A 54,296-nucleotide genomic window follows, 5' to 3' on the forward strand; every position below is an offset into this window, starting at 1 on the left:
CGTCCAGCCCCATCTCCTGCGCCACCCTCGCCGCCAGCAGCGAGCGCCAGCCCGAGGCGCAGTAGAACACATAGGTCCCGCCCTCGGCAAAGCCAGGCTTGTGATAGGGGCTGTCGGGGTCGATCCATTGGTTCACGGTCGAGGTGGCGACGACAATCATCTCTCTCGTGCGCGGAATTCGTCCGGCCGATGCGCCAGCGTCAGGAACACATTGGGGATGAAGCCGGATCTCTCCTGAACCGCCTCGATGCGGGTGTGGATGTTCTCGGGCGGCTGACTTTTTGGAGCCTACGGTAAGCAGCCTGGGTCGTCGGGTCAGGTTGTCGGCAATCCTGTCCGCGACCAGGACAAAACATCACCAGAAGGAAGAAACTTGGAAGGCCCGCGCGTAAGACGGCGCAGCGGCACCGGCTGCGCGGGCAAGCGCCGCCGTTTCACCCAATCGGCTCAGCGGGCAGATCGCGACGATGGAAAAGGCAGCGCGGTCGCCGAAGGGGGTGAGCCGCCCCCAAGGGTGGCAAGCGACAGCCCGCTTGCGCCGTATTGTCCCCACGGCATTGGGATGAATCGGCCATGGGTCCGTGGCCGGCTTGGGCGGGAAATATCACTCCACGCCCTCGACGATGACGATTTCCGCGATGCCGGCATCTGTCCTGTTCGCCCTGGCGGCCTGGTAGATGTCGGACCTGTAGCAATCGCGCGCCGCCTGCATCGAGGGAAACTCGATCACCACGTTGCGCGGATGGCCTTCGCCCTCGAACTGCTCGAAGGCGCCGCCCCGCGCCAGCACGCGGGCGCCGAATTTGCGAAACGCCTGCGAGGCGCCCTCTGCATAGATCGCATAGGGTTCGGGATCGGTCACGGTGACATGGGCGATCCAATAGGCTTTCGGCATGGTTCCCTCCTGCATGGGGGCGGGGCGCGGCCGTGGCGCGCCCCGCCGGTCGGTTCAGCGGTTCAAGAGTTTCGACAGGACCAGATAGGCGATCCCCGCCACGAACAGGCCGACGAACCAGGCATAGGTATAGATCGACATGAACAGGGCCGGCGCGCTGGACGACAGGCCGATGGCCACCATGAAGCCCGGAATATTGGGCAGGATGCCCAGGATCAAAGCCCCGATCCCGGCCCAGTTGTTGCCGCCCGAGCCCTCGTAGATGCCGCCGCGGCGGAAAAGGTCGGGAACGCTCAGCCGGGTGCCGCGCAGCAGGTAGTAATCCGCCAGCATGACGCCTGCGATCGGACCCAGCAGGGCCGAGAACGCCACCAGCAGATCGACGATGTGGTTGATCAGCAGCCAGGGGAACATGGCCAGCCCGATCGCGGCGGTGATGTAGCCCCCGCGACGCAGGTTGATCCTGCTGGGCGCGAGGTTCGAAAAGCCGTGCGCCGGAGCGACCACGTTGGCCGCGAGGTTGGTGGTCAGCGTCGCGACGATCAGCGCCACCAGCGCGACGATGATGCCGACGCCGCCCATCCGCTCGGTCAGCTGGATCGGGTCCCAGATCGCCTCGCCATAGATGACGATCGTGGCCGAGGTCACCGCGGCCGATATGAAGGCGAAAAGCGCCATCGGCAGCGGCAGGCCGATCAACTGGCCCAGGAACTGGTCCTTTTGGCTGCGGGCATGGCGGGTGAAGTCGGGAATGTTCAGCGCCAGCGTCGCCCAATAGCCGATCATGCCGGTCAGGCTGGGCCAGAAGACGGACCAGAACTGCCCCTCTTTCGGCTGGCCGGGGGCGAACTGGCTGGGTGCGGACAGCATCGGGCCGAAGCCTCCGGCCTTGACCCAGGCCCAGGCCAGCAGCGCCAGACCCATGGCGATGAGGAAGGGTGCCGACCAGGTCTCGAGCCAGCGGATCGATTCCGTTCCGTGCTTGATGAAATAGAGATGCAGCCCCCAGAAGGCCAGGAAGCACAGGAACTCGGTCAGGTTGATGCCCAGGATCGGCAGTGCCTCGGAGGCGAAAAGCCCGCCCGACAGCGTGTTCAGGATGACATAGATGGCCGAGCCGCCCACCCAGGTCTGGATCCCGAACCAGCCGCAGGCGACGATGCCGCGCGCCACGGCGGGAATGCGCGCGCCCATCGGCCCGAAGGAGGAACGCAAGAGCACCGGGAACGGGATGCCGTATTTGGCCCCGGCATGGCCGATCAGCACCATCGGGATCAGCACGATGGCATTGGCCAGAAGGATGGTGATCACCGCCTGCTTCCAGTCCATCCCCGCCCCGATCAGATACGAGGCCAGCAGGTAGGTCGGGATGCAGACGACCATCCCGACCCAAAGCGCCGAGATCGAGACCCAGGTCCAGGTCCGTTCCGCGACAGTTGTGGGCAACTGGTCCTCGTTGTAGAGGTCCGGGTCCAGGTCATCGGCCGGCAGGCCCGACCGGGACAGCATTTCATAGGCGGTTGCCTCGACTTGTGTCATTCACCTTAACTCCCTGTTGAAGCGATATTCTTCTTTGTCTTGGCCCGCCCGATCCGGCTGGATGCGGCAATGGGCAGTTGCGACGGGTGGCGTTCAGACGCCACCCGGCATGTCGGCGGCCGAACGGGCGACGCCGCGCGGCGCGGTTGCGGCCTTCCAGGTGGACAGGGCCTTGTTGACCGGCCCCATCGGCGGGCGGCCGACAAAGCGGCCGTGGCCGGGGGTGGCGCGGATGGCGCCGTCCTCGACGGCGACTTCGCCGCGCGCCAGGGTATAGCGGGGCAGGCCCTTGACCTCGCGCCCTGCGAAGACGTTGTATTCCACGACCGACTGCTGGCGCTCCGGCGTGATGGTCGCGGATTTCTCGGGATCCCAGACCACGATATCCGCGTCCGAGCCGGGCAGGATCGCGCCCTTTTGCGGATAGCAGTTCAGGATCTTGGCGATATTGGTCGAGGTGACGGCAACGAATTCGTTGGGCGTCAGGCGGCCGGTGTTCACCCCTTCGGTCCACAGGACCGGCATCCGGTCCTCGAGCCCGCCGGTGCCGTTCGGAATCCTGGTGAAATCGTTCAGGCCAAAGCGTTTCTGCTCGATGGTGAAGGCGCAATGGTCGGTCGCCACCACCTGCAACGAGCCCGCTTGCAGCCCCGCCCACAGGCTGTCCTGATGGCGCTTGTCGCGGAAGGGCGGAGACATGACGCGCTGTGCGGCATGGTCCCAGTTCTCGTGCCGATATTCGCTGTCGTCCAGAACCAGATGCTGGATCAGCGGTTCGCCATAGACGCGCATTCCCTTCTGGCGGGCGCGGCGGATCGCTTCATGCGCCTGCTCGCAACTGGTATGCACCACATACAGCGGCACGCCGGCCATGTCGGCCAGCATGATGGCGCGGTTCGTGGCCTCGCCCTCGACCTCGGGGGGGCGGGACAGGGCGTGGCCTTCCGGGCCGGTCAGCCCCTCGGACAGCAACTTTTCCTGCATGGCGGCGACGACGTCGCCGTTCTCGGCATGGACCAGCGCCGTCGAGCCCAGTTCGGCACAGCGCCGGAACGAGGCGAAGAGTTCCTCGTCGTTCACCATCAGCGCGCCCTTGTAGGCCAGGAAATGCTTGAAGGTGTTGATGCCGCGCCGGGTCACGGCCTGCATCTGGTCGAACATGGTCTCGCCCCACCAGGTGACGGCCATGTGATAGGAATAATCGGCGCAGGCGCCCCTGGCCTTGGCGTCCCAGATCGCCAGCGCGTCCAGCGGCGCCTGCTGCGGATCGGGCAGGCAGAAATCGACGACCATGGTGGTGCCGCCCGCCAGGGCGGCGCGGGTGCCGCTTTCGAAGTCATCGGCCGAGAACGTGCCCATGAAGGGCATCTGCAGGTGCACATGCGGGTCGATGCCGCCCGGCATGACGTAACAGCCCGAGGCGTCCAGCACCTCGTCGCCCTTCAGGTCCGGGCCGATCTCGGCGATCACGCCGTTCTCGACGGCGATGTCCGCCTCATAGCTGCGGTCGGCGGTGACGATGGTCCCGCCCTTGATCACGCGACGCATGATTCCCTCCTTCATTCCACGATTTCGGCGCTTTCCAGCACCGCATGCAGCAGCACGTCGGCCCCGGCCGAGGCCCATTCGCGGCTGATCTCCTCGTCCTCGTTATGGCTGAGCCCGTCCACGCAGGGGCACATGACCATGGCGGTCGGCGCGACGCGGTTGATCCAGCAGGCGTCGTGCCCGGCGCCCGAGATGATGTCGCGATGCGAATAGCCCAGGTCGTCGGCGGCGCGGCGCAGCATGTCCACGCAGGCCGGATCGAAGGTCACGGGGTCGAAATGCCCCACCTGCTCGATCTCCAGCCCCAGCCCCAGTTCCCTGGCGATCCCTTCGGCGCCTTCGCGCAGGCGGCGTTCCATCTCGGTCTGCGTGTCGAAGCTGGGCGAGCGGAAGTCGATGGTGAACACGACCTTGCCCGGCACGATGTTGCGGCTGTTGGGATGGACGTCGCAATGGCCGATGGCGCCGACCGCGTCGGGCTGGTGGCTCATGGCGATCTGGTGGACCAGTTCGGTGATCCGCGCCATGCCAAGGCCCGCATTCCTGCGCATCGGCATCGGGGTCGATCCGGTATGCGCCTCTTGCCCGGTCAGCGTGACCTGCAGCCAGTTCAGGCCCTGGCCATGGGTGACGATGCCGATGTCCTTGCCCTCGGCCTCCAGGATGGGGCCTTGTTCGATATGCAGCTCGAACAGGGCGTGGATCCTGCGCTGGCCGACGGGCTCGTCGCCCTTGTAGCCGATACGGGCCAGTTCCGCGCCGAACTCGCGCCCCTCGGCATCCTTGCGCCCATAGGCCCAATCCTGCGTGTGGACGCCGGCAAAGACGCCGCTGGACAGCATGGCGGGGGCGAAGCGCGTGCCCTCTTCGTTGGTCCAGTTCACCACGACGATGGGGCGGCGCGTGCGGATGCCCTGATCGCGGATCGAGCGGATCAGCTCCAGCCCCGCCAGCACGCCCAGTACCCCGTCATACTTGCCCCCGGTCGGCTGGGTATCCAGGTGGCTGCCGGTCATCACCGGGTCCAGGTCCGGCTCGGCCCCCTCGTGGCGGGCGAACATGTTGCCCATGGAATCGACGCCCACGGTCATGCCCGCCTCTTCGCACCAGCGTCGGAACAGGTCGCGCCCCTGGCGGTCGGCATCGGTCAGCGTCTGGCGGTTGTTGCCGCCGCGCAGGCCGGGGCCGATCTGCGCCATTTCCATCAGGCTTTGCCACAGGCGGTCGCCATCGACGCGGCGATTGCTGTGCACATCTTTCATGAGGGTCGTCTCCCTTGGCTTGTCCGGCACGCGGAAGCCGCCGCTCCGGTCGGCCGTCATGCAGGCGCATGGGGTCGGGCAGCCCCTTAAGGGCCGCCTGCCGCCCGTGCCGTTCAGCATGAGGCAGGTCCGCAAGACCGCAACTCCCGTTGTTTCCCCGGCAGGCTCCTCCTTCCCGCCGCGGGATGTCGAGAACTATCAGTTCATTTTATCAACCAGTCAATAAAATTATCAAAGAACCGGCAGATCCGCGTATTTCCGCACAAAATCCGAGCTATTGAAGAATTTTCAGGCCATCTTCATAGAAAAAATTTTAGTAGTAGATAAAAAATATGTTTGACACAAAGACGGGACCGATAGCAGTCTTCCCCCTCAGGGAGAGATAACCATGAACATCGCCGTCACGGGTGCAATGCGCCCGAACCCCTTGCCGCGGGGGCTTGATGACCTGTTGTCCGAAGCCTGTCGCATCCGCGACGCGCATTGGGGCTGTGCCGTCACCTATTCGCGCAAGGTCTTCGTGCCGCTGACGAACATGTGCCGCGATACCTGCGGCTATTGCACGTTCGTCAAGCATCCCTCGTCGCCGGAGGCGCGCATCATGACGCCCGAGCAAGTGCTGGCCAGCGCCCGGCGCGGCGAGCGCGAGGGCTGCAAGGAATTGCTGTTCAGCCTGGGTGAAAAGCCCGAACTGCGCTACGAGGCCGCCCGCGACGGGCTGGCGCGGCTGGGCTATGCCCGGATGACCGACTACCTGCGCGACATGTGCGCGCTGGTGCTGGCCGAAACCTCGCTCCTGCCGCATGTGAATGCCGGCACGCTGGCCGATGACGAGATCGAGGCGCTGCGCCCCGTCTCGGCCTCGATGGGCATGATGCTGGAGACGATCAGCCGCCGCCTGACGCGCCGGGGCATGGCCCATCACGCCTGTCCCGACAAGGTGCCCGTGCAGCGGTTGCGCACGCTGGAACGCGCCGGCTTGCGCCGCGTGCCCTTTACCACCGGCCTGCTGATCGGCATCGGCGAGACATGGGAAGAGCGTATCGCGGCGCTGCACGCCATCGAGGCCAGCCACCGCCGGCATGGCCATATCCAGGAGGTCATCATCCAGAATTTCCAGCGCAAGCCGGATATCGAGATGGCCGACCACCCCGAGCCCGAGCTCGAGGACATGCTGCGCACCATCGCGGCAGCCCGCATCATCCTGTCGCCGGAAATCAGCCTGCAGGCGCCGCCCAACCTGTCCTCGCGCCACATCGCCTATCTGGGCGCGGGGATCAACGATTGGGGCGGCATCTCGCCGGTGACCATCGACTTCATCAACCCGCAGCACGAATGGCCCGAAATCCGGGCGCTGGCCGCATCCTGCAAGACGGCGGGCTTTGCGCTGCGCGAAAGGCTGACCGTCTATCCGCGCTATCTGCTGGACGGCGGCGACTACCTGGACCCGGCGATGCTGTCGCGTGTCTCGGCCATGGCCGGGGCAGGGGGGCTGGCCCGCGCCCAACACCATATCGGAGAAACGCCATGACCATCATCCCCCTGCCGGCGGGCGATCTGTCGGAACTGCGCCACGCCAGCCTCAGGGTCCGGGCGATTCTGGAAAAGGTCCTGTCGGGCGGCGAGGCCAGCGAGGCCGAGGGCGTCGCCCTGTTCCGCGCCGAGGGCGCCGACAAGCCCGCGCTCTATGCCGCAGCCGACGAGATGCGCCGCCGCGCCAATGGCGACCGGGTCAGCTTCGTCGTGAACCGCAACATCAACTTCACCAATATCTGCTACATGGGTTGCCGTTTTTGCGGCTTTGCCAAGCGGTCCGAGGATGAGGGCGCCGAATTCCTGAGCCTGGGCCAGGTGGTCGCCCGCGCGCAGGAAGCCTGGGACCGCGGGGCGACCGAGGTCTGCATCCAGGGCGGGCTGCATCCGAAGATGGAGGGCGATCACTATCGCCGCATCGTGCTGGCGATCAAGGATGCGCTGCCCGACATGCATATCCACGCCTTTTCGCCCTTCGAGATCTGGTATGGCGCCTCGAAGTCGAAGATGGGCTATCACGAGTTTCTGGCCGATCTGAAGGCGGCGGGCCTGGGCTCGATCCCCGGCACGGCGGCCGAGATCCTGGATACGGAGATCCGCCAGCAACTGACCAGGAACAAGCTGTCCACCGAACGCTGGGTCGAGATCGTCCGGGCCGCGCATGAGGTCGGCATCCCCACGACCGCGACGATCATGTACGGCCATATCGACGGGCCGGAGCACTGGGCCGCGCATATCGCGCTTTTGCGCAGCATCCAGAAGGATACGGGCGGGTTTACCGAGCTGGTGCCGCTGTCCTTCGTCCATACCGAATCGCCCCTTTACACGCAGGCGCCGGATCGCGTGCGCCCCGGACCGACCGCGGACGAAGTGGACAAGATGCATGCCGTCAGCCGGCTGATGCTGGCCGGCTGGATCGACAACATCCAGGTAAGCTGGACCAAGCTGGGTCCAGCGCGCGCGCAGCAAATGCTGTCGCGGGGCGTCAACGACCTGGGCGGCACGCTGATGAACGAAAGCATCTCGCGTGCGGCGGGTGCCAGCCACGGGCAGGAAATCACCGCGCATGAGCTGGTGCAGATGATCCGCGCCTCGGGCCGCGTGCCCGTGCGCCGCAGCACGGTCTACGACATCCGCGAGGTCTATGACGACCACGACCCGCAGGCGCTGGCCCCCCTGGTCGCGCGCAGCGGCGCCGGGCCCCTGGATTTCCTGAACATGTTCCCCGAACGCATCGAGGCCGCCGAATGACCCGCGTCACCCTGCTTGCCGGCGGCGTCGGCGGCGCCAAGATGGCCGAAGGACTGGCCGCGCTGCCGGGCGTCGACCTGACCGTGATCGGCAATGTCGCCGATGACGACGAGTTCCATGGACTGTGGGTCTCGCCCGATATCGATACGCTGTCCTATAGCCTGGCCAGGCTGATCGACCGCCGGCAGGGCTGGGGCGTCGCGGACGAAGGGCACCGCGCGCTGGAGGTGCTGGCGCGGCTGGGCCAGGATTGCTGGATGTCGCTGGGCGACCGCGATTTCGGCCTGCATATCTGGCGAACCATGCGGCGGATGCGCGGCGACCGGCCCTCGGTCATAGCGGCGGATGCGGCGCGGGCGCTTGGCGTGGGCCCGCGGATCGTCCTGCCGACCGACGACAGGGTGCAGACGCGGGTGCGCACCGATGCCGGCTGGCTCAGCTTCCAGGAATATTTCGTGCGCGAGAAATGCGCCCCCGAAATCCGCGAGTTGCGCCTTGACGGGATCGAGGCCGCCCGGCCGACCCCCGAGGCGCTGGCGGCCATCGCCGAGGCCGAGGCGATCGTGATCGCGCCCTCGAACCCGCTGGTCTCGATCGCGCCGATCCTGGCCGTGCCGGGCATCGCCGAGGGGCTGAGACAGGCCCGCGTGCCGCGCGTCGCCGTCAGCCCCTTCATCGCCGGCAAGGTGGTCAAGGGGCCGGCCGACCGGATGATGGCCGCACTGGGCCTGCGCGCGGATGCCGTGGGCGTCGCGGAACGCTATGCGGGCCTTGCCGACGTGCTGGTGATCGACGACTTGGACAGCGCCCATTCCGCCGCCATCGCCGCCCGCGGGCTGCATCCGGAATGCCGCCCTATCCTGATGCGGGACCAGGGCGACAAGCAGCGCCTTGCCGCCGAGGTCCTTGAGATCGCGCGGATGCTGGCCGCGCGCGAGGAGGTCGCATGATCCGCCCCGACTGCGCACGGCTGGTGGTCGTGCCGATGAAGGACCCCAGTCGCGCCAAGACCCGGCTGGGCGAGGTGCTGGACCCCTCGCGCCGCGCAAGGCTGGCGGTGACGCTGTTCAAGCTGACCCTGCAGCGGCTTGGCCGTGCGCAGGGCGCGGTGACGCACGGCTTTGACATCGCCACCGTGACCGCAAGCCCCGCAATCGCCAGGCTGGCCCGCGATGCCGGGATCGCGGTGATAGACGAGAGGTCGGCCGACGGTCTGAACGCCGCCGTGACCCTTGCCGCGGACTGGGCGGCGCTACGCGGCTATGCCTCGCTGGGGGTGCTGCCCGGCGACCTGGCCGCGCCGACGCTGGGCGATCTGCTGCGGCTTCTGGATCGTCCCGCCGCGCCGGATCTGGCGGTCGTCTGCGCCTCCGCCGATGGCGGGACCAATGCGCTGATCCTGCCGCTGCCCGCACGAATGCGCTTTCGCTATGGGCAGGGCTCGTTCCGGGCGCATCTGGCCGAGGCCGGCGCGGCGGGGCTGCATACCCTTGCCCCGGCGCTGGGCAGCCTGCGCCATGACGTCGACCGGCGCGAGGATCTGCTGGGCTTTTCGCTGCTGCATCACGCGCCCATGACCGTCGAGGCGCGGCCATGAACAGCGTCACCCTGACCGCCGTGCCCGGAGTGCCCGACATCCAGCCCGGCGACGATCTGGCCGCGATCCTCGGCGATGCCCTGGACCGCGCCGGTCTGTGGCCGGCCGACGGCGATATTCTTTGCGTGGCGCAGAAGATCGTCTCCAAGGCCGAGGGCTGCCTGATCGCCTATGACGGCGTGACGCCCTCGGATCGGGCGGTCGAGCTGGCGCGCGAACTGGGCAAGGACCCGCGCAAGGTGCAGGTGGTGCTGGACGAGACGCGCCGCATCGTGCGCAAGTTCCGCAGCCCCGGCGCGCGCGAGGGCACGATCATCTGCGAGCATCGGCTGGGCTTTGTCTCGGCCAATGCGGCGGTGGACGAATCGAATGTCGGGGCCGAGGGTGCCGCACTGATCCTGCCCCGCGACCCCGATGCAAGTTGTCGCGCACTGGCCCTGCGGCTGGCGCAGCGCTTTGGCGCCTCGGTCGGGGTGGTGATGACCGATACGTTCGGGCGGCCCTGGCGAATGGGTCAGGTCAATGTCGCCATCGGCCTGGCGGGCGTGCCCGCCACCATCCGCGAACAGGGCAATACCGATGCCTGGGGCCGTGTGCTGCAGGTCACCGAGCCGGCCCTGGCCGACGAGATCGCGGCGGCCTCGGGGCTGGTGGTGCGCAAGAACGCCCGCACGCCGCTGGTCCTGTTGCGCGGGCTGGACTGGACACCCGCCGCCGACAGCCGCGCCACCGACATCATCCGTAAACAGCAGGAGGACATGTTCAGATGACGATTGCCATCATCGGCGGCACGGGACCGCAAGGGCAGGGGCTGGCGCTGCGCTTTGCCATCGCCGGCGTACCCGTCGCGCTGGGATCGCGCGACGGCGCCCGCGCGGCCGAGATCGCCGCCGAACTGACCGCGCGCCTGCCGCAAGGCGCTGCGCCGATCACCGGCCATGACAACGTCGCCGCGACCGCGGCGGCTGAGGAGATGGTCGTCCTGGCCGTGCCCTTTGCCGCCCATGACGCGACGCTGAAAGCGCTCAAGCCGCATCTGGCGGGCAAGATCCTGGTCGATATCGTCGTGCCGCTGTCGCCCGACGATCCGAAAAAGGTGGCCATGCCCCCCGAGGGCTCGGCCACCGAGGCGGCGCAGGCGCTGCTTGGCCCCGAGATCCCGGTCGTCGGCGCGTTGCACAACGTCTCGGCCAAGACGCTGGGCACGCTGGAATGGCGGATCAATTGCGACATCCTGGTCTGCGGCAACAGCCTCGACGCGCGACGCAAGGTCATGGCGCTGGTCCGCAAGCTGGGGGTCGAGGCCTATAACGCCGGCGACGCGCAGGCGGCCCGCTGCATCGAGGCGATCACTCCGATCCTGATCCGCATCAACATCTCGAAAGACGTGCCCTTCAGCCATGCGGGACTTCGCATCTGGGCGCCCGATCACTGACAGTCAAAAGCAACATCCCAACGGGAGGACAGACATGGAATTCGGTATCTGCTTCAAGGGCTTCGTCGAGCCGAAACGGGCCAGGGCGCTGGTGCGCCAGGCCGAGAACGCGGGCTTTGCCTATTGCTGGTTCTACGACAGCCATATCCTGTGGCGCGAAAGCTATGTCGCCATGGCGATGTGCATGGAACACACCACCACGATGCGCTTCGGCCCCTGCGTGACCAACCCCAACACGCGGGAATGGTCGCATGCCGCCTCGCTTTTCGGATCGCTGGCGAAACAGTCGGGCGGGCGCTTCGACATCGGCCTGGGGCGGGGCGACAGCGCGGTGCGCGTCATGGGCCGCAAGCCCGCGACACTGGCCAAGCTGGAAGAGTTCACCCAAGTCGTCAAGGCGCTGGTCCGAGGCGAGGCCGTGCAATACGGCGAAACCCCCGAGCCCGTGCAATTCCCCTGGGCCGAAGGCTATGAGCTGCCGGTCTGGATCGGGGCCTATGGTCCCAAGGCGCTGTCCTCGGCCGGGCGCGTCGGCGACGGGCTGATCCTGCAGATCGCCGAGCCCTCGATCGTCAAATGGCTGGCCGACGAGGCCAGGAAGGCCGGCACCGAGGCCGGGCGCGACATGTCGAACTACAAGGTCATGGCCGCCGCCCCCGCCCATACCGGCCCGATGGAGGAGGCGCTGGAAAAGGTGAAATGGTTTCCTGCCATGGTGGGCAACCACGTCGCGGATATCGTCGAGAAATACGGCGCCGATACCGATCAGGTGCCCGCCAGCCTGACCTCGTATATCGAGAACCGGCGCGGCTACGACTATTCCAAGCACGGCCAGAGCGACAACCCGTATCTGGACTTCATCACCGAGGATATCGTGAAAAGCTTCTGCGTGCTCGGCACCCCCGAAGAGCATGTCGAAAAGCTGCGCGAACTGGAAGCGGCCGGCACGACGCAGTTCAACATCTACCTGGACAGCGGCGACGAGGAAAAGATCATCGCCGACTATGCCGCAAAGGTCATCCCGGCTTTTCGCTGAGGCCGGCCCGGCCGCGCGACCCTCGCGCGGCCATCATTTTCGCCGGGCGTGATCTGGCTCCTTGCCCCCGCTTGTGCCTATAAGGCGGGGCCGATGCCCTGTATACGGCACCAAGGACAGCCAGAACGACGGCCCATGACGCAACGCAAGCCCCGCCCCCGAACCCGTATCCAGCGCGAAAAGACCGAACAGATCCTGGCTGCCGCGCTGGATGTCTTTGCCGCCAGCGGCTTTGCCGGCGGGTCGATCAACACCATCGCCAAGGCGGCAGGGGTTTCGACGCCGAACCTGCTGTATTACTTCAAGAGCAAGGAAGAGATCCGCCGCGAATTGCTGGAGCGGACCTTGCAGCTTTGGATGGCGCCGCTGAGCCTGCTCAATCCCAACGGCGACCCGATCGACGAGATCTGCGCCTATATCTCGCGCAAGCTGGAGATATCGAAGAATTTCCCCAAGGAAAGCAAGCTCTTTGCCTATGAGATGCTGAGCGGCCTGGAGGAATCGCGCAAGCAGATCTTCGAAGCGCTGAAGGTGCTTTACTATGCCAAGATCGCGGTGATCGAGGACTGGATGAAGTCCGGCCAGATCAACGCCGTCTCGCCGCAGCACCTGATCTTTTCCATCTGGGCCACGACGCAGCACTATTCGGATTTCGATACCCAGATCGAGGAACTCTGGCCCGAAAGCTCGGATGCCCGCTATGCCTCGGCCGAGAAGTTCCTGACCGAGATGTATCGGCGTCTGCTCACGCCGAGATGAGGCAGAGATAAGGCAGAGACCCCGGCGATGAAGATCGCCCGCGATGAGACTTCGGCCCGCTCGCCCCGGTCTGGCGCTGCGACGGAACCGGGGCCGCTGTCGGGACACGCCCGCGCCGGGCTCGGGATCGGCCATGCCCCCGAGGACCAGCGCCCGATCGCCGATCTTACGGTCGAGGAGGGCATTCTTGTCCCCGCCCTGGCGCGGCGGATGTCGGCCGCGGAGCGTAGGCGCAGGCCGGGCGAGATCTACAGCCTGCTGCCGGTCGCGTCTGGCCGCGGCAAGCGCATTCTGCGCCGCCGCCTCGCCTTGTTGCGGCGGCCGAATTGGCGAGCGCGCGATCAGATTTCCCCGGTCGCGCACCGTCCAAGGGACGCCGCCCATGCGTCCGGGCCGCTTGGGGGCGGCGCAGGGGGGCTGAGCGGCTGCGGGCAACGCGGATCCCCGGGTGTCGCACGCAGCCTGCTCATCTCAGGTGTCGGCGCCGATTGCGCTCAGCCCGGCCGCCGCGCAGTTCGCATCGGTATCGCCCGAGGGCGCGCCGCCGACACCGATGCCCCCGACCAGGGCGCCGCCGAGCCTGATCGGCAGGCCGCCGGCCTGGATCACCATCCGCGCATCCATGTCGCGCAGGCCGTCATTCGCGGGATTGGTCGCGATGAACTCGGCCAGCCCCGCGGTGTCGCGTCCCATCGCCGCCGAGGTAAAGGCCTTGCCTTCGGCGCTGCCGGCAGTGTGGGGGCCCGAGCCGTCGGCCTTCAGCAGTGCCTTCGTCGCCCCGTCGCGCGCCACGATGGCGACGCTGACATTGTGGCCCTCGGCGACGCAGGCGTTCAGCGCGGCATCTGCCGCCTTGACCGCCAGGTCCAGCGGCAGGTAGGGGGCGGTCGGCAGTTCCTGTGCGGTCGCGGCCAGCGGGGCAAGAAGCGAGGCGGCGAGAACGAGCTTGCGGATCATCGTGGTTTCCTTTCGCATTTGATGAAGGGAACCTAATGCCGCCCGGACCCGCCCGGTATTCGTAGGCCTTGCGGCTGCCTCCGTAGTTCTACGGAGCCGCGCGCCCCTCCAGCCACAGGCGCGTCATCTCGGCCTGCGAGGTGGTGCCGATCTTGGCGCCGATCGCCGCCCGGTGGCTTTCGACCGTGCGCGGCGACAGGCCCAGCCCTTCGGCGATCTGCCGGGTGGTGAAGCCCGCGGCGATGCGGTCCAGCACCTCGGTCTCGCGCGGGGTCAGCGCGGCCAGCAGCGCCAGCGCCTCGGCCCGTTCGGCGCGGCGGCCGAGCATGCGGTCAAGCGCGTCCTGCGCCTTCTGGATCGCGTCGATCAGATCCTGTTCGTCGATGGGCTTCGACAGGAAATCGACGGCGCCATTGCGAAAGGCGCGGCGGCAGGCCTCGATGTCGCCATGCCCGGAGATGACGATGGCCGGCCAGTCGATGCCCTGTTCGGCCAGCCGTTCCTGCAGTTTCAGGCCGGAGACGACGGGCATGCGGATGTCGAGGATCAGGCAGCCGGGAGAAAGCGCGGACAGCCGGGCCAGGAAGGCCTGCGGATCGGCAAAGCCCGTGACCTGGATGTCGACCGTGGACAGAAGCAGGCCAAGCGCATGGCGCACCGCCGCGTCGTCGTCCACAAGATAGACGGGATGGGTCATTGCCTGTCCTCCGACCCCGTTTGGTTCAGCGGCAGCACCACCCGGAAGGTCGCGCCCGCGCCGTCTTCGACCAGTGCGATTTCCCCGCCGGCCCGTTCGACAAGCCGCTGGCTCAGCGCAAGGCCAAGGCCCGTGCCATCGGTGCGGGTGGTCGTGAAGGGCGTGAACAGGCGGGCGCGCAGGTCGGGCGCCACGCCCGGCCCGTTGTCGGAAACCTCCAGCACCGCCGTCCCTGCCTGCCGGCGCAGGTGCAAGGCCGCCCGGCCTTCGCGGCCCATGCCCGCCGTGGCCTCGATGGCATTGCGCAGCAGGTTGAAGACCACCTGCTCCATCTCGACCGGGTCCGCGAGGACCGGCACCGGCTGTCCGGGCAGGTCCAGGACCAGATGCAGGCCCTGGCTGGCGGCCTGCCGGGCAAGCAGCGCCTCGACATTGCGCAGGGCATCGCGCAGGTCGAAGGCCGATCCGGGTGCCTGCTGCGGGCGGGACCAGTTGCGGAACCGCTCCAGGATGGCCGAGGCGCGGCGGGCCTGCGTCACCGTATCGTCCAGAACCGGCGCCAGCGCGGCGGCATCGCCGCGCGCCAGCAGCCGGCGCCCGGCCTGCGCCTGGGCCAGGATCGCGGTCAGCGGCTGGGTCAACTCATGCGTCAGGCCGCTGGCCATCTCTCCAAGCGCATTGACGCGCGAGGCATGGGCCAGGCGCGATTCCAGCGCGCTGAGCCGAGCCTGCTCCATCGCCTGCCGCGCCCGCGCCCGCTGGCGCAGGGCCGACAGCCCGCCCAGCCAGGCCAGGCCGGCAGCCAGCAAGATCAGCCCGGTCCGCAGCGGGGGGAACAGATCGGCCCATCCGATCACCATGCCGGTGTCCAGGCGCAGGGGCTGCGAGATGCTGCCCAACCCCTTCGAGAATTGCGCCCCCTCCACCGTGGCGCCCTTGCGGAACAGGGTCGGTCCATCCGGCAACGACAGCGCCAGCCCGACGCCCGGCCGGTCCCAGAACGCCCCGGCCTCGTCCAGCAGCCGGGCGGCGTCGATCCCCAGCATCAGCCCATAGCGCGCCGCGTCCGAATTGGGGCTGCGCTTGACCATGACGTAGTGGTTCGGCCTGTCGGGATGCGGTAGCAGCGCGATCTCGCCGCCCGAGGCCCGCGCCGTCATGCGGACCTGGTCGGCCAGCGCCGGGCCGGGCGGCACGGTTCCCAGCGGCCGGGCCTGCGCATCAAGCGGCACCAGCCCGATCTCGTCGATGCGCGGATAAAAGCGCGTGATCGTTGCCGCAACGTCCAGAAACAGCGCCTGCCGCTGGTCGTCGCTGGCCACGGCGATGGCCGAAAGCGCCGTCAGATGCGCGTCATGCTGATCGGCCCGCTGCGAGGCGAGCCGGTGCAGGACGGCGCTTTCCTGCGCCAACTCGGCCATCAGCGCCCGCTGCTGCGCGACGGCCATCCCCAGGACCGGCACAAGCAGCACAAGGCCGCCAAGAAGGTTCAGCTTGATCGGGCTTTCGGGAAACGGTCGGCTGGTCATGGGGATATTGTGGCAGTTTCTGTATGCGACGGGAATCCCTGCGCGCCTCGCGCCGGAACGGAGCGGTCCTCGACCATGCTCAGGACGGGTAGGGATCGTTGCGGACCCGCGGCACCAGACTGCGGAGCCAGCGATGTTCGGAACCGCGATGCGTCCGGCCATGCCGGAGCCGATGAAAGCTCGTCGAGCCGCCTTGAGGCCCGCAAGGACCGGGCTGGTCGAGGCGCTGGATCGCCGCCCCTGCCGCGACTGCCATAGTCCCTTAGTTCTATTTCCGGATCTGGGGCCTCGCCCAAGGCCGCACCCTGTGTGAGCCTTGCCGCGGGAGAGAGGAAGATGAATCAACTGGACAGGTTTTCCGGCAATCCCGTCGCCGCGCTGGTGCGGGAGGTCGCGGCGGGGCTGGTCGGCCACGAACGCATGGTCGAGCGGCTGGTGATCGCCCTGCTGGCGGGGGGGCATGTGTTGCTGGAGGGACCGCCCGGCATCGCCAAGACCCGCGCGGTCAAGCGCCTGGCCGCGCATCTGCCCGGCAAACATGCGCGGATCCAGTGCACGCCCGACCTGCTGCCCTCGGACCTGACAGGCACGCAGGTCTTTCGTGCCGACACGGGCGGCTTCGACTTCGTGCCGGGGCCGCTGTTCCATTCGCTGGTGCTGGTCGACGAGATCAACCGCGCCCCGCCCAAGGTCCAGTCGGCGCTGCTGGAGGCGATGGCCGAGCATCAGGTGACGACCGGCGGCACGACGCGGCCCTTGCCCGATCCCTTCATGGTGGTCGCCACCCAGAACCCGATCGAGCATGAGGGCACCTTTCCGCTGCCAGAGGCGCAGATGGACCGCTTTCTGCTGCATCTGTTCCTGGACATGCCGGATGCCCGGGCGGAACGGGCGATCCTCGATCTGGTCGAGGCAGAGACGATGGCCCCCGCGACCGCCATCGAGGCGGTGATCGCCGATGCCGACATCCATGCCGCGCGGCGGGCGGTGGCCGGCGTCCACCTGGCCCCGGCGCTGAAGGACTTCATCGTCAGGCTGGTGATGGCGACGCGGGCGGGCGGTGATGTCGCGGACAGGATCGAACATCCTGTCTCGCCCCGCGGCACGCTGGCGCTGGCCGCAGCCGCCCGTGCCCGCGCATGGCTGCACGGCCGCGACCATGCGCTGCCCGAGGATGTCGAGGATCTGGCCGAGGACGCGCTGGCCCACCGCCTTGTCCCCAACTGGCAGGCGACCAGCGAGGGGTGGAACGGCCGCGGCCTGATCGCCGAGATCCTGCGCAAGGTCCGGCCGTGGTAGCCGCGGCTCTGGATCATCCGGGCCTGCGCCTGACCGCCGCCGAACTGATCGCGCTGCGCCCGCCGCCCCGTGCCGGCCGGCACCGTCCGGCCAGCCGGCGCCCCGGCGCCGTCCCGGCGCGCGTGGCGGGGCAGGGCATGGACCTGCGCGAGATCCGCGCCTTTGCCGAGGGCGACGACCTGCGCCGCATCGACCCCGGCGCCACCGCCCGCACCGGCCAGCTTCACGTCCGCAGCTTTCACGAGGATCGCGACGACACCACCCTGCTGATCGCCGATTTCCGCCACGCGATGCTGTGGGGCACGGGATCGGCGCTGCGTTCGGTCCGGGCGGCGCGCTGGCTTGCGCGGATCGGCTGGCAGGCGGTGGCGCGGGGGGCCTCGGTCGCGTTGATGGCGGTCGGGAACGGCGTGCCGGCGCTGCTGGGCGCCGGAACAGGCGCGGCGCAGATGCAGGCGCTGGCGAGCCTGATGGCGCGGGCCCATGACGCTGCGCTGGACCTTTGCCCGCACCGGGCCGACCTTGCCCCCGCGCTGGCGCAGGCGCGGCGGATGGTGCCGCCGGGCGGGCAGGTGCATCTGGCGACCGGACCCGACGGGCTTGCCGGTGCCGATGCCGCGCTGTCGCGACTGGCCCGCGGCCGCCGGATGCGCGTGCATCTGATCCTCGATCCCGCCGAGACCGTCCCGCCCGACACGGCGCTGTCGGTCAGCAACGGCCATGCGACGCGCCACGGCCGGCTTTCCGCCCTGGACCCGTTGCCGCTGATCGCCCATCTGCGCGGTCTTGGGGCGGAAGCCGAAACGGTCATGCCCGATGACACGGGCTGATCTGGTCGCTGCGCTGTCGCCCAGCCGCCTGCCGCCCTCGCTCCAGATGCTCGGCTGGCGCGAGGGGGTGGCGCTGTTCGGGCTGGGCCTGCTGGCCGGGGTGCTGCTGGTTTGGCTGCTCTTGCCGTTGCTGACGCGCCGCCGCTCGATCCGTGCCCGCATTCGCGCGACGCGCGGGCTGGAGGCCGAGGAGCGGCTGCTGGCCATCGCCCGCATCCTCGGCCGCCTGCCCAGGGCGCTGCGCCCCGCGGCCTATGGCGCGGCTCCCATGCCGGCCGAGGACGAGGTCGAGCGGCTGGCAAGGAGCCGGAAATGAGCTTTGCCTGGCCGCTTGCCTTCCTGCTTCTGCCCCTGCCGCTTCTGATCCGCCTGCTGCCGCCCGCGGCCGCGCGGGGCGGGCTGCGGGTGCCGGCGCATATCTTCATGGGCGTCGTTGCGCAAAGGGGGACGGGCCGCGGCCGGCTGCTCGCGGGGCTGGCATGGGCGGCTCTGGTGATCGCCGTCGCGGGGCCGCAGGTCAGCCGGATCAGCGACATGCTGCCCGCCTCGGGGCGCGACATCGTGCTGGCGATCGACCTGTCCGGCAGCATGCAGAAAGAGGATTTCCAGCTCGACGGCCTGCCCATCTCGCGGCTGGATGCGGTCAAGCGCACCGCCTCGCGCTTTGTCGCGGCGCGGCGGGGGGACCGGATCGGGCTGGTGATCTTTGGCGACCGCGCCTATTTCGCCCAGCCGCTGACCTTCGACGTCGATGCCGTCGCCCGCGCCGTCGACGAGGCGCAGATCGGGATTTCGGGTCGCGCCACGGCGATCTCGGACGGGCTGGGCCTGGCGATGAAGCGGCTTGCCGCCAGCGAGGCGCCGACGCGGGTGATCGTGCTCATGTCGGACGGGGTCGATACGTCGGGCAACGTGCAGGCGGTCGATGCGGCACGGCTGGCGGCGGGCCATGGCATCCGCATCCACACCATCGCGCTTGGCCCCGAGGATCTGGAGAACCAGCCCCGATCCCGGGACGCGGTCGACACGAAAACCCTGCGCGAAGTGGCCGAACTCAGCGGCGGCACGGCCTTTCGCGTGCGCGGCATGGCGGATCTGGAGGCCATGGCGGCCAGCCTCGACAGGTTGGAGCCGAACCCGGCCGAGCGGCCGCCGATGCGATATTGGCATGCGCTCTGGCCCTGGCCGGCCGCGGCGGCGCTGGTCCTGATGGCGCTGATCGGCTGGAGGCGCGGATGATCTTGCTGCGTCCCCTGTGGCTTCTGGCCCTGCCCGCATTGGCGCTGTTGGCGCTGGCGGTCTGGCGACGCGGTCCCGATGCGGGCGGGTGGCAGGCCGTGCTGCCGCCGCATATGCGCGCGGGCCTGGCGGCACTGGGCCAGCTTGGCGCGGGCGCGGACCGGATGCGTTTCCTGCCACTGGCGGGGGCGGCCGCGCTGGTGGCGGGGCTGGCGGGGCCTGCGGTCCAGCGGGCGGATGCGCCGGTCTTTGCGCAAAGCGATGCGGTGGTGATCGCGATCGACATGTCGCCCTCGGTCGCGCAAGGGCCGGGGCTGAGCGATGCGCAGGCCGCCGCCGCCGGGCTGCTGACCCGTCTTGCCGGCCGTCCGGTCGCGCTGATCCTCTATGCGGGCGAGGCCTATGCGATCGCCGCCCCGACCGACGATCCCGCGACGCTGGAGACGCAGATCTCGGTGCTGGACGGCGAAACCATGCCCGACGAAGGCTCGCGTCCCGCCGCCGCGATGGCGATGGCCGGGCAGTTGCTGCAGGGGTTGCGGCGGGCGGATCTCGTGCTGATCTCGGACGGGGGCGGCGTCGATCAGGCGGCGCAGGCCGAGGCCGCGCGATTGCAATCGGCGGGCGTGCGGATCTCGGCGCTGACGGTGTCGGGCGATCCGCCCTCGGACCCCGAGGCGCTTGGGACCATCGCCGACGGTCCCGTCGCGCGTTTCGACGACCTTGGCCCGGTGGTGCGGGCCATGGCCTCGTCCGGGCTGGATCGCGATCCGGCCATGCGGTCGCTGCAATATCGCGATCTCGGGCCATGGCTGGCGCTGTTCGCCCTGCTGTCGCTGCTTTTGCAGTTTCGGAGGCTGGCATGAGGATGCCGGCCCTCCTGATGCTGGGCGTCGCCTGCCTTGCGCTGGCCGGCCCGGAGGCGCTGGGGCGGCTGGCATTGCTGGGCGGGCTGCCCGGCCTTGCCGTGCCGCTGCTGTCCGACCCGCTCGAAAAGGGCGTCGCGCTTTATCGCTCGGGCCGATACGACCGTGCCGATGCGGCCTTTGCCGCCTCGGGGCGCAGCCAGACCTACAACCGCGGCCTCAGCCTTGCCGCGATCGGGGAATATCCGCTGTCGGTGGCTTATTTCGATGCGGTCCTGTTCGCCAATCCCGCCGATGCCGAGGCGCGGCGCAACCGGGAACTGGTCAGCGCGATGTATCCGCCGGCCCGCGGCGAAAGCGTGGTGCCGGGCCGGATCGAAGGGCACGGCGGCCTCGGCCCGGACCAGCAGACGCCGCAAACCTCGGCGGGCGTCCAGGACCCCGAGGCCCAACGCAAGGTCGAGGCGCGCGGCATCGTGGCAAGCGACGACTGGCTGGCGACGATCCAGGACGATCCGGGCGAATTTCTGAAACTGCGCCTGAAGGCGGAATACGACCGCCGTGCCGGGCAGGGCCTTATCCGCCCGCGCGAGGCCGAGCCATGGTGATCCGCGCCCTGCTCCTGCTGCTTCTGGCGGCGCTGCCGGTGCGGGCCGACAGCCTGCGCCTGGTCGTTCCCGACATGCGCCCCGTGGTGGGCGAGATGATTCCGGTCACGATCCGGGGCGAATATACCGGGCCGATCACGCTGGAAAAGATGACCTTCCCGGATTCGCCGGCCTATGACTGGATGCAGACCGCCCGCGACCGCTGGGCGGATGAGCGGGTGGACGGCAAGCTGTATCGCGTCTTCGAGCGGCGGATCGCCGTCTTTCCACGCCAGCCCGGCACGCTGACCATCGGTCCGGTCACGCACCGTCTGACCAAGGCCGAGGGCCCGGCCCGGCCCGTCGTCGAGGTGGTGGCGCAGCCCGTGACGCGTGCCGTGACGGCCTATCCCGGGTCGGGGCGTTCGCTGGCTTCGGGGCGTGTGACGGTCAGGGACGAGTTCTCGACCGATCCCTCGCGGCTTGGCCCGTCCGAGTCCTTCACCCGTCGCATCACCCTGACCGCCGAGGGCAGCATGGCACATTTCCTGCCGCCGCGGCCGCTGATCCGCGAGCCCTGGCTGATCAGCTTTGCCGCGCCCGAGATCCGCGAGACGCGCCTGACCCCGCAGGGCCCGGTCGCCGTTGCCGTCTGGGAATGGAGCCTGCGCCCCCATACCGGCGAGGTCGGTTCGCTGACGCCGATCCAGTTTCCCTGGTTCAACACCCAGGTCCGCGAGATGCGCGGTGCCGTGACCCTGCCTGTCGAGATCGGGATCGCCGGCTTTGGCAACAATATCGGCGGCACGGCGAATTCATTGCGGCGGATGGTGCTGCAAGCGGCGGCCTGCGCCCTGGCCGGACTTGTCCTTGGGCTGGGCGCCGCGCTGGCCGGCCGGACGCCCGCGCCGCGACACTTGATCGGGCGGCTGCGGCGCCTGCTGCCCAACCCCAAGGCCCGCGCCCTGCGCGATGCCGCGAAGGCGGGCGACCTGATGGCCCTGCGCGCCGCGGCCGAGGCTTTCGTCATGGCCGAGGCGCGTCTTGGCCGCCGCACCGATCCCGCGCCGCTGCGCGCACTGGACGAGGCGCTGTTTCGCGCCGGGCCGGCCGGCGAATTCGACCGCCGCGACTTTCTGCGCCGCATGATGCGACGGCAGCGCGGAACCACAGACCCGGACAGGGCGCTCGCCGATCATCGGGGCTGGTAAGCCGTGACAGGAGAGGGGATATGGGGAGCTGCCTTCCCCTCCGATCCAGATCTCGGATCGGGTCCGGCGCTGCATAGCTGGAACCGGCGTCGGAGGGTGCGGTCGTCGCGAATGGGCGGAATGGAGGGATCGCAGGGCATGGCCGGCGATGCGCCTTCCGAGAGGCGACCCGCAGCCGGCCGGGACGGGCTGCGGGCCAGGTCGGGGTCGGGCAGGGATCGTGGTTACTGGAGGGCAGGGGCCGGGGCATTCTCGTCGAATTCCGGCAGGGCCTCCAGCTGCTCGCGTGTCCAGGGCAGGTAGATGCGGAGATCGGCATCCTTGCTGTAGACCACCAGATCGCCGATGGGGACCGCGACGCGATGCTCGCCCATGCCGAGGAAGCCGCCGACATCGATGATCGCGTGGCTGATCTCGGCCGTGCCCATCTGCTCGGGCTGGGCGTCGGTCGCCGTCTGCACCGGCGGAGTGGTGGCGTCGGTGGGCGTGGTGGTGCCGATATCCGAGCCGATATTCTCCATCCGGTCGGTATCGGCAGTGTCGGCGCCGCCTGCGGCATCTGCGGGTTCCGTCCCCATGTCGGGGGTCGCGGTCTCGGGGCTGGCCGTTTCGCCTTCGACCGCGCCGGTCGCGTCGGTTGCGTCGGGTTCCGGCTCCACCTCGGCCGCGTCGGCCGGCTCGCTTGCTGCCGGGCTTTCGGGGGTCGCGCCGGCCTCCGGCATGGCCGCGCCTGCGTCGCCGCCTTGCAGCGAGGTCGTGCCGTTGGCGAAGACCAGCCCATGCACCTCGCCGATCTCGTCGCCGGCGGAGTCGTAGACGGTGGCGCCTTGCAGGGTCTCGGTCGTCAGGACCACCTCGCCTTCGACATGGCCTTCGGGCGGCGTGATCGCGGGCAGGGGTTCGGCGGCAGGCGTGGTGTCCTCGCCTATGGTCACGGGCGGGGTTTCGGTCTGCGGGGTTTCGGTCTGCGGCGTTTCGGTCTGCGGCGTTTCGGTCTGCTGGGCCAGGGCACCCGTCACGCTGAGCGCGGCGGCAAGGGCGGTGGTGGCAAACAGATGTCTCATCTCGTTTCCTCCTCTGGATGCGGGGTTCGCAATGGGCCGTTGAACCGTCTGGAAGATCGAATGTTCCCGCATTCCACCTTCACGGAGGCGTTAGAATGGACCATGTCATGCATTTCTCTTCCGAACGCGGCCACGCTGACCGGCACCAGATAAGGCAAGCCCGAGTATCGAGGGCGCCTGCGGGCACAGGCTGCGGCCGTGCCTTTCTCCTTCAGTAATTCCCCGGCGGGTCGCTGGCCGGAAAGGATTCGTCGCCCTGCTCGTCCACGATGTCCCAGTTGCGCGGCGGGTTTTCCATCCGGCTGCGGCCGGCGGGGCGAATGTCCTGCCGCGGCCCGCGCGACCGGGCCGGCCGTGCCAGCGCATCGCAGGCTCCCTTGAGCGCAAAGCCGGCCGCAAGGCCGCAGAAAAACGCAAGGTTGCGATTGTTCATGGCTCGTCTCCTTTCTCAGATCATCGGCATGCCGCCGGTGACGGCGATGGTGGCGCCCGACACATAGCTCGACATCGGCTCGGCCAGCATCACATAGGCCGAGGCCAGCTCGACCGGCTGGGCGGGGCGTTCCATCGGATAGTCCGCGCCGAATTCCGCCACCTGCTCGGGGGACATGCTGGCGGGGATCAGCGGCGTCCAGACCGGGCCCGGTGCCACGGCGTTCACCCGGATGCCGCGCCCGGCCAGCATCTGCGCCAGCCCGGTGGTGAAGTTCTGGATCGCGCCCTTGGTCGTGGCATAGGCCAAGAGCTTGGGATTGGGCTTGTCGGCATTGATCGAGGCGGTGTTGATGATCGCGGACCCGGCGGGCATATGCGGCACCGCCGCCTTGGTCAGGTGAAAGATCGCGTCGATATTGACCGCAAAGGTATGGCGCCATTCCTCGTCCGGGATCTCCTCGATGCTGTCGAACAGCGCCTGATGCGCGGCGTTGTTCACCAGGATGTCGATGCGGCCGAAGCGTTCCACCACCTCGGCGACGATCTTGCGGCAATGTTCGGGATCGGCGATGTCGCCGGGGATCGACAGGCAGTCGCGCCCGGCCGCACGCACCAGATCGGCGGTGCTGGCCGCATCCTCGGTCTCGTCGAGCCACGAAAGCGCGATATCGGCGCCTTCGCGGGCATAGGCGATGGCGACGGCGCGGCCGATGCCGCTGTCGCCGCCGGTGATCAGCGCCACCTTGCCCTTCAGCCGGCCGCTGCCCTGCCAGCTTTCCTCGCCATGGTTGGGGCGTGGGTCCATTTTGCGAAAGCTGCCGGGCAGGGATTGCTGCTGCTTGGGAAAGGGCGGCTTGGGATAGTCGGTCATCGGTCGGGCCTTTCGTCATGGGTGGGATCGCCGGGCTGCTTGTCGCCGCTGCCGTGGCGGTTCGGATCCTCGGTAACGGCGCCGGCCGGGTCCACGCGCTGCTGGCGCTGGTCGAGCACATGCGGCGCAGGATGCCGCAGCCGTTCGACGGCCGATAGCGGCGGCTCGGCCGGGCGAGGGGCGGAAGGGTAACGGTCCCGCCCGGCCGCCGTTCCCGGCAAGCGGCGGCCTATCGCCCCGGCTGCGATCATGCCCAGCGATAGGCCGACCCCCAGGGCTGCAAGCCCCGTCGCGACACCCAGGGGCGGCAGAACCAGCTCCCATCCCGGGCGCAAGCGGGCGGGCATCAGGCCGTAATCCACCAGCCCCGCCATGGCGGCGGTGGCCAGCCCGGCCAGCCAGGCCAGTCCGGCGCCGCCCCGGGGCACGCGACGGACCAGCCAGATCGCCACCGCCGCCCAAAAGAAGCACGAGGCGACATGGATCGCGGCGCCAAGGCCGGTATGGCCGAGGTCGAGCGCCGTGGTGCTGGCGGCCGCGGGGCCGTGCAGCGCATGGGTGGTGGCGTTCAGCGGCATCCAGGCTGGCAGGCCGCGTGCCGCGGCCCACGCGCCCAGCACCAGCGCCGAGAGCACTGCCGCGCAGGCTCCGGCCAGGGGCCAGGCCAGGTCGAAACGGGCCATCGCGATCGGGCGGGTCATCGGAGCCTCCTTTCCCTTGGGGTGCGAACCGCCTGCGCCGCGCTTTGTTCCCGGGAACATTTCCCGGCACCGCCGGTTCAAGGCCCTGCGAAACCGCCGGCCCATCAAGGCCGGCCTGCCAGGGAAGGAGACATCCGCATGGCCCACAAGGTTCTTGACGACCTGTTCCACGACACGCTGAAGGACATCTATTATGCCGAGCGCCGGATCCTGAAGGCGCTGCCCAGGATGGCGCGCGCCGCCCAGTCAGACCGGTTGCGCGAGGCTTTCGAGACCCATCGCGACGAGACCGAAACCCATGTCGAGCGGCTGCAGCAGGTGTTCGAGGTCATCGGCAAATCGGCGCGCGGCAAGACCTGCCCGGCCATCGACGGCATCATCGAGGAGGGCGATGAGGTCATGGCCGCCTTCAAGGGCGCCCCGGCGCTGGATGCCGGGCTGATCGCCGCCGCCCAGGCGGTCGAGCATTACGAGATCGCCCGCTACGGCACCCTGCGGCAATGGGCCAGGCAACTGGGCCTGAAGGAAGCCGCGGCGCTGCTCGACCAGACGCTCGATGAGGAATCCACCACCGACGAGTTGCTGACCGGGATCGCCGAGAGCGAGGCCAACCAGGAGGCGGTCGAGCCCGCCTGACGGCACATGCCTTCGCGGCCCCACCCTGTCGGCGGGGCCGCGTATTTTCCCAAGCCGCTGGCGAAGCAAGGGTTTCCTTGCAGGGCCGGCTGCCACTGCGAGAAGGGCGAGCGGATCTTTCCCGCGCGGCTTTGCCGATGCGCGCGCTGTGCCGGCGTCACCAGGAGACAGCGGCGTGTCAGAAAGCCGGCTGCAGCACCTTGCGCAACATGGTGCGGGCGCGGTTCACCCGGCTCTTGATGGTGCCGATGTCGCAATCGAGGATCCGCGACGCGTCCAGATAGGTCTCGCCGAGCGCGCCGACCAGGACGATCGCCTCGCGGTAATGTCGCGGCATCGCGCGCAGCGCGGCCTGCAACTCGCTGGCCTGCATGTGCCATTCCTGTCCGGCTTTGACCTGCGGCACCCGCGAGGCGCAATCCGCCGCCCCGGTCCGCTCACGCGCGGATTTCTGGCAATTGGTGAGGAAGCGGTTGCGCATGATGGTGAACAGCCAGGCCCGCATGTTGGTGCCGGGCCGGTAGCGATGCGCGTTCTCGATGGCGCGCAGCAGGGTTTCCTGGACCAGGTCGTCCGCATCCGGGACCGACCTGCACAAGGCGCGCGAATAGGCCCGGAGTGCTGGGATATGTCCGAGTATGTCGTCCGACATGACGGTCCTTCGCAATCCTCGGGGTGACGGCGAAGAGTCAATGCAGGGAAGGGGGGATGGTTCCGTTCCAAATTGCCGGATCGGCGAAAAACCGACTGGCCTAGCGGGCGCCGTCGCCATTGCTGCCGCGGCGCTGCCGGGCATCCTCAAGCGCCGCTTCCAGCCGCTTCGACAGTTCGCGCAGCCGGGGCGAAATCGGCTCCTTCTCCGTCTGCGCCAGCAGCTCGGACAGGGCCTTGTCGATCTCGGGATCGACGATGGGGCCGCTTTCACCGTTGGCCATCAGGATCTCCATGGTCCATGTAACTTAATATATCTTAATCGAATGACGTCGTTTGGCGAGCCTCCCGAACCTGCATTTCCCGACAGTGTTGCAGAATGGGACACAAATTCTCGATCCCGATCCGGCGCTGCTCCGCGCCATCCGCAAGGCGCAGTCGAGGGCAAACAGCCTGACAGCACAGTTTCCGGGCAGCTTGCGCGGAACCGGACCACGTCACGAGGGCGGATCGGGCAAGGAGGCTTGCAAATCCAGAGTTTTTCAATCAACAATTTGCGATGACGACAGCGGCTGGCCATGCAGCAGCCGGAAACGGGATCAAGTTGGAGAAGATGCGGCCTTCCAGAGAATTCCGGCCCCGAATGGAGACGCGCATCCAGGGGTTGCACACCTTGGCGCCGCTGTCCTTTCGCCGCTTTGCGGGGGCGATCGCCGATGTCTGGTCGGTGCGGGGCGAGACGGGAGGCGGCGGGTTCTATATCGCGCCGGACCCGCGCATCGTGGTCTTTTTGGGCGAGGCGCCGCCGCCGATGGTGTTGCGCGCCGGCACGGACATGGTCGAGCATCGCGGCATCCAGGCGCTTTACGTTCCCGAAGGCGTTCCGTTGTGGAGCCGCATCGAAGCCCCGCATGAAAAGATGCACCTGGATTTTCACATGGAAAGCGGCGGTCTGCGGCAACGGCTGGCGGCGGCGAACCTGTGGCCCGACCTGTCCAGGCCCCGCCTGTTCGGCCCCAGCGATCATTTGACCAACCTTGCCCGGATGGCCGCCGACGAGGTTCGCGCGCCGCGCCGGGGCGACATGCTGATCGACGCGCTGCTCTCGGCCACCTTGGCCGAGATCTTTGCCACCCATCCGCAGCCGCCCGCGCCGGCCACGGGCGCCTTGTCCGCCCGCAAATTCGCTGCCGTCGAAACCCATCTGCGGGCCAATCTGGGCCGACATGTCCCGGTGGCCGAGATGGCAGAGATCGCGGGGCTTTCCGAAAGCCGCTTTTCTTACGCCTTCAAGCGGTTGCGCAACGAAACGCCGCAGCGCTGGCAGGCCCGCATCCGGCTGGAGGCGGCGCGAAGGATGATACGCGACCCCGCGCGGTCGCTGGCCGACATCGCCTATGCGACCGGATTCGCCGACCAGGCGCATCTGTCGCGCGCCTTCCGCGCGGCCCACGGCATCCCGCCCTCGGTCTGGCGCCGGCAGGGATTGCAGGATTCCTGATCAAATCCCTGCGGGATGGTTCAAGACAGCCCTCGAATACCTGAGTTAATAGCTCGGAAACATTCGCGGACAGAACAAATGATCAAGATGAACAAAGCCCAACCCCTTCTCCTTGGCGTCAGCCTGCTCGCCATCGCGGCGACCGGCGCCTTCGCGCAGGAACGGAACGACACGCGCCAGACCTTCATGGGTGCGGTCGTGCTGGATACCGTCACGATCGAGGGGTTCGAGAATCCCAGCGCGCCGCTCGACGGCACGGTGGCCCATTCCTCGGCCACGACCAAGACCCGCCGGCCGATCCTCGAGACGCAATCCTCGGTCTCGGTCGTGCCGCGCAAGCAGATGGACGAGCAGGGCGCGACGAACCTCTCCGATGCGCTGGGCTATTCCGCCGGGATCATCACCGAGAACTATGGCAACGATCCGCGCTTCGACAGCCTTTATCTGCGCGGCTTCAACCTTGAAAACGACAAGTTCCTGGACGGGCTGCGCCTGATGCGCTCGACCCAGTTCCCGACCAGCGCGCCCGCCTTCGAGCTTTACGGGCTGGAGCGGGTCGAGGTGCTGCGCGGCCCGGCCTCGGTGCTCTACGGGGCGGGGACTCCTGCGGGCCTGGTCAACATGATCCAGAAGCGGGCGCAGGCGGATGGCGATTTCACCGAACTGGGCTTCAGCCTGGACAGCAAGGGCTCGGCCTCGGTCTATGGGGATGCGAACCGGGTGGTCGATGACCGCTTCGCCTATCGCGTCACGTCCAAGGGCAGCAATGCCAGGACCGATGTCGAGGAAATCGACAACCTGCGCGGCTATCTGGGCCTGTCGGCCAGCTATGCGCTGAGCGAGGCGACCGAGCTGGAGTTCATGGCCAGCTATCACGGCGACGCGCCGATCTCGCCTACGGGGGTGCCCAGCGGACTGGTGGGCCTGGTCGATGCCAAGGATCTGCGCGAGTTCTATTTCGGCGACGAGTCGATCAATGACAGCGACCGCAAGATGGGCACGCTCAGCTTTGGCCTGACGCATGATTTCGGCAATGGCTGGCGGTTGAACAATACGCTGCGCTATACCGATTTCGACTGGGATTATGACAGCGTGTATATCAGCGGGCTGACCGGCACCTCGGTCGGGCGGGGCGTCATCACCCAGCGGGAAAACTTCCGCGCCATCGCCACCGACCTGCGGCTGGCGGGCAGCGCCGAAACCGGGGCCGTGTCGCATGAACTGACCTTTGGCCTTGATGCGCAAAAGCTGCGCGAGCGCGCCTATACCGGCTTTTCCACCATTGCGCCCATCGACTATACCGCGCCGTCCTATGGGGGCATAACCGTGCCCGCTCCGTGGTATACGGCGAACAAGTCCGTCGATGCGACGCAGGTCGGCCTGTATGCTCTGGATGAGATCGAATACGGCAACTGGCGCGCGACGGCGGGGCTGCGATACGAATGGACCCGGCAAAAGGGCCAGAGCGTGACGAATTTCGGCACCACCGATTACGCCCGCGACGACCAGCAGCTGACCGGCCATCTGGGCCTGGGCTATCTGTGGGACAACGGCGTTTCGGTTTATGCGTCCTATTCGACCTCATACCTGCCCCAGCCGGGCTTCGACATCGACAACAACCCGCTGAAGCCCACCCACGGCAAGCAATGGGAGCTTGGGGCCAAATACGAGCCCACCGCCTTCGACGGGCTGCTCACCGCTGCGCTTTACGACCTGCGCGAAACCGACCGCAACACCTCGGTCACCGAAGAGGTCGAGGGCGGCACCATCACCGGCACCCGCCAGATCGGCGAGGCACGCATTCGCGGGCTGGAACTGGAAGGCGTGGCCGAATTCGGCCAGGGCTGGTCGGTCAAGGGCGCCTATACCTATGCCTCGACCGAAATCTCGGGCGACAACGGCGGCAACGAACTGGCGAACACCCCGCGCCACGCGGCCAGCCTGTGGCTGTCGCATGAATTCCAGTCCGGCCCGATGCAGGGGCTGCAACTGGGCGGGGGCGTGCGTTACATCGGTTCTCGCTGGGCCTCGGACGCGAATACGCAGCGGCTCGAGGCGGTGACACTGCTGGATCTGGGCGCAAGCTATGAATGGGGGAACGGCCTGGTCGGCCGGCTGAATATCAACAACGTGACGGATGAGACCTATATCTCGGCCGTGGGGCTGAACTCCAGCTATTACGGCGACGGACGCACGGTGCAGGCAAGCCTGAGCCGTAAATGGTAGGAGCCTGCGGGTTCAGCCGACGCGCCTTTCTGGCCGCCGCCTGCGCGGTGGCCGGCAGGGCGCTGCCGGCTTTTGCGGCGGACGGGTTGCGGCTGGCGGCGGTGGACTGGGCGATGGCCGAGACCGCGATGGCGCTTGGCCACCCGCCAGCCGCCCTGGCCGAACTGATCGGCTTTCGCGATGCCGCGGTGGAGCCGCCGCCGCAGGGCACCATCGACCTTGGTCTGCGCGGGGCGCCCAATCTGGAGGCGCTCAGCCTGGTTGCGCCCGACCTGATCCTGTCCTCCAGCTACTACAGCGCGATACAGCCGCGGCTGGAACGGATCGCGCCGGTCTTTACCCGCGCGCTTTATGTCGCCGATGAGCCCGCCTTTCCCAAGGTCATGGCATTGCTGGCAGAGTTGGCGCAGCGGCTTGGCGATCCCGCCGCCGGGCCGCGGGCGCAAGCCGCCGCGCAGGCCGAATTCGCCACGCTCGCAGGCCGCGCCGCGGGTTTTGCCGACCGGGCCTGCCTGCTGTTCGAACTGGGCGATTCCCGGCATATCCGCGTCTTTGGCACCGACAGCCTGTTCAGCGGCGCGCTGGAGGCCATGGGCTTGCGCAACGCTTGGACCGCGCGCACCAGCTTTGCCTTTGCCGCCCCGGTACCGCTGGAAAAGCTTGCCGAATACCCGGAAGCCCGCTTGGTCATCGTGGGCCGGATGCCGCCCCAGGCCGAACGCGGGCTGGGTTCGGCGGCCCTGTGGAACAGCCTGCCGCCGGTCAAGGCGGGGCGGGTCCATCGCCTGCCGGAACTCAGGCCCTTTGCCGGCATCCCTGCGGCCCTGCGCTTTGCGCATGAGCTTGTCGCCGCGCTGGAGGGCCGGGCATGAATCGCATGATCCTTGCCGCGGGGGCCGTCATGGCGCTGGCGCTGTGGAGCATTGCCGCGCTGTCGGTCCTGCCGCCGGCCGCATGGCCCACCCTGCCTTGGCGGGTCGACGAGATGACGGTCCAGCAGATCCTGCTGGCCTATGGGCTGATGCCGCGCGGGGTTCTGGCGCTGCTGGCGGGTGCGGCGCTGGGGCTGGCCGGGGCGCTGATGCAGGCGGTGCTGCGCAATCCGCTGGCCGATCCGACGACGCTTGGCACGGCATCCGGCGCCCAACTGGCGATCGTGGCGGCGACGATTTTCGTGCCCGACTGGCTGCTGAGGGGGAACCTGCCGGTCGCCCTGGCGGGTGCCGGGGCGGCGACGGGTCTGGTCATGGCGCTGGGGGCGCGGCGGAGTTTTGCGCCGGTGACGGTGACCATCGCCGGGATGCTGGTGGGGTTGATGGCCTCGGCCTTGGCGACCGCGATGACGCTGGCGCAGGGCCATTACCTGCTGTCGCTGGTGATGTGGAACGGCGGCGCGCTGGCGCAGGTGGACTGGTCGGGCAGCCGGCACATGGCACTGGCGCTGGTCCCCGCGCTGCTGGCTGCTGCGGCGCTGGCCCGGCCGCTGATGGTGATGTCGCTTGGTCCCGAGGGCGCGCATGGCCTGGGCCTGCGGCTGGCGCCCCTGCGCTTTGCGACCCTGCTGCTGGCGGTCGCCCTGTCGGCCATGGTATCGGCCGAGATCGGGCTGGTCGGCTTTGTCGGCCTTGCCGCGCCGGCCATCGCCCGCAGCCTTGGCGCGCGGACGCTGCTTCAGCGCCTGATGCTGGCGCCGGTGGCGGGCGCGCTGGTGCTGTCGCTGGCCGACGGGTTGCTGCTGGCGCTGGCGGCGGCGGGCGGTCCCAGCCTGCCCACGGGGGCGCTGACCGGGCTGATCGGCGGGCCGCTGCTGATCTGGCTGCTGCCCCGGATGAAGGCGCAGGTGCCGCAGCAAACCGAAGCCGGCGACCGCCGCGGCCACCGCGCCGCATATCCCGAACGGCTGCTGGCGGGGCTGGGTGCGGTCTGCCTTGCGCTGGCCGTGCTGACCCTGTTCGGCGGGCGCGGGCCGGATGGCTGGGGCTTCATGCCCTCGGAACTGCGCGAGACCTTCCTGCCGCTGCGCGCCACCGCGATCCTGGCGGCGGCCTCGGCGGGCGCGCTGCTGGCCGGGTCGGGGGCGATCCTGCAACGGCTGACCGCGAATCCTATGGCCGCGCCCGAGGTGCTGGGCGTGACCGGCGGCGCCTCGCTGGGCTATGCGGTCACGGTCATCGCCGTGGACGGCGCGGGGCCGCTGATTCTGGCGCTGGGAACCTCGGCGGGTGGCGCCTTGGCGCTGGCGGGGCTTGCGGGATTCGCGATGCGCGCCGATCTGTCGCCCGCGCGGCTGCTGCTGGCGGGGCTGGCCATCGGGGCGCTGGCCTCGGCGGTGCTGGGCGCGATCATGGCTTCGGACGACCGCCGGGCATGGGTGATCCTGGGCTGGCTTGCGGGCAGCGCCTCGCAGGTCGCGCCCTTGGGCGCCGCCGCCCTGGCGGGGCTGGCGCTGGCGCTGCTGGCCGCGCTGGTCGGCGCCGCGCGCTGGCTTGAGATCCTGCCCCTGGGCGGCGAGGTCGGCCGCGCGCTCGGCCTGCCGCTGGCGCAGGTGCGGCTGGGGCTGATCCTGCTGGCGGGGCTGGCGACCGGCGCGGCGACGATGCTGGTCGGTCCGGTCAGCTTCGTCGGCCTGATGGCGCCGCATCTGGCGCGGGCCATGGGCCTTGCCCGCGCCGTGCCCTTCTGCGCGGGAAGCTGGCTGCTGGGCGCGCTCCTGATGCTGCTCGCGGCCTTCGGCGCGCGCACCGCCAGCTATCCCTACGACCTGCCGCTGGGCCTGTTCGCCACGCTGATCGGCACGCCCTGGCTGTTCATCCTGCTGATGAAAAGGACCTCCGCATGACGCTGTTCACGCTGTCGGGCGTCTCTTACGACGTGCCGGGCCGCCGGCTGATCGAGGGGCTGGACCTGGAGATCCGCCCCGGCATGGTCACGGCCCTGATCGGGCGCAACGGTTCGGGCAAATCGACGCTTCTGAAGCTGATCTCGGGGCAGAACCGGCCTTCGACCGGGCGCATCGCCTATGCCGGCCGCGACCTGGCGACATGGTCGCCGCGCGAGCTGGCCCGCGACCTGGCCTATCTGCCGCAGGTCACGCCCCCGGCCGAGGGGATGCTGGTCGAGGAACTGGTCGCCCTTGGCCGCTTTCCCTGGCGCGGCGCGCTGGGTCGCTTTCGCCCCGAGGATCACGCCGCCGTCGATGCCGCCATCGCCCGCTGCCATGTCGGCCATCTGCGCGACCGCCTGGTCGATACCTTGTCGGGTGGCGAGCGCCAGCGCAGCTGGATCGCGATGATGCTGGCGCAAGGTGCCCGCACCTTGCTGCTGGACGAGCCGATCTCGGCCCTGGATGTCGCCCATCAGGTCGAGGTCCTGGACCTGGTGCATGGCATGTGCCGCAACGAGGGGCTGTCGGCCATCGTCGTGCTGCACGACCTGAACATGGCCGCGCGCTATTGCGACCATGTGGTCGCGCTTGGCTCGGGCCGGCTGCTGCTGGACGGCCCCATCGGCGCATTGATGACGCCCGAGGCGCTGCTGAACATCTATGGCCTGCGGATGCATGTCGCCGCGCATGAGGGCCATGCCTTCGCCCTGCCGCGCTAGAGCCCCCGAAAGGATCCCCGAATGCTGCGCAAGTTCCTGGCATATTACAAACCGCACCGGCGCCTGTTCTGGCTGGATTTCGGTTGCGCGGTCCTGTCGGGCCTGCTGGAACTGGCATTCCCGCTGGCGATCACGCTGTTCATCGACCACCTGCTGCCGATGGGCGACTGGTCGCTGACCATCGCCGCCGCCGTCGGCCTGCTGCTGGTCTATGCCTTCAACACCCTGCTGATGGGCATCGTGATCTATTGGGGCCACATGCTGGGGATCGAGATCGAGACCGAGATGCGCGCCCGCGCCTTTTCCCACCTGACGCGGCTGTCCTGGCGCTGGTATGACCGCGCCCGCACCGGCAAGCTGGTCGCCCGCGTCACCCGCGATCTGGAAGAGATCGGCGAGGTCGCCCATCACGGCCCCGAGGATGCCTTCATCGCCATCATGACCTTTTTCGGGGCGCTGGCGCTGATGGTCATGCTGCATCCGGTGCTGGCGCTGGTGACCGCGGGGATCGTGCCGCTGACCGTCTGGCTGGTGGTCGTCTATGGCACGCGGATGACGAATACCTGGCGCCAGATCTATGCCCGCGTCGGCAGTTTCAACGTCCGGCTGGAGGAGGCCATCGGCGGCATCCGCGTCGTGCAGGCATTCGCCAACGAGGCGCATGAGGAAACCCTGTTCGAAAAGGACAACCGCGCCTATCGCGCGACCAAGCTGGACGCCTATCGGATCATGGCGCTGTCCACCGCCATCCATTATATGGGCCTGCGCTTCGTGCAGGTCGTGGTGATGGTCGTGGGCGCGGGCTTCGTGCTGCAAGGCAGCCTGACGACCGGCGCCTTCGTGGGCTTCCTGCTGCTGGTCGGGGTCTTTTTCCGCCCCCTGGAAAAGATCGCCGCCGTGATCGAGACCTATCCGCGCGGCATCGCCGGCTTCCGCCGCTATCAGGAACTGCTGGAGACCGAGCCCGAGATCGCCGACGGCCCCGACGCCATTCCGGCCCCCCCGTTGAAGGGGCATGTCGCATTCGAGGACGTCTCGTTCGGCTATGACGGCACGCGGCCGGTGCTGCGGGGGATCACGCTGGAGGTGAAGGCGGGCGAGACGGTGGCCTTCGTCGGCCCTTCGGGCGCGGGCAAGACGACGCTCCTGGCCCTGGTGCCGCGGTTTTATGACCCCGATACGGGCCGGATCAGCATCGACGGGCTGCCCTTGGATGCGATGACGCTGGACAGCTTGCGCGGCCAGATCGGCATCGTCGGCCAGGACGTGTTCCTGTTCGGCACCACCCTGCGCGAGAATATCGCCTATGGCCGCCTTGGCGCGCCCGAGGGGGACATCGTCGCCGCCGCCGAGAAGGCCCAGCTTGGGCAGTTGATCGCGAGCCTGCCCAAGGGGCTGGATACCTTGGTCGGCGAACGCGGGGTGATGCTGTCGGGTGGGCAGAAGCAGCGCGTGGCCATCGCCCGCGCCTTCCTGAAGAACCCGCCGATCCTGATCCTCGACGAGGCGACCTCGGCGCTTGACCGCGAGACCGAGCGCGAGATTCAGTCGGCGCTGGAGGCCCTTTCCGTCGGACGCACCACGCTGGTCATCGCACACCGCCTGAGCACGATCCGCAACGCTGATCGCATCGTGGTGATGGAGGAGGGCCAGTTGCGCGAGGCGGGCGACCATCACGCGCTGCTTTCGCAAGGCGGCCTCTATGCCCGTCTGGCGAGTTGAAGGGACTGCCGCATCCGGCCGGGGGGCGACGATGTCGCTGCGCTTGCCTTGGGCATCATCGGCCCGCTTGCGCCTGCATTGCGGCGAGGTCTGGCCCGGGTCCGAACCCGGGCGGCTTCAGTTCACCCGCAAGCCGCGCCGTTGCTGTTCGCGCGCAAGGATCTCTTGTGCCGGATGGCCGGCGATCGGCATATGCAGGTCGGCCGAAACATCGCCCGCCGCGATCAGCGCGTGATAGCGCGCGCAGCAGACCCGCAGGAACGAGGTGAAGTTGCCGAGGTCATGGTCGGCATCCATCGCCTCGTGCCACAGCCGGGTGATGAGCTGCGCGACGGTCATGCCGTCGCGCGCGCCGATCTCGGCCAGCGTGTCCCAGAAGTGGTTCTCGATCCGGATCGAGGTGGCGACCCCGTCGATGCGCAGGCTGTGGGTGCGGCTTTGCCATTGGGCGGCATCGGCCTTGATGAAGAGTTCGCACATCGCCGGGTCTCCTCCTTCCGTTGATGTCAGAGCAGCGCCAGGAATTGCCGGAGCCAGGCCGGATGGGCGGGCCAGGCCGGCGCGGTGACCAGTTTGCCATCGGTGACCGCCTCGGTCACCGGAATATCGGCGAAACTGCCGCCCGAGGCCGTCACCTCATAGGCGCAGGCCGGATAGGCCGAGCAGGTCCGGCCCTTCAGCACTCCCGCGGCGGCCAGAAGCTGCGCGCCGTGGCAGATCGCGGCGACGGGCTTGTCCGCCTCGAAGAAGTGCCGGACCTTGGCCAGGACCGCCTCGTTCATCCGCAGGTATTCGGGCGCGCGGCCGCCGGGCACCACCAGCGCATCGTATTCGGCGGCGTCCACGGCGTCGAAATCGGCATTCAGCGCGAAATTGTGGCCGGGCTTCTCGGAATAGGTCTGGTCGCCTTCGAAATCGTGGATCGCGGTCTTGACCGTGTCGCCGGCCTTCTTGCCGGGACAGACCGCATCGACGCTGTGGCCGGTGGCCAGCAGCGCCTGGAACGGGACCATGGTCTCGTAATCCTCGGTGAAGTCGCCGGTGATCATCAGGATCTTCGCCATCGCATCCTCCCTTGCTGACGGACCTGTCCCAGTCTAGGCCAAAAGGGCAGGGCGCGGGTGTTAGCCGGATACTACGCCCGGCACCGGGGCGAGCCGCCGTGCAGGCATGATCCGCTGCCGGGCATCCTGAAGGACGATTCCGGCGCCGATGGGCTTTGCGGCGGGGATCTATTTCGCGACCGTCACGGCCGCGCCCAGCCAAGGGGCCAGGGCGCCAAGGGCGGGGACATATTGCGTGGCGACGATCGTGCGGCAGGTCTGGACCAGCAGCGGCTTCAATGCCGTCAACTCGCCGCTGCGCGTCACCAGATAGATCCGCCGCGCGAAGGCCGGGCCGGGCAGCGGCAGGACTTGCAGGAACGGCACATGGTTCGCGCATTTGCGGATGCAGCTTGGCGTCAGGATGGTCCAGCCCAGCCCGGCCGCGACGAAGCTGATGATGGAATCGATGGTGTCGCAGGCGAAGGCATGCGGGACCTCCAGCCGGGTGCGGCGGAATTGCTGTTCGACCCGCCGCGCGATGCCCGTCGCGGCGCCCGAGCGGATCATCGGCGAGGTGGTGGCGAAACGGCGAAACGATTCCTCGTCCCGGAACGGCGGCACGTCCTTGGGCACCAGCGCGATGAACTGCTCGGAGAAAAGCTCGTGACGGTCGAAGCGGTCGAGGTCGTCGAAAGGGTCCGCCGATATGACGGCGTCCAGCTCGCCGTTGATCAGCTTTTGCCGCAGCGGCTCCATGAAGCCGCTGAAGATCGAGACCGCGTCGACGGTATGGCGCATGGCCTTGATCAACTGCGGCACCAGCGGATCGGACAGCGAATCGATGATCCCCAGCCGCAGCTGGGTCAGGGTCGTCTGGTTGGCGTCCAGCAACTCGTTTCTCAGCGATGCCGCCTGCGACAGCAGCCGCTCGGCGCTTTGCGCCAGCCGACGGCCGGCCGGCGTCGGCAGCATGGGGCGCGAGGCCCGGTCGAACAGCGGAACGCCCAGTTCCGCCTCAAGCCGCAGGATCTGCCGGGATACCGCCGATTGCGTCAGCTGCATCCGCTCGGCGGCGGCGGTCATGCTGCCGGTGCCGAAGACGGCAAGGTAAAGTTCGAGCGCATGCAGGTCTATCGCTACGCGAGGGAGGGGGCCGAGGCTGTCAGCGGCGCACATGAGGTCACACCATGATATTATGGAATTATAATCAGGAGTTTTCGGGATGATGGCAAGCGGAAATCATGCCGGACGTGAAAGATACACCCAATTATCATGTTGTAATACATTGAATTAATTTTGACCCGCCGGACGCAAGGTGCGTTCCGGCGACAAGCCATAGGATGATTTTTGTTTTTGATGTGGCGCGGATTCGCCGTATCCACGGCTCAGATCATCTGACAAGGGAGGAGCCTGACAATGATCACCCGCCGCACCTTCGCCGGCCTGTCGGTCAGCATCGCCATCGCCTTGGCGAGCGCAGTGCCGGCTCTGGCCGAAACCACCTTCGAGAAGATCAAGCGCACCGGCACGATGGTCGTGGGCACCGAGGCTGCCTATCCACCGTTCGAATTTGTCAAGGACGGGCAGATCACCGGCTTCGGCCGCGACCTGCTGGACGAGATCGCCAGGTCCTGGGGCGTCGAGATCAAGCAACTCGACCTGCCGTTCCAGGGCATCCTGCCGGGGCTTCTGGCGCAGAAGTTCGACTTCGTGGCGACCTCGGTCGGCATCAACCCGGAGCGGGCGGCGCGCTATGCCTATACGCTGCCCATCGCCGACAGCACCGCCTATGCCATCAAGCGCGCCGGCAACGACCACATCAAGGGCGTCGAGGACCTGGCCGGCAAGGTGGTGGCGACGCAGCTCGCCTCGGCCGTCGATCCGGTCGCCAAGGCGCTGGACGAGAAGCTGAAGGCCGAGGGCAAGGGCTTTTCCGAGCTCAAGCTGTTCCCGACCTTCAACGATTCCTTCCTGGCGGTGGCCAACGGCACGGCGGATGCCGCCATGGCGGGGCTGCCGGTGCTGCAAAACCTGATGAACGAACGCCCGGGCGTCTTCGAGCTGGTCGGGCAGGCGGCGGATACCCAGAGCCTGAACGCCTGGGTGGTGCGCCCCGAGGACAAGGACCTGCGCGACGCCATCAACGCCGTCGTCCTGGAGCTGAAGGCCAGCGGCCGCTTTGCCGAATTGCAGCAGAAATGGCTCGGCATGACCTACGACCTGCCCGAAAAGGACTACCTGCCCGAAGGGGCGCTCTGATGGGCGCGCGGCCCTTTCCCAAGGGCCGCGGCGCAAGCCGAGCAGAAGCAGGAGCAAACCCTTGGACTTCGACCTTGCGGCGTTTGGTGACGCCTTTCCCCGGCTGCTGCCCGCAGCCCTCACCAACCTGACCATCGCGCTGGTGGCGATGACGCTGGCGCTGATCGGCGGCACCGTGCTGACGGTGCTGCGCACCACCGGCATCGGCCTGCTGACAGGCGCCATCGGCGTGCTCATCAGCTTTATCCGCGGCACGCCGATCCTGGTGCAGATCTTTCTGTTCTACTATGGGTTGCCGGCGCTGGGGCTGGACCTGACGCCGATCCAGGCCGGGGTGCTGGCCATCGCGCTGAACAGCTCGATCTTCATCACCGAGATCATGCGCGGGGGGCTCTCCGGCATGGATCCCGGCCCGGTCGAGGCCGCCATCGCCCTGGGTGTGCGGGCGCGGACGATCTGGACGCGGGTGATCCTGCCGCAGCTTTACATCCGCATCCTGCCGCCGCTGGTCAACGAGTTGACCACCATCGTCAAGGGCACCGCGCTGCTGTCGGTCATCACCGTGGTCGAGGTGCTGCGCACCGCGCAGCAGATCGCCAACACCACCTTCCGCCCGCTTGAGGCGCTGCTGGCCGCCGCCATCGTGCTGTTCGCGCTGAACCTGGCGATCAGCCAGCTGGGCCGGCGCATCGAAACCCGCTTCGCCGCGCGCAGGGGATAGACCATGACCCTCGATTTCTCCGTCATTCTCGACAATTGGCAGCTTTTCGCCTCGGGGCTGTGGATGACGCTGGTCGTCGCCCTGTTGTCCATCGCCGCGGGTTTCCTGCTGGCGATCCCGGTGGCGATCATGGCGCTGTCGCATCGCCGCTGGCTGCGCACCATCGCCGGGGCCTATGTGGAATGGTTCCGCAACATCCCCTTCATCGTGGTGCTGTATATCTTCTTCTACGGCCTGCCCTTCATGGGGTTGCGCCTGCCCGAGCCGGTGGTCGGCGGCATCGCCCTGGCCTTCTATGCCAGCACCTATTTCTCGGAGGTGATCCGCGGCGCGGTGCTGGCGGTGCCCAAGGGCCAGCTCGAGGCCGCGCGCGCCGTCGGCATGTCCTATTTCATGGGCATGCGCGAGGTGGTGGCGCCGCAGACGCTGCGGCTGCTGCTGCCGCCCTCGACCAACACCGCGATCTCGATGATCAAGGAGACCTCGGTGCTGTCCACCATCACCGTGGCCGAGATCACCTATCAGGGCCTCGTGGTCCAGGGCGCCACCTTCGCCCCGTTCGAGGTGTTCCTGACCACGGCGGCGCTTTACTGGCTGATCACCTCGGCCTTCGCCCATGGCATGCACCGGGTCGAGCGCGCCGCCGGCGCCGCGCAGGGCAGCCAGCAGGCCCGGCACAGCCTGGCCGACAAGTATCTTCAGCTTGGAATGCGGAGGAGCAAGTGACCCGTCCCCTTCTGAAAGTCTCGAACCTCGCCAAGTCCTTCGGAACCATGACCGCGCTGCGCGACATCAGCTTCGAGGTCGAGGCGGGCGAGGTGGTCTGCATCATCGGCCCCTCGGGTTGCGGCAAGAGCACGCTTCTGCGCTGCATCAACTACCTGACCTTTCCCGACGGCGGCTTCGTCGAGGTGGACGGCACCCATATCGGCCGCGAGCCGGGCCGCGACGGCAAGGTGCGGATGCAGTCGCACAAGCGCATCGACCAGTTGCGGCCGATGATGGGCTTCGTGTTCCAGCAGTTCAACCTGTGGCCGCACATGACCGTGCTGGAGAACATCGCCCGCGGCCCGGTCAAGGTGCAGCGCCGCCCGCGCGATGAGGTCGAGCGCCAGGCCCGCGCGCTGCTGGCCCGCTTTGGCCTGGCCGGCAAGGAGGATGCCTATCCCTCGGCCCTGTCGGGCGGCCAGAAGCAGCGCGTCGCCATCGCCCGCGCGCTGGCCATGGAGCCGCGGCTGATGCTTTTCGACGAGCCGACCTCGGCGCTCGACCCCGAGATCGTCAATGAGGTGCTGCTGTTCCTGCGCGAACTGGCCGACAGCGGCATGACCATGGTGATCGTGACGCATGAGATCGGCTTTGCCCGCCATGTCGCCGACCGGGTGATCTTTCTCGACGGCGGCCTTGTCGCCGAACAGGGCCCGGCCCGGCAGGTGCTGGGCGACCCGCAGAACCCCAGGCTGAGGGAATTCCTCGCCCAGATCCACGAGGTGGCCGCCCCGGCCGACCTCTCGACCCCAAGCCATTGATTTACCCGGAGGACCATTCATGACCCGCAAGCTGACCTCGGCGCCCAAGCATGGCCATACCAGCATGCTCTATTCGACCGTGCATACCGACCTGGACACGCTGGATGCCGATATCGCCTTTCTGGGCATTCCCTATGGCTCGGCCTATACCATGGACGAGGTGACGAACGACCAGACCCGCGCGCCGACCGCGGTGCGGCAGGCGACGGACCGGGCGGTGCGGCTGCTCGACCGCTACGACTTCGACATCGGCGGCACGCTCTACGACGGGCGCGACGTGCGCGCGGTGGATTGCGGCGACGTGACCGGGGATCCGGCCGACCCCAAGGCGCATTCGCGCAATGCCGAAGAGGCGGTGCGCAAGATCCTGGCCGCCGGGGCGCTGCCGCTGATCATCGGCGGCGACCACGGCATCCCGATCCCGGTGCTGCGCGCCTATGACGACCAGGGGCCGATCACGCTGATCCAGATCGACGCGCATCTGGACTGGCGCGACCAGATCAACGGCGTGCATGACGGGTTGTCGAGCCCGATCCGCCGCGCCTCGGAAATGCCGCATGTGCAGGAGATCTTCCAGATCGGCATCCGCGCCCAGGGCACCGCCCGCCCCGAGGAATACGAGGCCGCGCAGGCTTACGGCTCGAACATCGTCACGGCCTACGAGCTGCACGAAAAGGGCATGCAGGCGATCCTGGAGCGCATCCCGGACGGTGGGCGCTATTACATCACCGTCGATGCGGATGGCGTCGATCCCTCGGTGATGCCGGGCGTGGCCGGGCCGGCCTTCGGCGGCGTGACCTATTGCCAGATGCGCGAGTTGCTGCACGGGCTGGTGCGCAAGGGCAGGGTGGTCGGCATGGACATCGTCGAGATCACCCCCGCGAAGGACGTGAACCAGCTGACCGCCATCGCTGCCGGGCGGTTCTTCGTGAACCTGGTCGGCGCCGCCGTCCGCGCCGGCTATTTCGATCAGCGGATCAGCCAGCGCGCCGCCCGGCCCGCCGCCTGATCGCCCACGGCCCCGTCCCGGCATGCCGCCGGGACGCGGGCGCCAAAGCACGCCATTCCCAAGGACTCAGGAGGTCAGCCATGCCCGATCCAGACGCCTCGCCCGCCGCGCCGATCATCTCCGTCGCCGGGGTGAACAAATGGTATGGCGCGTTCCAGGTGCTGACCGATGTCAGCCTGTCGGTCGCCAGGGGCGAGAAGGTGGTGATCTGCGGCCCCTCCGGTTCGGGCAAGTCGACGCTGATCCGCTGCCTGAACCAGCTTGAACAGCACCAGGAGGGCTCGATCGTCGTGGACGGCATCGAACTGGGCCAAAGCGAAAACGCCGCGCAGGCGGTGCGGCGCGAGGTCGGCATGGTGTTCCAGCATTTCAACCTGTTCCCGCATCTCGACCTGGTGCAGAACTGCATCCTGGCGCCGATGTCGGTGCGCGGCATGTCCCGGCGCGCGGCCGAGGCGCTGGCGGTCGGGCTGCTGGAGCGGGTGCGGCTGGGCGAGCACGCGCATAAATATCCCTCGCAACTGTCGGGCGGCCAGCAGCAGCGCGCCGCCATCGCCCGCGCCTTGTGCATGGAGCCGCGGGTCATGCTGTTCGACGAGCCGACCTCGGCGCTGGACCCCGAGATGGTGGGCGAGGTGCTCGACACCATGCGCGGGCTGGCGGCCGAGGGCATGACGATGATGATCGTCACGCATGAGATGGGTTTCGCCCGGCAGGTGGCCGATCGGGTGGTGTTCATGGATCGCGGCCAGATCGTGGAACAGGCGCCCCCCGCCGCGTTCTTCGGCGCCCCGATGCATGAGCGCACCCGGCGTTTCCTCAGCCAGATCCTGCATTGAGGGGGCGGGTATGGCGCCCCGGATCGTCGCGCTGGTCTCGACCGGCGGCACCATCGCCTCGCGCTTCTCGGCCGATCACGGCGGGCTTTTCAGCATGGACGGACCCGAGGCGCTGCTGGCGCCGGGCCTGCCGGCGCTGCGGGTGGATCCGTTCTGCAACCTGGGCAGCAACCGCATCGACCTGGCGCTGTCGCTGAGGCTGGCGCAGCGGATCGCGGCGCATCTGGCCGATCCCGATGTAGCCGGCTGCGTGGTGACGCATGGCACCGACACCATGGAAGAAAGCGCCTTCCTGGCCAGCCGGGTGATCGGGTCCGAGAAACCGGTGGTGTTCACCGGGGCGCAATTCGCCGCCGACAGTCCGGCGCCGGACGGGCCGGGCAATCTGGCGGCGGCGCTGCGGCTGGCGGCTTCGCGCAAGGCGCGGGGCCTGGGCGTGGTGGTGGTCTTTGACGGCAGCGCCTATGCCGCCGAGGATGTCACCAAGATCGACGCCCAGGCCCGCGCCGGCTTTGCCGGGCCGCATTTCGGCCCGGTGGCCCGTATCGGCCGCGCGGGCATCCGCCTGCTGGCGCGGCCGCCGCGGCCCGCCCCTCTGCCGGCGGCGGGCATCAGCCCTGACGTGGCGCTGCTGCCTGCGGCGATGGGCATGGATGGGCGCAGCATCGACGCGCTGGTCGCGGCCGGTATGCAGGGCATCGTGATCGAGGGCTTCGGCTGCGGCAACGGCACGCCCGAACTGGTCGCGGCCGTGGCCCGCGCGCGGAGCCGGGGGGTGACCTGCGTGGTGACGACGCGTTGCCTGCGCGGCGAGACGCGACCGCTTTACGCCGACGGCGGTGCGCTGGACCTGCAGCGCGCCGGGGCGATCCTGGCGGGCCGGTTGCAGGGCAAGAAGGCCCGTATCCTGCTGGCCTTGCTGCTGGCCGGCCGGCGCGGGTCGGTCACGGCAAGGGATTTCGGGCATGATTGCCGCGATCCCGGCCAAGGGCGCGAACTCGGGACCGGCAGGCCGGATTGATCGCCCGAGCCGGATTTCCGGCCTTGGGAATGTCCCGCGCAGCAAGGAGCGGGCAGGAAATGCGGGCCGCGTGGATCACGACTGGCTTTGGCACGCTCTTCGACCGCAGGAAAGCCGGGGCAGGGTCGGTCGCCGTTTCGTTTCCCCGCGAAGAAAGTTTTTCAACCAAAGATGACGTTCCGGGCAGTCGGCTGGCAACGTGTCTTTCATTATGTTTGTATAAATATAACGAATCCCATGACGAGACGGCACGACCAGCTCCTTGATCGAGACCCTTTGAGCACCGGAAGCGACCATGACCCGATATGTCATCTATACCCGCATCGGCCCCGACGATTTGGGCCGCGCCGACGCAAGCCTTGCGGCACAAGAGCGCGACATCCGATTTTTCCTGTTCGAGCGGGATGCGGAGGGCAATGTCGTGGCGCGGCGATGCGATCAGGCAGCCGGGGCGGGGAAGGTCGGTGGGGAACTGATCGAAGCTCTCGCACTATGCCGGGACATGGGCGCCACGCTTCTGGTGGCGCGCATCGACCGCCTGCCTTTCGATGAGGCGGGCTTTGCGGCCTTTCTTGCGGAATCCGAACTGGACCTGAAAGTCGCGGCGCTGCCGGACGCGCAAAAGCCGGACCTTCTTGCCCATGCCCGCCTTCTGAGGGAAGAGCGGCGTTTCGATGCCCGGCGTGCCGCACGATACCTGTCGCGAAGCCAGGTAAAGAGCTGGCAATGCACCGTCGCCCATGCCGAAGCGGAAAGCGTCGAGCAGATCGCGCGGATCGCCTTGCCCCTCAGGGATGGCGGCGCGACTTTGCGCGACATCGCCTCGGCCTTGAACCGGGTCGGCCTGACGACCGCGCGCGGCACGGCCTGGCGGGCGAACCATGTTTCGCGAATCCTGCATTACATGGACAGCCAAAGGGCCGGCGGCGGGTTCTGAGCCCTTCCGCGCGGGTCGGGCCGGCCCCTGTCTCGCCTCATTGCCCGGGGTCCGCATGACGATGGGCGTTTTCGAAAGACGGGCGGGCTGCCTGCGGCAAACGGATGCCGAGCCGGTTCGACGGGTTGATCGCCGGCGTGGTCCTGGATCGGCGGAATGCCCGCCGGAACCGTGCCGGCAAGGCGTTCAGCCAGATCGGAGAGACGCTGGTTTCCTGCCTTCGGCCGGGGGCCGGCTGTGCAGCGGGAGAGAGTTTCGGCCTATCGGGCAATATGCCCTTTGGCTTCCTTTCGCTATGTTTATATAGACACAACGATTCGCCGGGATGCGAGGAGGAGACGGGGTGGTGGTTCGTATCGGCAAAGGACCGGCCGCATTGGCATCGGGTCGGTCCATCCCGGCCGTCGCGCAGGCGCTGGCGCAGGGATCGGCGGGAACGGATCGCTTTGGCCACGCCCGGCGGCAGGGGTGATGCGGATGGGCGCAGCGGCTGGAGAATATCGGCCTCGCGCCGGATCCGGGCGAGGTGCTTTGCGTGCCCGGGCCAAACGGCGCGGGTAAGACGACGCTGCAGCGCTGCCTGATCGGGGCGCTGACGCCTTCGGGGGCTCGATCCTGCCGGGCGCGCTTTATGGCCGTATCATCCGCGATGCCAACGACCTGCCGCCCTGGGCGCGGCAATCGGGCCGCTGGGCCTGGCAGGACGTTTTCGCGCCGCAGCTTGCCCAAAGCCCCCGCGTCGAGGATGCCCAGCGCAACCTGGCGCTGACCACCGAGGTCGTGCTGGCCGCCGATCCCGACATCGTCATCGTCGGCGACCCGGCCCATGTCGCCCGCCTGGACGAGGATGCCAACCTGTCGCAACTGCGCGCGGTGCAGGAGGGCCGGATCCTCGTCGTGCCGATGGGGGCGCATATCCGGGCCAATCGCACGGTCGAGCAGCCGCTGACCGTGCTGTGGGCGGCCTCGCATTTCCATCCCGGCCTTTTCCCCGAGGCCGAGTTGATCGCGACGGTGCGGGACTTCTGCAAAAGCTTCTTCGGGACGGAACTCGACGACGGGCAGATCCGCACCATCCTGGGGGGCAGGGTATGAGCGTCCCCCGCCCAAAGGACACCGGCGAAGGCGCATCGTATCTTGAACGGACCTGCGATGCCGTGACCCGAATACTCGGGCCCGAGGCCGAGGCGCGGACCGTCGGCCGTGCCACGCTGGGGCTGTTCTTCGTCGCCGTCACGCTGGACAGTGGCCATACCGGGCTGTGCGCCACGCCGCTGAAAGACATCCCCGAGGCGGTGTGCTGCCCCTCTTCGGCCATGGCGATGCCGTTTCCCGGCAAGCTGCGGGGCATGGGGGCGCTGCGGCTGGCGCAAGAGGCGCTGTCGCATACGGGGCTGCGCCGCGCGCTCGGCATCGCGGCGCTGAACGCGCTGGCCCATCTGGCCGCCGAGCGTCGCGGGCCCCCGGGGCTATCGCGTTGTCGAGAATGCCGACGCCTTCGACATCGCCCGCATCCGGCCCGACGAGACGGCGGTTGTCGTCGGTGCCTTCGGTCCGTTCCTCAAGGCGCTGCGCGGCATCGGCGCGCTGCATTTCGTGCTGGAAAAGGATCCGGCCACGCTGCGCCCCGACGAGATGGAGCATTTCCGCCCCGCCGAAAGCTATCCCCGCATCGTGCCCCGGGCGGAGGTGTTGCTGATCACCGGCACCACGCTCGTCAACGACAGCCTGCCCGGGCTGATCGCCTGTGCCCGCCCCGAAGCGCGGGTGGTGCTGGTCGGCCCGACCGTGCCGATGCTGCCCGACGCCTTTCTTGACCGCCGGGGCATGATCCTGGGCACCGTGCGCGTCGCCGATGCCGAGGCGCTGCATGAGGTGCTGGCGCAAGGTGGCTCGGGCCATCACTTCCTCGGAAAATACGCGCCCAGGATCGTTCTGGCGCAGGATTGAACGCAACGCTTGAAAGGACATGCAGATGAGCGACGATGCAAGGACCGTGACGCTGACCAAGATGTGCCTGAAGCATGGCATCGGCATCCCGCGCGAGGGCGCGTTGGCGGTGCGCTTCCAGGCGGCCTTTCTGGCGGTGCCTTACGACGACGAGGCCGGAGAATGGCGCATGGAGTGAAAGAAGGGCGGCTTTGCCGAATCCAATGCCCGGCTCAAGGCGTTCCTTGCCGAACGCGGGGTGGGCGTGGTCCATGTCGACAAGTGTTGAGCTGCCGATGACCCCGGTTCAGCCCGGATAGGCCCGCATCGAGATCAGCCGGTGATAGGCGGTGGCGACCGCCACCAGCGTCACCGTTCCCGCCAGGATCGGCACGCCCGGAAAGGACCAGCCCGCGCCGCTCAGGATCACCACCAGCGGGTCGCCGCCCGCGGGCGGATGCAGGGTTCCGGTCAATTGCATGACGGCGATGGCCAAGCCGACCCCGACCCCCATGGCCAGGACGGAATCGCCGATCAGGTTCAGCACCAAAAGCCCGACCAGCGCCGACAGGAGATGCCCGCCGATGACGTTGCGCGGCCGTGCCAGCGGGCTTTGCGGCAGGGCGAACAGCAGCACGCAGCTTGCCCCGAAGGGCGCGATCAGCAGCGCATGCTCCAGCGATTGCGCAAGCCCCGCCAGCAGCCAGATCGCGACTGCCCCGCCCAGGCCCGAAACCAAGGCGGGCAGCAGGTTCAGGCGGACATAGACGGCCAGGACCGGCGGCTTTTCCCGTTCTGCAGCCTGTGTTTGCGAATACATGTCATCCTCCCCGGAAAAGGCCCGCGCGAGAGGGACCGCGCGGGCCGGCAGGCGTCAGCCGACCTTCTCGAACTTCGCGGCCTCTTCCGAGCCGCCCGTCGCATTGCCCTTGGAATAGGAATGCGCGCCCACGCCGGCGAGGCCGCCGCCCTGCACGATCAGGTATTCGTCGCGGATCGGCCGGCGCTCGAAATGGCATTCCAGGATTTCGCGCGTCCCGGCCGCATAGCGCGCCTGCGCCGAGAGCGAGGTGCCCGAGATATGCGGCGTCATCGCGTTATGCGGCATGGTGCGCCAGGGGTGGTCCTGCGGCGCCGGCTGCGGGAACCACACGTCGCCGCCATAGCCGGCCAACTGGCCGCCTTCCAGCGCGCGCGCCACCGCGGCGCGGTCGCACAGCTTGCCGCGCGCCGTGTTGACCAGGTAGGCGCCGCGCTTGAACAGCTTCAGCGTCTCGTCGTTGACCATGTGCTCGGTCTCGGGATGCAGCGGGCAGTTCAGCGTGACGATGTCGCAGGCGGGATACATGGCCTGCGGCGTCTCGTGCCAGGTCAGGTCCAGCTCCAGCTCGACCTCGCGCGGCAGGCGGTGGCGGTCGGTATAGTGCAGGTGCATGCCGAAGGGCTTGAAGCGGCGCAGCACCGCCAGGCCGATCCGGCCGGCGGCCACGGTGCCGACATGCATCCCCTCGATGTCGTAGGAGCGGGTGACGCAATCGGCGATGTTCCAGCCGCCCTTGGCCGCCCAGTCATGCGAGGGGGTATAGTTCCGCACCAGGTTCAGCGCCGTCATCACCACATGCTCGGACACGCTGATCGAATTGCAGAAGGTGACCTCGGCCACGGTGATGCCACGCTCCATGGCGGCTTGCAGGTCGACATGGTCCGAGCCGATGCCGGCGGTCAGCGCCAGTTTCAGCTTGGGCGCCCTGGCGATGCGCTCGGCGGTCAGGTAGGCCGGCCAGAACGGCTGCGAGATGACGACCTCGGCATCGTGCAGGTGCTTTTCCAGCTCGCTGTCGGGGCCGTCCTTGGACGAGGTCACCACCAGTTCGTGGCCCTGCGATTCCAGATAGTTGCGTAGGCCAAGCTCGCCCGAGACCGAACCGAGCAGGCTGCCCGGCACGAAGTCGATCGCCTTGGGCGTCGGCAGGGTCTGCCCGTCGGGATAGCGCTCGATCACCGGCAGCGAATCCCGGGCGTAAGAGGTCGGATAGCCGTCGACCGGATCGTCGTAGAGCACGCAAACAACCTTGGCCATGTGTCTTCCTTTCCATTCGTGAGGCAGCCGGAAGCCCCGCCCCGCGCCGTGGATCGGCGCGAGGGAATGCGGGCCTGTCCCTTGGATGGGCAGGCGGGCCGGCAGATGCCGGGCGATGTCGGGGCTTTCCTCCCTGGATGCCTCGGGGGTTGCACGAGGTGTCTTGTGGACAGGGCCGAGCCTGCATCCCGTCGCATGCAATCGCAAATCGGAGTTTTTCAACGATCCATGGACGGCTTCGATGATGCCGCGCGGCGACATGCGATTTTCCTGCGGTTCCGGCGGGTTGGGAGCGGGTTTCGCATCGGTCGCCGGCCAGTGCCCGCTGGTCGTCGCCAATACCTGCTCGGCCAGCATCGCCACCCTGCCGGCGGCGGCGCGGATGATCGACGGGTTGCGCGTGCTGTGGGTCGATGCGCATGGCGACTTCAACACGCCGGAGACGACCGGGACCGGCTATCTTGGCGGCATGGCGCTGGCCGGGGCCTGCGGCCTGTGGCGGACCGGACATGGCGGCGAGGTGTCGCCCGCGCGCGTCGCCCTGTTGGCCGCCCGCGACATCGATCCGCCCGAAGAGGCCCTGTTGGCACAGGCCGGCGTGCATCGGTTCGCGGCGGGGGCCGAGCCGGAAACGGTGCTGGCCGCCCTGGGCGAGGGGTCGATCTGGCTGCATGTCGACTGGGACGCGATGGAGCCCGGCACGATCCCCGCCGCCTATTCCGTTCCCGGCGGGCTTATGCCGGGCAGGCTGCGCGCCTTTCTGGCCGCCATCCCGCCGCAGCAAATTGCCGGGGTCGAGCTCGCCGAATTCGAAATGCCGGGGACGGCGCAAGCGGCGCAGGGGGCCATCGCGACCATTCTGGACATCGTCGGCCCGCTGCTTCCACCCCCGGGCGATGAGCCGGGGCTAACCGGCCTGCTGCGGCGCGAAGGCGCCCGAGCCCCAGCGCGGCAGGATCTCCTCTGCACTCAACGGCGCGAGGGGGATGTCGTCGCATGCCGGATCGACCCAGCGCGCCTCGGCGCCGGGGACGATTTCCGCACCCTCCGGCAGATGCAGCAGGAACAGGTCGGCGACCACCTGCCGGCCGGGCTCGTTCGCGGCGCGGGCACGAAACCGGCCCAGGGCGCGCATCTGTCCCGCATCCACCCGCAAGCCGGTTTCCTCGGCAAGCTCGCGGCACAGGGCGGCTGCGGCGGTTTCCCCGGCGTCGATCTTGCCGCCGGGCTGCTGGAAGGCATGCGCACCGGCAGCGTCCGGCCGTCTGGGCGCATGACCAGTCCCGCTGCGATCATGATGTCCATCCGGCTCTCCTTTCGTGATCCGGTGGGGCGGGACTAACCCGCCCGCATGGCGCTGAAAAGCCGCTCGGCGGCGGCGCGCAGGGCGCAGTCCTGCAAGGCGCGTACCATGGGGGATTGCGGCATGCGATCCGCCAGCACCAGCACGATCTCTTGCGCGTGCCCGGGTTCGGTCAGGGGCATCAGCCGCAGATCGGTCACCCCGGTAAAGACCATGCCGAAGGTATGCGGCAGGATCGCGCACCAGGGACCGCGCCGCAGATGCGCAAGCACGCCCAGGAAGGAGTTCGTGGCGATCTTCGGCGCCAGGCGAACCCCGGCCCGTGCGGCGATGGCATTCAGTATCCGGCGGTTCTGCATGTCGCCCGACAGCAGGCAAAGCGGCCGTGCTGCCGCCTCGGCCCAGGTCACGCCGGCCCGTCCGGCAAGCTCGTCGCCGCTGCGGCAGGCAAAGACGTAATGCTCGGATACGGCGGAAAGCAGCGCACATGCTGCAAAGGCTCGTTGTCGAGATAGGTCATGCCGCCGTCGATCTCGAAATTGTCCAGCCCCTTCTGGATCAAGCGCGAGGACATCGACCGCAGCTCGATCTCGGCGCGCGGATGGCGCGCGACGAAGGCTTCGGTCAGGATCGACGCCGCAGGCATGGCCGCCGGGATGATGCCCAGCCGCAGCCGCCCTGTCAGGCCGCCGCTGTCCCTGCCGGTCAGGTCGTCATGCAGGCTGTCGTAATCCGCCAGGATCTGCCGACCCCAATGCAGCACCTTTTCGCCCTCGGGCGTCAGCGCCAGGAAACGGTGGCCCCGGACGATCAGGCCCAGGTTCAGCTCGTCCTCGAGCTTGCGGATCGCATGGGACAGCGTGGGCTGCGTCACGTTGCAGCGCTCGGCCGCGCGGCCGAAATGCTGCTCTTCGGCGAGCGTCACGAAGAACTTGAGGTGGCGTATCAGCATGGCCGCGGTCCGGTGCTATCGCTGTCGTCGTCATAGCGAAGCTGGCATATCGGCAAGCTGCGGAACTGCCCCGCACGAAAGGCGAAAGCGGCGGAACATGCAAGGGCATGGTCCAGGCCGTCGCGCCGCGCGGCCGGCCGGGAGTGCCGGAGCGGCCAGCCGCCCTTGCCCATGCCGCGCTTTCGGGTCACAGATATGGCCCGAGGAACCGGACATCCCGCCCGCCCATCTTCCGGAAAGCTTGCCGACATGACCACCGCCACCATGCCCGTCGCCCGCGCCAGAACCCATGTGACCGTGCTTCTGCTGCTGGGCCTGACGCATCTGCTCAACGACATGATGCAGTCGCTGATCCCTGCCGCCTATCCGATCCTCAAGGATGCCTATGGGCTGGATTTCGTGCAGATCGGCATGATCACCCTGACATTCCAGATCGCCGGGTCGCTGCTGCAGCCGGTGATCGGCATGGTGACGGATCGCCATCCGGCGCCCTATTCGCCGGTGGTGGGCATGATGTTCACCCTGTCGGGACTGGTCAGCCTGGCCTTTGCCCACAGCTACGCGGTCGTCCTGGTCTCGGTGGCGCTGATCGGCATCGGCTCGTCGATCTTCCACCCCGAGGCGACGCGGATGGCGCGCTATGCGGCGGGCGGCCGGCAGGGGCTGGCCCAGGGAATCTTCCAGGTCGGCGGACAGGCGGGCGGCGCGCTGGGGCCCGTCTTTGCGGCGCTGGTCATCGTGCCCTGGGGCCAGCCGAGCCTCGCCTGGTTCGCGGTCGCCGCCCTGATGGCCATGATGCTTCTGGTCTGGATCGGCAGCCGGCAGCGGCAGATCAGCGCCGAATTCGTGGCGATGCGCTCGGCCGGCAGGAAGGGTGGCGGCGGTCACGTCGCGCATGCGCCCTTCACCATCGGCGTCGGGCTGGTGGTGCTGACGCTGCTGATGTTCTCCAAGAACGCCTATGGCGAAAGCTTCCGCTCGTTCTACACCTTCTACCTGATGGACCGTTTCGGGCTGTCGATCCCCTCGGCGCAGATGATGCTGTTCGTCTTTCTTCTGGCCTCGGCGGCGGGGGCGCTGATCGGCGGTATCGTCGGCGACCGCATCGGACGCTATCGCATCATCTGGATCTCGGTCCTGGGGCCGCTGCCGCTGACACTGGTGCTGCCCTATGCGGACCTGTTCTGGACCGGCGTGCTGACGGTGGCGATCAACCTGATCATGGCCAGCGCCTTCGCCTCGATCCTGATCTATGCGATGGAACTGCTGCCCGGCCGCATCGGGTTGATCGGTGGGCTGTTCTATGGGCTGAACTTCGGCCTTGGCGGCATCGCGGCGGCGATCCTCGGCGGGCTGGCCGAAAGCTACGGGGTCGAGACGGTCTATCGGTTGTGCTCGTTCCTGCCGCTGGCCGGGTTGCTGGCCTGGTTCCTGCCCAGGATCGACGACGGCAGGGGATAGGGCAGGCAACGAGGTCAGGGAGGAAGGAAACCGTGACCGCGCAGCAGGCCGCCTGCCTCGGCGCCCTGCAAGTCGTCAAGGAACCGGCGTGCAGGGGCAGAGGAACCCTGCCGCGCGCAGGCGCAGATCCGGGTCAGGGGCGCCAGTTCCAGCGGCAGCGGCAGGATGCGCGTTCCGGGCAAGGCCCCGCGGTCTGCCCCGCCGTCGTTCCATAGGCGATCAGCAAATCCGCCCGGTCCCCGTGCAATGCGTCCAGCGCCGGGCTGCGGGGTGCCGCGTCCCGGTTGGGTAGCGAGGCGCCGTAAAGGCTGGTGCAGCGGTCGCGAAGCCCGCGCCAGCGCCCCGGATCCGTTGCCGCAAGCCGGTCGAGAAAAGCTGCCGCATAATCCCCGCCGGGGTCCGCGCCGGGGGTGGACATGCCGATGCGCCAGCGCGGATTTTCAAGAAACGCCAGCGGGTCGCCGATGGAGGTGTCCAGGCCGGGGCGGACCACCAGCACCATGCGGTTTCTGGCGATGGTGCGCGCCGGGCCGAACAGGCCCTCGCGATGCAGCAAGGCCGGACCGTCCGGGCTGGCCGACACGAAGACATCGGCGGGCATGCCGTTCCGGATCGCCTCGGCCAGCAGTCCGGCGGGGCCGCGATGGACCTGCACCTCATGCCCCGTCCTTGCGGTGAACGCGTGGGCGAATGCCGAAAGGGCAGGAGCCAGGCTGCCCGCCACGGCGAAAGTGATTTGCGACATTCCCATCCTGTCCTGCATCTCTCGATATGCTTAACTAGATATATCGAATCGCCTGCGCGCGACAGACCGGAGAGATATTGATGACAAGACATGATCGCCCGACGGCGCGCCTTGCACTGGGCCTGTCGCTTGCGCTGGGGCCTGTCTCGCCCGCGCTTGCCGACCGGATCGTCACCGACCAGATCGGGCGCGAGGTGACCGTTCCCGACACGGTCGAGCGTGCCGTCGTCTTGCAGCACCAGACGCTGAACATCGCCGTGCAGCTTGATGCGCAAGGCCAGGTCGTCGGCGTGCTGGACGAGTGGACAAAGCAGCTTGGCCCCGGTTTCGCGCGGCTGGCGCCGGGGATCGAGGATCTCGGCACGCCCGGCGGCCTGACCAGCGTGAACATCGAGGAATTGCTGGCGCTGGATCCCGACGTCGTCTTCGTGACCAATTACGCGCCGGCAGAGATGCGCGAGCAGATCGAATCCGTCGGCCTGCCGGTGGTGGCGATCTCGTTGCTGGAAGTCCCGCCGGAAGAGGCGGTCAAGCAAAGCCCCGTGGTCGGCGGCGATGAGGCCGCGGCCTATGACGCCGGATTCCGCCAGGGCGTGCGGCTGATCGCCGAGGTCTTCGGCAAGGTCGAGGCCGGCGAGGAGCTGATCGCGGCGGCGACGGAGTCGCGGGCGCTGGTGGCCGAACGGCTGGCCGACGTGGTCGAGGGCGATCGCGTCCGCGCCTATATGGCGAACCCGGACCTGACGACCTATGGCACCGGCAAATATACCGGGCTGATGATGGCTTGCGCGGGTGCGAAGAACGTCGCGGCAGAGCAGATCCAGGGCTACAAGCAGGTCACGATGGAAGAGATCCTGGGCTGGAACCCGCAGGTCATCTTCGTGCAGGACCGCTATCCGCAGGTGGTGGACGAGATCAAGGCCGGCCCCTCCTGGCAGCCTATCGACGCGGTCAAGGAAGGCCGGGTCTGGCTGATGCCGGAATA

General features: G+C 68.2%; 58 protein-coding genes and 4 pseudogenes (1 of these 62 running past the window's edge). 38 read left to right on the plus strand and 24 right to left on the minus strand.

The genetic code is table 11. The features are described from left to right. The 6 genes and pseudogenes from QPR87_RS18220 to QPR87_RS18245 form a co-directional block, all read right to left on the minus strand. A pseudogene (locus QPR87_RS18220) lies at positions 1–127 on the minus strand (rhodanese-like domain-containing protein); the annotation flags it as partial. Beyond that, a pseudogene (locus QPR87_RS18225) lies at positions 128–261 on the minus strand (peroxidase-related enzyme); the annotation flags it as partial. A 343-nt stretch (positions 262–604) separates the two neighbouring features. Next, positions 605–895 carry a DUF1330 domain-containing protein gene (locus QPR87_RS18230; RefSeq protein ID WP_104493782.1) on the minus strand — a complete coding sequence of 97 codons (291 nt, stop codon included), beginning with the start codon at positions 893–895 and terminating at the stop codon, positions 605–607. Between the two features lie 54 nt (positions 896–949). Further along, positions 950–2,404 (minus strand): NCS1 family nucleobase:cation symporter-1, encoded by a 1,455-nt coding sequence (locus QPR87_RS18235; protein WP_104493787.1) that lies wholly within the window; start codon positions 2,402–2,404, stop codon positions 950–952. 123 nt (positions 2,405–2,527) lie between these two features. Then, positions 2,528–3,982 (minus strand): dihydropyrimidinase, encoded by a 1,455-nt coding sequence (gene hydA / locus QPR87_RS18240; RefSeq protein ID WP_104493781.1) that lies wholly within the window; start codon positions 3,980–3,982, stop codon positions 2,528–2,530. A gap of 11 nt (positions 3,983–3,993) precedes the next feature. Beyond that, positions 3,994–5,244, minus strand: coding sequence for a Zn-dependent hydrolase (locus QPR87_RS18245; RefSeq protein ID WP_285050700.1), 1,251 nt, complete (start codon positions 5,242–5,244; stop codon positions 3,994–3,996). Between the two features lie 388 nt (positions 5,245–5,632). Here QPR87_RS18245 and cofG point away from each other — a divergent pair, with 388 nt between their 5' ends. The 8 genes from cofG to QPR87_RS18285 all read left to right on the plus strand — a co-directional run bounded on the left by cofG (position 5,633) and on the right by QPR87_RS18285 (position 12,855). Continuing rightward, positions 5,633–6,775 (plus strand): 7,8-didemethyl-8-hydroxy-5-deazariboflavin synthase CofG, encoded by a 1,143-nt coding sequence (gene cofG, locus QPR87_RS18250; protein WP_285050701.1) that lies wholly within the window; start codon positions 5,633–5,635, stop codon positions 6,773–6,775. Beyond that, entirely contained in the window at positions 6,772–8,028 is a 1,257-nt protein-coding gene (gene cofH / locus QPR87_RS18255; protein WP_285050703.1) for a 5-amino-6-(D-ribitylamino)uracil--L-tyrosine 4-hydroxyphenyl transferase CofH, read from the plus strand. Before cofG ends, cofH begins: the two co-directional genes overlap by 4 nt. After that, complete coding sequence (gene cofD / locus QPR87_RS18260; protein ID WP_285050704.1) at positions 8,025–8,978, plus strand: 2-phospho-L-lactate transferase; 954 nt, start codon at positions 8,025–8,027, stop codon at positions 8,976–8,978. Before cofH ends, cofD begins: the two co-directional genes overlap by 4 nt. Continuing rightward, entirely contained in the window at positions 8,975–9,625 is a 651-nt protein-coding gene (gene cofC, locus QPR87_RS18265) for a 2-phospho-L-lactate guanylyltransferase (RefSeq protein ID WP_285050705.1), read from the plus strand. The genes cofD and cofC overlap by 4 nt, the downstream gene beginning before the upstream one ends. After that, positions 9,622–10,395 (plus strand): coenzyme F420-0:L-glutamate ligase, encoded by a 774-nt coding sequence (gene cofE / locus QPR87_RS18270; RefSeq protein ID WP_285050707.1) that lies wholly within the window; start codon positions 9,622–9,624, stop codon positions 10,393–10,395. Before cofC ends, cofE begins: the two co-directional genes overlap by 4 nt. After that, positions 10,392–11,060, plus strand: a complete 669-nt coding sequence (gene npdG, locus QPR87_RS18275) for an NADPH-dependent F420 reductase (RefSeq protein WP_011747447.1) — start codon at positions 10,392–10,394, stop codon at positions 11,058–11,060. The genes cofE and npdG overlap by 4 nt, the downstream gene beginning before the upstream one ends. A gap of 34 nt (positions 11,061–11,094) precedes the next feature. Beyond that, complete coding sequence (locus tag QPR87_RS18280) at positions 11,095–12,096, plus strand: TIGR03842 family LLM class F420-dependent oxidoreductase (RefSeq protein ID WP_285050708.1); 1,002 nt, start codon at positions 11,095–11,097, stop codon at positions 12,094–12,096. A gap of 135 nt (positions 12,097–12,231) precedes the next feature. Then, positions 12,232–12,855 (plus strand): TetR family transcriptional regulator C-terminal domain-containing protein, encoded by a 624-nt coding sequence (locus tag QPR87_RS18285; RefSeq protein WP_233902056.1) that lies wholly within the window; start codon positions 12,232–12,234, stop codon positions 12,853–12,855. Positions 12,856–13,326: 471 nt separating this feature from the next. Here QPR87_RS18285 and QPR87_RS18290 read toward each other — a convergent pair whose 3' ends face one another. The 3 genes from QPR87_RS18290 to QPR87_RS18300 all read right to left on the minus strand — a co-directional run bounded on the left by QPR87_RS18290 (position 13,327) and on the right by QPR87_RS18300 (position 16,038). Further along, positions 13,327–13,812, minus strand: a complete 486-nt coding sequence (locus tag QPR87_RS18290) for a GlcG/HbpS family heme-binding protein (protein ID WP_285050709.1) — start codon at positions 13,810–13,812, stop codon at positions 13,327–13,329. An 88-nt stretch (positions 13,813–13,900) separates the two neighbouring features. Further along, on the minus strand, positions 13,901–14,509 hold the full coding sequence (locus tag QPR87_RS18295; RefSeq protein ID WP_285050710.1) for a response regulator transcription factor: 609 nt from the start codon (positions 14,507–14,509) through the stop codon (positions 13,901–13,903). Next, positions 14,506–16,038, minus strand: coding sequence for a sensor histidine kinase (locus QPR87_RS18300; RefSeq protein WP_285050711.1), 1,533 nt, complete (start codon positions 16,036–16,038; stop codon positions 14,506–14,508). The genes QPR87_RS18295 and QPR87_RS18300 overlap by 4 nt, the downstream gene beginning before the upstream one ends. Before the next feature lie 336 nt (positions 16,039–16,374). Here QPR87_RS18300 and QPR87_RS18305 point away from each other — a divergent pair, with 336 nt between their 5' ends. The 7 genes from QPR87_RS18305 to QPR87_RS18335 are packed head-to-tail and all read left to right on the plus strand — an operon-like array spanning position 16,375 to position 22,070. Next, a complete protein-coding gene (locus tag QPR87_RS18305; protein ID WP_041529818.1) occupies positions 16,375–17,337 on the plus strand; it encodes an AAA family ATPase in 963 nt (320 codons plus the stop codon). After that, complete coding sequence (locus QPR87_RS18310; RefSeq protein WP_285050712.1) at positions 17,331–18,167, plus strand: DUF58 domain-containing protein; 837 nt, start codon at positions 17,331–17,333, stop codon at positions 18,165–18,167. Before QPR87_RS18305 ends, QPR87_RS18310 begins: the two co-directional genes overlap by 7 nt. Next, positions 18,154–18,483 carry a hypothetical protein gene (locus QPR87_RS18315; RefSeq protein WP_011747455.1) on the plus strand — a complete coding sequence of 110 codons (330 nt, stop codon included), beginning with the start codon at positions 18,154–18,156 and terminating at the stop codon, positions 18,481–18,483. Before QPR87_RS18310 ends, QPR87_RS18315 begins: the two co-directional genes overlap by 14 nt. Beyond that, positions 18,480–19,406 (plus strand): VWA domain-containing protein, encoded by a 927-nt coding sequence (locus QPR87_RS18320; protein ID WP_285050714.1) that lies wholly within the window; start codon positions 18,480–18,482, stop codon positions 19,404–19,406. Before QPR87_RS18315 ends, QPR87_RS18320 begins: the two co-directional genes overlap by 4 nt. Next, on the plus strand, positions 19,403–20,272 hold the full coding sequence (locus QPR87_RS18325) for a vWA domain-containing protein (protein WP_285050715.1): 870 nt from the start codon (positions 19,403–19,405) through the stop codon (positions 20,270–20,272). The genes QPR87_RS18320 and QPR87_RS18325 overlap by 4 nt, the downstream gene beginning before the upstream one ends. After that, on the plus strand, positions 20,269–20,880 hold the full coding sequence (locus QPR87_RS18330) for a tetratricopeptide repeat protein (protein WP_285050716.1): 612 nt from the start codon (positions 20,269–20,271) through the stop codon (positions 20,878–20,880). The genes QPR87_RS18325 and QPR87_RS18330 overlap by 4 nt, the downstream gene beginning before the upstream one ends. Then, entirely contained in the window at positions 20,874–22,070 is a 1,197-nt protein-coding gene (locus QPR87_RS18335) for a hypothetical protein (protein ID WP_285050717.1), read from the plus strand. The genes QPR87_RS18330 and QPR87_RS18335 overlap by 7 nt, the downstream gene beginning before the upstream one ends. 224 nt (positions 22,071–22,294) lie before the next feature. Here QPR87_RS18335 and QPR87_RS18340 read toward each other — a convergent pair whose 3' ends face one another. The 4 genes from QPR87_RS18340 to QPR87_RS18355 form a co-directional block, all read right to left on the minus strand. After that, positions 22,295–23,134: a photosystem reaction center protein H gene (locus QPR87_RS18340; RefSeq protein WP_285050718.1), complete on the minus strand. Its 840-nt coding sequence runs from the start codon at positions 23,132–23,134 to the stop codon at positions 22,295–22,297. A gap of 211 nt (positions 23,135–23,345) precedes the next feature. Further along, positions 23,346–23,567, minus strand: coding sequence for a hypothetical protein (locus QPR87_RS18345; protein WP_011747461.1), 222 nt, complete (start codon positions 23,565–23,567; stop codon positions 23,346–23,348). Positions 23,568–23,582: 15 nt separating this feature from the next. Further along, positions 23,583–24,440 carry a glucose 1-dehydrogenase gene (locus tag QPR87_RS18350; RefSeq protein WP_285050720.1) on the minus strand — a complete coding sequence of 286 codons (858 nt, stop codon included), beginning with the start codon at positions 24,438–24,440 and terminating at the stop codon, positions 23,583–23,585. Beyond that, on the minus strand, positions 24,437–25,141 hold the full coding sequence (locus tag QPR87_RS18355) for a hypothetical protein (protein WP_285050721.1): 705 nt from the start codon (positions 25,139–25,141) through the stop codon (positions 24,437–24,439). Before QPR87_RS18355 ends, QPR87_RS18350 begins: the two co-directional genes overlap by 4 nt. A gap of 138 nt (positions 25,142–25,279) precedes the next feature. On the opposite strand from QPR87_RS18355, the gene QPR87_RS18360 reads away from it, so the two are divergent. Continuing rightward, positions 25,280–25,777, plus strand: coding sequence for a YciE/YciF ferroxidase family protein (locus QPR87_RS18360; protein WP_285050722.1), 498 nt, complete (start codon positions 25,280–25,282; stop codon positions 25,775–25,777). Positions 25,778–25,955: 178 nt separating this feature from the next. Here the strand turns inward: QPR87_RS18360 and QPR87_RS18365 are convergent, their stop codons facing one another. Both QPR87_RS18365 and QPR87_RS18370 read right to left on the minus strand, forming a co-directional pair. Next, on the minus strand, positions 25,956–26,429 hold the full coding sequence (locus tag QPR87_RS18365) for a sigma-70 family RNA polymerase sigma factor (protein ID WP_285050723.1): 474 nt from the start codon (positions 26,427–26,429) through the stop codon (positions 25,956–25,958). Between the two features lie 100 nt (positions 26,430–26,529). Next, positions 26,530–26,712, minus strand: a complete 183-nt coding sequence (locus tag QPR87_RS18370; protein WP_128492987.1) for a hypothetical protein — start codon at positions 26,710–26,712, stop codon at positions 26,530–26,532. Positions 26,713–27,071: 359 nt separating this feature from the next. Between QPR87_RS18370 and QPR87_RS18375 the strand changes: the two genes are divergently transcribed. The 6 genes from QPR87_RS18375 to QPR87_RS18400 all read left to right on the plus strand — a co-directional run bounded on the left by QPR87_RS18375 (position 27,072) and on the right by QPR87_RS18400 (position 35,480). Next, positions 27,072–27,929 (plus strand): AraC family transcriptional regulator, encoded by an 858-nt coding sequence (locus tag QPR87_RS18375; RefSeq protein WP_232290500.1) that lies wholly within the window; start codon positions 27,072–27,074, stop codon positions 27,927–27,929. Positions 27,930–28,016: 87 nt separating this feature from the next. After that, on the plus strand, positions 28,017–30,155 hold the full coding sequence (locus QPR87_RS18380; RefSeq protein ID WP_285050724.1) for a TonB-dependent siderophore receptor: 2,139 nt from the start codon (positions 28,017–28,019) through the stop codon (positions 30,153–30,155). Further along, complete coding sequence (locus QPR87_RS18385) at positions 30,149–31,027, plus strand: ABC transporter substrate-binding protein (RefSeq protein WP_285050725.1); 879 nt, start codon at positions 30,149–30,151, stop codon at positions 31,025–31,027. Before QPR87_RS18380 ends, QPR87_RS18385 begins: the two co-directional genes overlap by 7 nt. Beyond that, complete coding sequence (fhuB, locus tag QPR87_RS18390; RefSeq protein ID WP_285050726.1) at positions 31,024–32,994, plus strand: Fe(3+)-hydroxamate ABC transporter permease FhuB; 1,971 nt, start codon at positions 31,024–31,026, stop codon at positions 32,992–32,994. Before QPR87_RS18385 ends, fhuB begins: the two co-directional genes overlap by 4 nt. After that, positions 32,991–33,758: an ABC transporter ATP-binding protein gene (locus tag QPR87_RS18395; RefSeq protein ID WP_011747470.1), complete on the plus strand. Its 768-nt coding sequence runs from the start codon at positions 32,991–32,993 to the stop codon at positions 33,756–33,758. The genes fhuB and QPR87_RS18395 overlap by 4 nt, the downstream gene beginning before the upstream one ends. Positions 33,759–33,779: 21 nt before the next feature. After that, positions 33,780–35,480, plus strand: coding sequence for an ABC transporter ATP-binding protein (locus QPR87_RS18400; RefSeq protein WP_285050727.1), 1,701 nt, complete (start codon positions 33,780–33,782; stop codon positions 35,478–35,480). Positions 35,481–35,597: 117 nt separating this feature from the next. Here QPR87_RS18400 and QPR87_RS18405 read toward each other — a convergent pair whose 3' ends face one another. From QPR87_RS18405 to QPR87_RS18415, 3 genes are all read right to left on the minus strand, one after another. Further along, positions 35,598–35,960, minus strand: a complete 363-nt coding sequence (locus tag QPR87_RS18405) for a ribbon-helix-helix domain-containing protein (protein WP_011747472.1) — start codon at positions 35,958–35,960, stop codon at positions 35,598–35,600. 26 nt (positions 35,961–35,986) lie between these two features. After that, the gene (locus QPR87_RS18410) at positions 35,987–36,544 is read right to left on the minus strand and encodes a DJ-1/PfpI family protein (protein ID WP_011747473.1); all 558 of its coding nucleotides are present in this window, start codon (positions 36,542–36,544) and stop codon (positions 35,987–35,989) included. Between the two features lie 168 nt (positions 36,545–36,712). After that, positions 36,713–37,702: a LysR family transcriptional regulator gene (locus tag QPR87_RS18415; protein ID WP_230998825.1), complete on the minus strand. Its 990-nt coding sequence runs from the start codon at positions 37,700–37,702 to the stop codon at positions 36,713–36,715. 240 nt (positions 37,703–37,942) lie between these two features. Here QPR87_RS18415 and QPR87_RS18420 point away from each other — a divergent pair, with 240 nt between their 5' ends. The 13 genes and pseudogenes from QPR87_RS18420 (at position 37,943) to QPR87_RS18475 (ending at position 46,969) form a co-directional block, all read left to right on the plus strand. Further along, on the plus strand, positions 37,943–38,785 hold the full coding sequence (locus QPR87_RS18420) for a transporter substrate-binding domain-containing protein (RefSeq protein ID WP_011747475.1): 843 nt from the start codon (positions 37,943–37,945) through the stop codon (positions 38,783–38,785). 61 nt (positions 38,786–38,846) lie between these two features. Further along, positions 38,847–39,506, plus strand: coding sequence for an amino acid ABC transporter permease (locus tag QPR87_RS18425; protein WP_011747476.1), 660 nt, complete (start codon positions 38,847–38,849; stop codon positions 39,504–39,506). A 3-nt stretch (positions 39,507–39,509) separates the two neighbouring features. After that, positions 39,510–40,232 carry an amino acid ABC transporter permease gene (locus QPR87_RS18430; RefSeq protein WP_011747477.1) on the plus strand — a complete coding sequence of 241 codons (723 nt, stop codon included), beginning with the start codon at positions 39,510–39,512 and terminating at the stop codon, positions 40,230–40,232. A 47-nt stretch (positions 40,233–40,279) separates the two neighbouring features. Further along, positions 40,280–41,035 carry an amino acid ABC transporter ATP-binding protein gene (locus tag QPR87_RS18435; RefSeq protein WP_285050760.1) on the plus strand — a complete coding sequence of 252 codons (756 nt, stop codon included), beginning with the start codon at positions 40,280–40,282 and terminating at the stop codon, positions 41,033–41,035. Positions 41,036–41,054: 19 nt separating this feature from the next. Further along, positions 41,055–42,044, plus strand: coding sequence for an agmatinase (locus QPR87_RS18440; protein ID WP_285050728.1), 990 nt, complete (start codon positions 41,055–41,057; stop codon positions 42,042–42,044). 80 nt (positions 42,045–42,124) lie between these two features. Beyond that, entirely contained in the window at positions 42,125–42,883 is a 759-nt protein-coding gene (locus QPR87_RS18445; RefSeq protein WP_285050729.1) for an amino acid ABC transporter ATP-binding protein, read from the plus strand. 10 nt (positions 42,884–42,893) lie between these two features. Continuing rightward, complete coding sequence (locus QPR87_RS18450; RefSeq protein ID WP_285050730.1) at positions 42,894–43,904, plus strand: asparaginase; 1,011 nt, start codon at positions 42,894–42,896, stop codon at positions 43,902–43,904. A 295-nt stretch (positions 43,905–44,199) separates the two neighbouring features. Next, the gene (locus tag QPR87_RS18455) at positions 44,200–44,841 is read left to right on the plus strand and encodes a recombinase family protein (protein ID WP_285050731.1); all 642 of its coding nucleotides are present in this window, start codon (positions 44,200–44,202) and stop codon (positions 44,839–44,841) included. Between the two features lie 499 nt (positions 44,842–45,340). Then, positions 45,341–45,610, plus strand: coding sequence for an ATP-binding cassette domain-containing protein (locus tag QPR87_RS18460; protein ID WP_285050761.1), 270 nt, complete (start codon positions 45,341–45,343; stop codon positions 45,608–45,610). An 11-nt stretch (positions 45,611–45,621) separates the two neighbouring features. Continuing rightward, entirely contained in the window at positions 45,622–45,936 is a 315-nt protein-coding gene (locus QPR87_RS18465; RefSeq protein ID WP_285050732.1) for a TroA family protein, read from the plus strand. Continuing rightward, positions 45,933–46,262, plus strand: a pseudogene (locus QPR87_RS23675) (enolase N-terminal-like fold-containing protein); the annotation flags it as partial. The gene QPR87_RS18465 and the pseudogene QPR87_RS23675, both read left to right, overlap by 4 nt. Positions 46,263–46,344: 82 nt before the next feature. Next, entirely contained in the window at positions 46,345–46,791 is a 447-nt protein-coding gene (locus QPR87_RS18470; protein ID WP_285050762.1) for a Rossmann-like domain-containing protein, read from the plus strand. 25 nt (positions 46,792–46,816) lie between these two features. Beyond that, positions 46,817–46,969: a hypothetical protein gene (locus tag QPR87_RS18475; protein WP_285050734.1), complete on the plus strand. Its 153-nt coding sequence runs from the start codon at positions 46,817–46,819 to the stop codon at positions 46,967–46,969. Between the two features lie 108 nt (positions 46,970–47,077). On the opposite strand, the gene QPR87_RS18480 is transcribed toward QPR87_RS18475, so the two are convergent. Continuing rightward, complete coding sequence (locus QPR87_RS18480; protein ID WP_285050736.1) at positions 47,078–47,590, minus strand: HPP family protein; 513 nt, start codon at positions 47,588–47,590, stop codon at positions 47,078–47,080. A gap of 54 nt (positions 47,591–47,644) precedes the next feature. Then, entirely contained in the window at positions 47,645–48,850 is a 1,206-nt protein-coding gene (locus QPR87_RS18485; RefSeq protein ID WP_285050737.1) for an NAD-dependent formate dehydrogenase, read from the minus strand. A 259-nt stretch (positions 48,851–49,109) separates the two neighbouring features. Between QPR87_RS18485 and QPR87_RS18490 the strand changes: the two are divergent. Then, a pseudogene (locus QPR87_RS18490) lies at positions 49,110–49,664 on the plus strand (arginase family protein); the annotation flags it as partial. A 93-nt stretch (positions 49,665–49,757) separates the two neighbouring features. Here the strand turns inward: QPR87_RS18490 and QPR87_RS18495 are convergent. From QPR87_RS18495 to QPR87_RS18505, 3 genes are read right to left on the minus strand one after another with little or no spacing between them, the layout of a single operon-like run. Continuing rightward, on the minus strand, positions 49,758–50,270 hold the full coding sequence (locus QPR87_RS18495; RefSeq protein ID WP_285050763.1) for an NUDIX hydrolase: 513 nt from the start codon (positions 50,268–50,270) through the stop codon (positions 49,758–49,760). Beyond that, complete coding sequence (locus QPR87_RS18500; protein ID WP_285050738.1) at positions 50,189–50,563, minus strand: LysR family transcriptional regulator substrate-binding protein; 375 nt, start codon at positions 50,561–50,563, stop codon at positions 50,189–50,191. Before QPR87_RS18500 ends, QPR87_RS18495 begins: the two co-directional genes overlap by 82 nt. Continuing rightward, positions 50,560–51,105, minus strand: a complete 546-nt coding sequence (locus QPR87_RS18505) for a LysR family transcriptional regulator (RefSeq protein ID WP_285050739.1) — start codon at positions 51,103–51,105, stop codon at positions 50,560–50,562. The genes QPR87_RS18500 and QPR87_RS18505 overlap by 4 nt, the downstream gene beginning before the upstream one ends. Before the next feature lie 249 nt (positions 51,106–51,354). Between QPR87_RS18505 and QPR87_RS18510 the strand changes: the two genes are divergently transcribed. After that, positions 51,355–52,566 carry an MFS transporter gene (locus tag QPR87_RS18510; RefSeq protein ID WP_230998838.1) on the plus strand — a complete coding sequence of 404 codons (1,212 nt, stop codon included), beginning with the start codon at positions 51,355–51,357 and terminating at the stop codon, positions 52,564–52,566. Positions 52,567–52,699: 133 nt separating this feature from the next. On the opposite strand, the gene QPR87_RS18515 is transcribed toward QPR87_RS18510, so the two are convergent. After that, entirely contained in the window at positions 52,700–53,311 is a 612-nt protein-coding gene (locus QPR87_RS18515; protein ID WP_285050740.1) for a substrate-binding domain-containing protein, read from the minus strand. A gap of 80 nt (positions 53,312–53,391) precedes the next feature. On the opposite strand from QPR87_RS18515, the gene QPR87_RS18520 reads away from it, so the two are divergent. Beyond that, positions 53,392–54,296: the 5' portion of an ABC transporter substrate-binding protein gene (locus QPR87_RS18520; RefSeq protein WP_285050741.1), read on the plus strand. 157 nt of this gene lie beyond the right edge of the window; 905 of the gene's 1,062 nt are visible here — the first part of the coding sequence; it begins with the start codon at positions 53,392–53,394; its stop codon lies off the right edge, out of view.

It is taken from the genome of Paracoccus sp. SSJ (assembly GCF_030234105.1).
GTDB classification, from domain to species: domain Bacteria; phylum Pseudomonadota; class Alphaproteobacteria; order Rhodobacterales; family Rhodobacteraceae; genus Paracoccus; species Paracoccus denitrificans.

What these genes read in the sequence shown, in the direction of transcription:
- QPR87_RS18415 (WP_230998825.1), bottom strand. Translation starts at nt 37,702, where the DNA reads ATGTGCGCCGCTGACAGCCTCGGCCCCCTCCCTCGCGTAGCGATAGAC.
- QPR87_RS18440 (WP_285050728.1), top strand. Translation starts at nt 41,055, where the DNA reads ATGACCCGCAAGCTGACCTCGGCGCCCAAGCATGGCCATACCAGCATG.
- QPR87_RS18365 (WP_285050723.1), bottom strand. Translation starts at nt 26,429, where the DNA reads ATGTCGGACGACATACTCGGACATATCCCAGCACTCCGGGCCTATTCG.
- cofG (WP_285050701.1), top strand. Translation starts at nt 5,633, where the DNA reads ATGAACATCGCCGTCACGGGTGCAATGCGCCCGAACCCCTTGCCGCGG.
- QPR87_RS18420 (WP_011747475.1), top strand. Translation starts at nt 37,943, where the DNA reads ATGATCACCCGCCGCACCTTCGCCGGCCTGTCGGTCAGCATCGCCATC.
- fhuB (WP_285050726.1), top strand. Translation starts at nt 31,024, where the DNA reads ATGAATCGCATGATCCTTGCCGCGGGGGCCGTCATGGCGCTGGCGCTG.
- QPR87_RS18235 (WP_104493787.1), bottom strand. Translation starts at nt 2,404, where the DNA reads ATGCTGTCCCGGTCGGGCCTGCCGGCCGATGACCTGGACCCGGACCTC.
- QPR87_RS18355 (WP_285050721.1), bottom strand. Translation starts at nt 25,141, where the DNA reads ATGACCCGCCCGATCGCGATGGCCCGTTTCGACCTGGCCTGGCCCCTG.
- QPR87_RS18280 (WP_285050708.1), top strand. Translation starts at nt 11,095, where the DNA reads ATGGAATTCGGTATCTGCTTCAAGGGCTTCGTCGAGCCGAAACGGGCC.
- QPR87_RS18320 (WP_285050714.1), top strand. Translation starts at nt 18,480, where the DNA reads ATGAGCTTTGCCTGGCCGCTTGCCTTCCTGCTTCTGCCCCTGCCGCTT.
- QPR87_RS18345 (WP_011747461.1), bottom strand. Translation starts at nt 23,567, where the DNA reads ATGAACAATCGCAACCTTGCGTTTTTCTGCGGCCTTGCGGCCGGCTTT.
- QPR87_RS18335 (WP_285050717.1), top strand. Translation starts at nt 20,874, where the DNA reads ATGGTGATCCGCGCCCTGCTCCTGCTGCTTCTGGCGGCGCTGCCGGTG.
- QPR87_RS18515 (WP_285050740.1), bottom strand. Translation starts at nt 53,311, where the DNA reads ATGTCGCAAATCACTTTCGCCGTGGCGGGCAGCCTGGCTCCTGCCCTT.
- QPR87_RS18395 (WP_011747470.1), top strand. Translation starts at nt 32,991, where the DNA reads ATGACGCTGTTCACGCTGTCGGGCGTCTCTTACGACGTGCCGGGCCGC.
- QPR87_RS18485 (WP_285050737.1), bottom strand. Translation starts at nt 48,850, where the DNA reads ATGGCCAAGGTTGTTTGCGTGCTCTACGACGATCCGGTCGACGGCTAT.
- npdG (WP_011747447.1), top strand. Translation starts at nt 10,392, where the DNA reads ATGACGATTGCCATCATCGGCGGCACGGGACCGCAAGGGCAGGGGCTG.
- QPR87_RS18445 (WP_285050729.1), top strand. Translation starts at nt 42,125, where the DNA reads ATGCCCGATCCAGACGCCTCGCCCGCCGCGCCGATCATCTCCGTCGCC.
- QPR87_RS18510 (WP_230998838.1), top strand. Translation starts at nt 51,355, where the DNA reads ATGACCACCGCCACCATGCCCGTCGCCCGCGCCAGAACCCATGTGACC.
- QPR87_RS18245 (WP_285050700.1), bottom strand. Translation starts at nt 5,244, where the DNA reads ATGAAAGATGTGCACAGCAATCGCCGCGTCGATGGCGACCGCCTGTGG.
- QPR87_RS18400 (WP_285050727.1), top strand. Translation starts at nt 33,780, where the DNA reads ATGCTGCGCAAGTTCCTGGCATATTACAAACCGCACCGGCGCCTGTTC.
- QPR87_RS18430 (WP_011747477.1), top strand. Translation starts at nt 39,510, where the DNA reads ATGACCCTCGATTTCTCCGTCATTCTCGACAATTGGCAGCTTTTCGCC.
- QPR87_RS18405 (WP_011747472.1), bottom strand. Translation starts at nt 35,960, where the DNA reads ATGTGCGAACTCTTCATCAAGGCCGATGCCGCCCAATGGCAAAGCCGC.
- QPR87_RS18475 (WP_285050734.1), top strand. Translation starts at nt 46,817, where the DNA reads ATGAGCGACGATGCAAGGACCGTGACGCTGACCAAGATGTGCCTGAAG.
- cofE (WP_285050707.1), top strand. Translation starts at nt 9,622, where the DNA reads ATGAACAGCGTCACCCTGACCGCCGTGCCCGGAGTGCCCGACATCCAG.
- cofH (WP_285050703.1), top strand. Translation starts at nt 6,772, where the DNA reads ATGACCATCATCCCCCTGCCGGCGGGCGATCTGTCGGAACTGCGCCAC.
- hydA (WP_104493781.1), bottom strand. Translation starts at nt 3,982, where the DNA reads ATGCGTCGCGTGATCAAGGGCGGGACCATCGTCACCGCCGACCGCAGC.
- QPR87_RS18410 (WP_011747473.1), bottom strand. Translation starts at nt 36,544, where the DNA reads ATGGCGAAGATCCTGATGATCACCGGCGACTTCACCGAGGATTACGAG.
- QPR87_RS18505 (WP_285050739.1), bottom strand. Translation starts at nt 51,105, where the DNA reads ATGCTGATACGCCACCTCAAGTTCTTCGTGACGCTCGCCGAAGAGCAG.
- QPR87_RS18290 (WP_285050709.1), bottom strand. Translation starts at nt 13,812, where the DNA reads ATGATCCGCAAGCTCGTTCTCGCCGCCTCGCTTCTTGCCCCGCTGGCC.
- QPR87_RS18350 (WP_285050720.1), bottom strand. Translation starts at nt 24,440, where the DNA reads ATGACCGACTATCCCAAGCCGCCCTTTCCCAAGCAGCAGCAATCCCTG.
- QPR87_RS18295 (WP_285050710.1), bottom strand. Translation starts at nt 14,509, where the DNA reads ATGACCCATCCCGTCTATCTTGTGGACGACGACGCGGCGGTGCGCCAT.
- QPR87_RS18375 (WP_232290500.1), top strand. Translation starts at nt 27,072, where the DNA reads ATGGAGACGCGCATCCAGGGGTTGCACACCTTGGCGCCGCTGTCCTTT.
- QPR87_RS18325 (WP_285050715.1), top strand. Translation starts at nt 19,403, where the DNA reads ATGATCTTGCTGCGTCCCCTGTGGCTTCTGGCCCTGCCCGCATTGGCG.
- QPR87_RS18340 (WP_285050718.1), bottom strand. Translation starts at nt 23,134, where the DNA reads ATGAGACATCTGTTTGCCACCACCGCCCTTGCCGCCGCGCTCAGCGTG.
- QPR87_RS18305 (WP_041529818.1), top strand. Translation starts at nt 16,375, where the DNA reads ATGAATCAACTGGACAGGTTTTCCGGCAATCCCGTCGCCGCGCTGGTG.
- QPR87_RS18230 (WP_104493782.1), bottom strand. Translation starts at nt 895, where the DNA reads ATGCCGAAAGCCTATTGGATCGCCCATGTCACCGTGACCGATCCCGAA.
- cofD (WP_285050704.1), top strand. Translation starts at nt 8,025, where the DNA reads ATGACCCGCGTCACCCTGCTTGCCGGCGGCGTCGGCGGCGCCAAGATG.
- QPR87_RS18360 (WP_285050722.1), top strand. Translation starts at nt 25,280, where the DNA reads ATGGCCCACAAGGTTCTTGACGACCTGTTCCACGACACGCTGAAGGAC.
- QPR87_RS18330 (WP_285050716.1), top strand. Translation starts at nt 20,269, where the DNA reads ATGAGGATGCCGGCCCTCCTGATGCTGGGCGTCGCCTGCCTTGCGCTG.
- QPR87_RS18450 (WP_285050730.1), top strand. Translation starts at nt 42,894, where the DNA reads ATGGCGCCCCGGATCGTCGCGCTGGTCTCGACCGGCGGCACCATCGCC.
- QPR87_RS18300 (WP_285050711.1), bottom strand. Translation starts at nt 16,038, where the DNA reads ATGACCAGCCGACCGTTTCCCGAAAGCCCGATCAAGCTGAACCTTCTT.
- cofC (WP_285050705.1), top strand. Translation starts at nt 8,975, where the DNA reads ATGATCCGCCCCGACTGCGCACGGCTGGTGGTCGTGCCGATGAAGGAC.
- QPR87_RS18370 (WP_128492987.1), bottom strand. Translation starts at nt 26,712, where the DNA reads ATGGCCAACGGTGAAAGCGGCCCCATCGTCGATCCCGAGATCGACAAG.
- QPR87_RS18285 (WP_233902056.1), top strand. Translation starts at nt 12,232, where the DNA reads ATGACGCAACGCAAGCCCCGCCCCCGAACCCGTATCCAGCGCGAAAAG.
- QPR87_RS18455 (WP_285050731.1), top strand. Translation starts at nt 44,200, where the DNA reads ATGACCCGATATGTCATCTATACCCGCATCGGCCCCGACGATTTGGGC.
- QPR87_RS18480 (WP_285050736.1), bottom strand. Translation starts at nt 47,590, where the DNA reads ATGTATTCGCAAACACAGGCTGCAGAACGGGAAAAGCCGCCGGTCCTG.
- QPR87_RS18385 (WP_285050725.1), top strand. Translation starts at nt 30,149, where the DNA reads ATGGTAGGAGCCTGCGGGTTCAGCCGACGCGCCTTTCTGGCCGCCGCC.
- QPR87_RS18380 (WP_285050724.1), top strand. Translation starts at nt 28,017, where the DNA reads ATGAACAAAGCCCAACCCCTTCTCCTTGGCGTCAGCCTGCTCGCCATC.
- QPR87_RS18315 (WP_011747455.1), top strand. Translation starts at nt 18,154, where the DNA reads ATGACACGGGCTGATCTGGTCGCTGCGCTGTCGCCCAGCCGCCTGCCG.
- QPR87_RS18435 (WP_285050760.1), top strand. Translation starts at nt 40,280, where the DNA reads ATGACCGCGCTGCGCGACATCAGCTTCGAGGTCGAGGCGGGCGAGGTG.